The following is a 57,671-nucleotide window of genomic DNA, read 5'->3' as shown; positions in this document are numbered from 1 at the left end:
ACCTTGCCTTCGACCTTGACGATTTTCAACCCGTTGATTTTGTAGGCGCCACGCCACAGGGCCAGGTCCACGTCGGTAACCTGCCCGCGATAGTCGCCCATGTTGGCCAATCGCTCGTTCAGGTAGTCACGCACGATGTAGGGCAGGGCGATATGCACGGCAACCAGCAACATGAGGAGGCCGGCGAGGGTCAACAGGGGCCAACTGTATCGACGCTTCATGGCGGCAAATCTCTGGCGGTGTAAAGCGGTTGACTGCTATGGCAGCCGGACGTTCGACTGACTGGACGACCACGAGCAACAGGCATACCTTGGAGGGCTAATTCAACGCGGTATAAGGACCCAGCCATGAGCCGTATCTATGCTGACAACGCCCATTCCATCGGCAATACGCCGCTGGTGCAGATCAACCGTATCGCCCCGCGCGGTGTCACCATTCTGGCCAAGATCGAAGGGCGCAACCCTGGATATTCGGTCAAGTGCCGAATCGGCGCGAACATGATCTGGGATGCTGAAAGCAGCGGTAAACTCAAGCCCGGCATGACCATCATCGAACCGACCTCGGGCAATACCGGTATCGGCCTGGCATTCGTTGCCGCCGCCCGTGGTTATCGGTTGATGTTGACCATGCCTGCGTCCATGAGCATCGAACGACGCAAGGTGCTCAAGGCCCTTGGCGCCGAACTGGTGTTGACGGAGCCGGCCAAGGGCATGAAAGGCGCGATCGAGAAAGCTGCCGAAATCCTCGCCAGTGATCCGTCCACCTACTTCATGCCGGGGCAGTTCGAAAACCCGGCCAACCCGGCCATCCACGAAAAAACCACCGGCCCGGAAATCTGGAACGACACCGACGGTGCGGTCGACGTGCTGGTGGCGGGCGTCGGAACGGGTGGAACCATTACCGGGGTTTCGCGGTATATCAAGAATACCCAGGGCAAACCGATTCTCTCGGTGGCGGTGGAGCCAATGGTGTCCCCGGTGATCACCCAGGCGATCGCTGGGGAAGAGATCAAACCGAGCCCCCACAAGATCCAGGGCATCGGCGCTGGTTTTGTGCCCAAGAACCTGGACCTGTCGATGGTCGACCGAGTGGAATTGGTCAGCGACGACGAATCCAAGGCGATGGCCCTGCGCCTGATGCAAGAAGAAGGGATTTTGAGTGGCATCTCTTGCGGCGCCGCCATGGCGGTGGCTGTACGCCTGGCCGAAACCCCGGAAATGCAGGGCAAGACCATCGTGGTGATCCTGCCCGACTCTGGCGAACGCTACCTGTCGAGCATGCTGTTCAGTGACTTGTTTACCGAACAGGAAAATCAGCAATAAGATTTTATGGCTGTTTTGAAGCCGATCAGGGGGTTGATTCAGGTCAGCCCCCGTTCAGGAACCCTATGTTAAGAAGTGCTTTATTGCACAATCCTTAACACTGAATGTTGAGTAATACGGGTTTTTCCCGAGGCCGGTAGTGTTTATCATGGCCGACTGCCACGTCGGGTAAAAGGCGTTGTGCGGAGTTTCCTATTCTCAAGGAGTCGTAGATGAGCTTTTCCTTTGTCGCGAAGGCGTCGGTGTTGCTGCTGTTCCTCGGCAGCACGCTCTATGTGCATTTGCGTGGCAAGGCGCGTTTGCCGGTCCTGCGTCAGTTCGTCAATCACTCGGCCCTGTTCGCGCCCTATAACGCCTTGATGTACCTGTTCTCCGGTGTGCCGTCCAAGCCCTATCTGGACCGCAGCAAGTTCCCGGAGCTCGACGTGCTCAGGGACAACTGGGAAGTTATCCGCGACGAAGCCATGCACCTGTTCGACGAGGGCTACATTCGCGCCGCCGAAAAGAACAACGACGCCGGTTTCGGTTCGTTCTTCAAGAAGGGCTGGAAGCGTTTCTACCTCAAGTGGTACGACAAACCGCTGCCATCGGCTGAATTGCTCTGCCCGAAAACCGTCGAGCTGGTCAGCCGCATCCCCAATGTGAAAGGCGCGATGTTTGCGCTGTTGCCGGGCGGTAGCCACCTCAACCCGCACCGCGACCCGTTCGCCGGTTCCCTGCGTTATCACCTGGGGTTGTCGACGCCGAACTCCGATGATTGCCGCATCTTCGTCGACGGTCAGGTCTACGCCTGGCGTGATGGCGAAGACGTGATGTTCGATGAAACCTACGTGCACTGGGTCAAGAACGAAACCGAGCAAACCCGCGTCATCCTGTTCTGCGACATCGAACGCCCCTTGAGCAACCGCCTGATGACCCGCATCAACCGCTGGATCAGCGGCTGGCTGGGGCGTGCTACTGCGCCGCAGAACCTTGACGATGAGCGCGTTGGCGGGATCAACCAGGCTTATGCCTGGAGCAAGACTTTCAGCGACAAATTCAGCGGTATGGTCAAGCAGTGGAAGCGCCGCAACCCCAAGGCCTATCGCGTGCTGCGACCGGTGCTGGCGGTGGTGGTGTTGACGTTGTTGGGGTATTGGTTGTTCGGTTGAGGCCGACCATGGAATGAAAAAACCGCTCCTTGGGAGCGGTTTTTTTATGCGCGCTTGCTCATGAGCTCCGGGCCTTGTAAGTGATCCGACTTGCCTGCGAAGGCGTTTTATCGGGCAACCACCTCAACCGGCTTCACCACTGCCGGCTTCAACACCAGCCACAACGCCGCCGCAATCAACACTCCGCCATAGAGGTGCGCCATCGACAGCGGCTCATCCAGCAACAGCGCGCCCCACAACACCCCGAACGGTGGAATCATGAAGGTCACGGTCATCGACTTCACCGGGCCGATCGAGCTGAGCAAACGGAAGTAAACGATGTAGGCAAACGCGGTGCAGCCCAAGCCCAATCCCAGCAACGACAACCAGACACTCCAGCCGCCCCAGCTCGCCGGTGGCTGGCTGATCACGCTGTAGCCGAACAGCGGCAGCAAAAACAAGGTGGCGCCGAGCATGCTGCCCAGGGCCGACAGGCGACTGTCGAGGCCGCCGGCCTGGTCGAGCCAGCGGCGGGCGAGGAAGCCGGCAAAGCCATAACAGGTGGTAGCCATCAGGCACGCCAGTGCGCCCATCAGCAGTTGCATATCGAACGCCACCGGACCTGCACGGGTGAGGATGCCGACGCCAAACAGTCCGAGAAACACCCCGCAGACCTTCGCTCCGGTGAGTTTTTCACTGAAGAACAATCCGCCGATCAACACGCCCATCAAGGGCGTGGTGGCGTTGAAAATCGCCGAATAGCCGGCCGGCAGCACTTGCGCGGCCACGGAATAGAGCGTCGCCGGAACCCCGGAGTTGATCACTCCGAGCAGCATCACCGTCTTGAGTTTGCCTTTGAAATCCCAGCTGATACGCAGCAGCCCGACGATCACCAGCAGCCCGACAGCGGCAATCGATACACGGAAAAAGGCAGTGGGGATTGTGCCAATCACTGGGGCGATAATGCGCATGAACAGAAAGCTCGCCCCCCAAATGGCGGCAAGTGACAACAAACGCAGGATATCGACGGGGTTCACAGCACTTTCCTTCCTTGATTGGCGCGCAAGTGTCGCGCCAGTCGGGGTACAAGGCAATGGTTGCGTTGCGTCACACGGGGCCACTAAGCTCAAGCTCCAACGATAAGAACAGCCGCAGAGGTTTCACCATGCCGCAGCAATGGCCAGCCGCCGACATCGCCCGAATGATCCTCGATGGCTTTGACGATTACCGCGAGCATTTCCGTCAGATCACCGACGGTGCCCGAGGCCGCTTCGAGCAAGCCCAGTGGCAGGCGACACAAGTCGCGTCGGCGGCGCGGATCAACCTCTACGAAGAGAAAGTCGGCGAAACGGTTGGGCGCCTGCATCAGTCGTTCGCCGCCGATGTGCTGATGGACGTCAGCAGCTGGCCGTTGGTCAAAAGCGCCTATATCAGCCTGATCGACCTGCGCTTCGACGATGAACTGTCCGAGACCTGGTACAACTCGATTTTCTGTGGGTTGTTCAGCCACGACCTGATCAGCGACGGCTGCATGTTCATCCACACCACGCGGCCAAGCCTGCGCCGCGCCCGGGCGGCGCAAACCCGCACCTACAAGCCCCATGGCCAGTTGTCCGGCATGCTCGCGAGTATTTTTACCGACTATCGCTTCAGCGAGGACTACGCCGATTTGCCCGGCGACCTGCGCCGCCTCGAAGCGCAATTGCGCGAGAACCTGCCGGACTGGGTCTGCAAGGACCCGGAGCTGAGTGTCGAGCTGTTTTCCTCGGTGCTTTACCGCAACAAAGGTGCCTATCTGGTGGGGCGCATCTTCACCCAGGACGATCAATGGCCACTGGTGATTCCGCTGCTGCACCGCGAAGGGCGGGGCATCCAGATCGATGCACTGATCACCGACGAGGCGGAGGTGTCGATCATCTTCTCCTTCACCCGTTCGTACTTCATGGTCGATGTGCCGGTACCGGCGGAGTTCATCGGCTTTCTCAAACGCATCCTGCCAGGCAAACACATCGCCGAGCTGTACACCTCGATCGGCTTCTACAAGCATGGCAAGTCCGAGTTCTACCGGGCGCTGATCAATCACCTGGCCAACACCGACGACCAGTTCATCATGGCCCCCGGCGTGCGCGGGATGGTCATGAGCGTGTTTACGCTGCCGGGCTTCAACACCGTATTCAAAATCATCAAGGACCGCTTCTCGCCGTCGAAAAACGTCGACCGCGCCACGGTGATCGAAAAGTATCGCCTGGTAAAAAGCGTCGACCGGGTCGGGCGCATGGCCGACACCCAGGAGTTCGCCGACTTCCGTTTCCCCCTGAGCAAGTTTGAGCCGGCATGCCTGGAAGAACTGCTTGAAGTGGCGCCGTCCACGGTGTCGGTGGAAGGCGATACGGTGCTGATTCGTCACTGCTGGACCGAACGCCGGATGACGCCGTTGAACCTTTATCTGGAACACGCCAACGAAGCGCAGGTGCGCGAGGCGCTGGAAGATTATGGCCTGGCGATCAAGCAACTGGCGGCGGCGAACATTTTCCCCGGCGACATGCTGTTGAAAAACTTTGGCGTCACCCGTCATGGTCGCGTGGTGTTCTATGACTACGACGAAATTTGCTTCCTGACCGAAGCCAACTTCCGCCACATCCCGCAACCGCGCACGCCGGAAGACGAAATGGCCTCCGAACCGTGGTACTCGATCGGGCCACTGGACGTGTTCCCCGAGGAGTTTCCACCGTTTCTGTTTGCCGATTCCGGGCAGCGAAAGTTGTTCGATCAGTTGCACGGCGAGCTGTACAACGCCGATTACTGGAAGGGGCTGCAGGAAGCGATTCGGGCGGGGAAGGTGATTGATGTGTTTCCGTATCGGCGCAAGGGGCTGGATAACGAATAGCTCGTCTGAGCGAACACACTGTGGCGAGGGAGCTTGCTCCCGCTGGGTTGCGAAGCGACCCCAAAACCATTCATCGCGCAGATTCAGACAGCCGCGATGAAAGGTTTACAACTGCTTCGCAGCCGAACGGGAGCAAGCTCCCTCGCCACAAAAGCGCGTCACTCAGCAGCCCAAATCTGCGACAATCCGCCTCCTGCGCCACTAGACGACTTTTGCGTACCTGATGACTGACGAATCGCCTTCCATCGACAAACTGCTGAAAAACCTCGATCACGCCATGCTCGCCGACCGCCACCGGCTGCGGCGGCAGTTGCTTGAGCTGCGCAAGAAACCTGACGAGGCCAAGCTGGCCCAGTGGGTGACGCGCACACAGGCGTCCTGTGATCAGGTGTTGGCGCGGCGCGCCAGCCTGCCGGTGATTCGCTACGACGACAGCCTGCCGATCGCCGCCAAGCGCGACGAAATCAAAGCGGCGTTGCTCAAACATCAGGTGCTGATCATTGCCGGCGAAACCGGTTCGGGTAAAACCACCCAGTTGCCGAAGATCTGCCTGGAAATCGGCCGCGGCCAGCACGGCCTGATCGGCCACACCCAGCCGCGTCGAATCGCCGCCCGCAGCGTGGCGAGCCGGGTCGCTGAAGAGTTGGCGACACCGTTGGGTGCGCTGGTGGGCTATCAGGTGCGGTTCGAGGACCAGAGCGATGCCAACACCCTGATCAAACTGATGACCGACGGCATCCTGCTGGCGGAAACCCAGAACGACCGCTACCTCGAGCGCTACGACACGATCATCGTCGACGAAGCCCACGAACGCAGCCTGAACATCGACTTCCTGCTCGGTTACCTGAAAACCCTGCTGCCCCGTCGTCCAGACCTGAAAGTCATCATCACCTCGGCCACCATCGACCTGGAGCGCTTCTCCAAACACTTCGATGACGCGCCGATTGTCGAGGTCTCCGGTCGCACCTTCCCGGTGGAAACCTGGTATCGCCCGCTGACCCTGGAGCAGGACGAGGAGGGCAACCGTGTCGAGGATGACCTGACCGTGGATCAGGCGATCCTCGCCACCCTCGACGAAATCGCCGCGTTCGAACGCAGTGAGCGCAAGAGCCCCGGCGACGTGCTGGTGTTCCTGCCCGGCGAGCGCGAGATTCGCGACGCGGCGGACATGCTGCGCAAGGCACAGCTCAAGCACACCGAGATTCTGCCGTTGTACGCACGGCTGTCGCCGGCCGAGCAGCAGCGGATTTTCCAGTCGCATCCGGGGCGTCGAGTGGTTCTGGCGACCAACGTTGCGGAAACCTCTCTGACGGTGCCGGGCATTCGTTACGTGATCGACAGCGGCACCGCGCGCATCAGTCGTTACAGCTACCGCGCCAAGGTCCAGCGTTTGCCGATCGAAGCGATTTCCCAGGCCAGTGCCAACCAGCGTAAAGGTCGCTGCGGGCGGGTCGAGCCGGGTATTTGCGTGCGCTTGTACAGCGAAGAAGATTTCATCGGTCGGCCGGAATTCACCGACCCGGAAATCCTGCGGACCAACCTCGCGGCGGTGATTCTGCAGATGCTCCATCTGCGCCTCGGCGAGATCACTGATTTCCCGTTTATCGAACCGCCGGACGGCAAGGCCATCAGCGACGGTTTCAACCTGCTGCAAGAGCTCTCGGCGGTGGATCGCAACAGTCAGCTGACCCCGCTCGGCCGCCAACTGGCGCGGCTGCCGGTGGACCCGCGTATGGGCCGCATGCTACTGGAAGCGGCGAAACTGGGCAGCTTGCAGGAAGTGCTGATTGTCGCCAGCGCCATGTCGATCCAGGACCCGCGCGAGCGTCCGCCGGAGCGTCAGCAAGCCGCCGATCAGGCCCACGCCCAGTGGAAAGACGTGGACTCGGACTTCGCCGGGCTGGTCAATCTGTGGCGGGGTTTTGAAGAACAGCGCCAGGCACTGACGGCCAGTCCGCTGCGTAACTGGTGCCGCAAGAACTTCCTCAATTACCTGCGCCTGCGCGAGTGGCGCGATTCCCATCGCCAGTTGAGCCTGATCTGCCGCGACATGCAGCTGAGCCTCAACAAAGAGCCGGCGGATTACCCTAAGCTGCACAAAGCCGTGCTGTCGGGGTTGCTCAGCCAGATCGGCCAGAAAACCGAAGATGGCGATTACCTCGGTGCCCGTCAGCGACGCTTCTGGATTCACCCGTCGTCGGGCCTGGGCAAGAAACGCCCGCAATGGCTGATGACCGCCGAACTGGTGGAAACCACCAAGCTGTACGCGCGGATGGTCGCCAAGATCGACGCCGACTGGATCGAGCCGCTGGCCGGGCACCTGATCAAGAAAAACCACTTCGAACCTCATTGGGAGAAGAGGCGTGGGCAGGTCGTGGCCTTCGAGCAAATCACCCTGTTCGGGCTGATCGTAGTCGGACGCCGGCCGGTGCATTACGGGCCGGTCGACCCGGTGGTGTCCCGCGAATTGTTTATTCGCGAAGCCTTGGTGCGTGGCGAGATTCAATCCAAAGCCAAGTGCCTGACGGCCAACAAGCAACTGCTGGAACAGCTCGACGAACTGGAAGCCAAGGCGCGTCGCCGAGACATTCTGGCCGACGAAGAAACCCTGTTCGCCTTCTACGATGCGCGCTTGCCGGCGGAGATCCACCAGACCGCGACCTTCGACAGTTGGTACCGGATCAACAGCCAGAAAGACCCGCAGCTGCTGATCATGCGCGAAGAGGACGTGCTGGCCCGCGAAGCCAGTGAAGTCACCGCCGCGCATTACCCCGACACCCTGCACATCGGCGACCTGGAACTGGCGCTGAGTTATCACTTCGAGCCCAACCATCCGCGTGACGGCGTGACCTTGCGCGTGCCAGCACCGCTGTTGCCGATGCTGCCGCCGGAACGCCTGGAATGGCTAGTGCCAGGCGTGATCGAGGCCAAGTGCATTGCGCTGGTGCGCAACCTGCCCAAGGCCCTGCGCAAGAATTTCGTGCCGGTGCCGGATTTCGTCAAAGCCGCGATGCAGCGCATGACTTTCGGCGAGGGCTCATTGCCTCTGGCGCTGGGCCGCGAGTTATTGCGCATGACCGGCGCGAGGGTCAGCGATGAGGCCTGGGCCGAAGCGTCGCAGCAGGTCGAAAGCCATTTGCGGATGAACCTGGAAATCGTCGACGGCCAGGGCAAGTTCCTTGGCGAAGGGCGTGATTTGGCAGAGTTGACCGCACGCTTTGCCGAGGCCAGCCAGGCCGCCTTGGCCGTGCCGCAAACCGCGAAAAGCCAGCAACCGGTGGAGGCGAAAGTCTTTGCCGCCGTCGCCGAGAAAACCCAGCAGAAGATCGCCGGGCTGTCGATGACGGTGTATCCGGCGCTGGTGGAAGAGGCCGGGACGGTCAAGGAAGGACGTTTCTCGACCCCGGCCGAAGCCGAGTTCCAGCATCGCCGGGCCTTGCAGCGCTTGCTGATGCAACAACTGGCGGAGCCGGCGAAGTTCTTGCGCGGCAAGTTGCCGGGGCTGACCGAGTTGGGCCTGATGTACCGCGAGCTGGGGCGCATCGACAGCCTGGTGGAAGACATTCTGCTGGCCAGTCTGGACAGTTGCATCCTCGACGGCGAAGACCCGTTGCCACGCGATGGTGCCGCACTGGCGTCCCTGGCCGAACGTAAACGCGGTGCCTGGACCGAGCACGCCGAGCGTCTGGCCAGGCTGACCCTGGAGATTCTCAAGCACTGGCACGGCCTGCAAAAACGCTTCAAGGGCAAGATCGACCTGGCGCAAGCCGTGGCCTTGAACGACATCAAGCAGCAGCTCAGCCATCTGGTGTACCCGGGGTTCGTGCGGGAAACGCCGATGCCGTGGCTCAAGGAACTGCCGCGTTACCTGAAAGCAGTCGAGCAGCGTTTCGAGAAACTCGGTGCTCAGGTGCAGAAGGACCGGGTCTGGAGTGGAGAATTGTCTGGCCTCTGGACCCAATACCAGACCCGCGCCAACAAACACGCCCAGGAAGGCAAGCGCGATCCGCAGCTGGAGCTTTATCGCTGGTGGCTGGAGGAATACCGGGTTTCGCTGTTCGCACAGCAACTGGGAACCAAGGTGCCGATCTCCGATAAGCGCTTGAGCAAGCAATGGACACAAGTCGAGCCCTGAACCCTGTGGGAGCGGGTATGAGTTCGACTCAGCAAAAGGCGCCAAAAGCCAGCGTTTATGGCAAACTTCGCGCCTATAAACGCCGGCCCGCGGTTTTCAGCCTCCACGGGCCCAGGCGGATCGGAATAAAGCGATGCCAGGTTTGCGTCCGGAACCTGGAATAGACCCTTTGTGTGTTGGTACGTCGGTGCCAGCGCTTTCTGCCTGAACGGATTAGAGAAACGACCATGCATAACGTCGTCATCAGCGGCACCGGCTTGTACACCCCGGCCAACAGCATCTCCAACGAAGAGCTGGTGCAGTCTTTCAACGCTTACGTCGCGCAGTTCAACGCCGACAACGCCGAGGCCATTGAGCGCGGCGAAATCCAGGCATTGACCGAATCCAGCGCAGCGTTTATCGAAAAAGCCTCCGGCATCAAAAGCCGCTTTGTCATGGACAAAGAGGGTATCCTCGACCCGCAACGCATGACGCCACGCTTGCCCGAGCGCTCCAACGACGAGTGGTCGGTGCTGTGCCAGATGGCCATTGGCGCGGCCGAGCAAGCCTTGCAGCGTGCCGGCAAGACCGCCGCTGACATCGACGGTGTGATCGTCGCCTGCTCCAACCTGCAACGCGCCTACCCGGCCATCGCCATCGAAGTTCAGGAAGCGCTGGGTATCCAGGGTTTCGGTTACGACATGAACGTGGCGTGCTCCTCGGCTACCTTCGGTATCCAGGCCGCCGCCAACAGTGTGCAACTGGGCCAGGCCCGGGCGATCCTGATGGTTAACCCGGAAGTCTGCACCGGTCACCTGAATTTCCGTGACCGCGACAGCCACTTCATCTTCGGCGACGCCGCCACCGCGGTGATCATCGAGCGCGCCGATCTGGCGACCTCCAAGTACCAGTTCGAGGTGGTCAGCACCAAACTGCTGACCAAGTTCTCCAACAACATCCGCAACAACTTCGGCTTCCTCAACCGCGCCGCGGAAGAGGGCATCGGTGCCCCCGACAAGCTGTTCGTCCAGGAAGGCCGCAAGGTGTTCCGCGATGTCTGCCCGATGGTTGCCGAGCTGATCGCCACGCACCTGGAAGAAAACCAGCTCAACGTCAGTGACGTGAAGCGTTTCTGGCTGCACCAGGCCAACCTCAGCATGAACCACCTGATCGTCAAGAAGCTGCTGGGCCGTGAAGCCACTGAAGCAGAAGCCCCGGTGATTCTCGACACCTACGCCAACACCAGCTCCGCCGGTTCGGTGATTTCGTTCCACAAGAATCAGGACGATCTGGTCAGCGGTTCGCTGGCTGTGCTCAGTTCGTTCGGCGCCGGTTATTCGATTGGCAGCGTGATATTGCGCAAACGTTGATCGAAGGGGTTGTTGTTCTTTCCTCTGGCTTGTGATGACTTTTCCTACATTCGAAATAGTCGGAAGGCTGTAATTTTCGGAAATTCCAGCAGGACGATGCCTACAGGCGAAGTCCTGCTGTTTTCATTTTCGAGGTCAGAACAAGGGGGTTGTTAATGGCGGCTGACGACGCGCAACTGCTTGAGCGCTTGCTGGCAGGTGAACAAAAGGCTTTCAAAGAGTTGGTCAGCACTTATCAGAGCGCCATGCGTGCGGTGGCCTACGCTATTGTGGGCAACCGGCATGCCGACGAAATTGTTCAGGATGCCTGGCTATCGGTTGTGCGTAACCTGAGCGGATTCGAGGGACGTTCGAGCCTCAAGACCTGGCTGCTGACTATCACCGCCAACTCGGCCAAGAGCCGCTACAAGCAAAACCGCCGGGAAGTGTTGCTCGATGACCTGCCGTCGCCCCATGGCACGATCGATGATGATCGTTTTTCATCGAGCGATGGTCATTGGCTGGTGGCGCCGTTTGCCTGGCATCAGGACACGCCAGAGGCGCTGTTGACTGAAAACGAACTGCGCGAATGCCTGGAGCACACGCTGCTCAGCCTGTCGGAACTGCAAAGCAGTGTTTTACTGTTGCGCGAGCGACAGGGGCTGGAGTTGGAGGAGATCTGTAATCTTCTGGAAATCTCGCTCTCCAATGTTCGTGTGCTGCTGCATCGGGCACGGTTGAAGGTCTTTGCGACCGTAGAACATTTTGAGGAAACCGGCGAATGCTGACCTGTAAGGAACAAGTGGCGCGCTCCAGTGATTATCTCGATGGCCAGTTGAGTTTTCGCGAGCGTCTGATGATGCGGCATCACTTGATGTTTTGCCCCAATTGTCGGCGATTCATTCGGCAGATGCGGTTGATGCAGGCGACCTTGCGGGTGATGCCGCAGAAGCCGGTCGAGGATGTGGAGGCGCTGGCCGAGCGGCTGGCGGCGCAGCGGCGTAAAGATCGTTCCTGAAGGAAAGCACAGGCCGGCGCGGGTGAAACGAACGGATGATGGGGGTCGTTGCCCCGCGCCAGACTGTTGAACCTCTTCAAACGACACGACCGTATGTAAACCGCATCGTTTGAAGTGTGTGGCTTCGCAGCTTAGAACTTCGCTTCCGCGTCCAGTTGCAGCGTGTTGGTGTTGGCATCACGCTGGGTACGGCTGGAGAAGTCGGCTTTAGTCAGGAAGTAAGTGGCACCGAGGGCGAAGTTCTTGTCGATGTCGTAACCGACTTTGAACTTGTGACCGCGAGAACCGGTGGTGCCGTTGGCGAAGTCCGAGTCGGTGAAGGCGCCGACCACGGCGTTACGCTGCACGTCGCGGTAGTTGTAGTCGAGGTTGAAACCGAAGACTTTCGATTTGGCACCGACTAGCCAGGCAGTGTCCTGATCGGTCACGGCATCGTTGTTCTTCACGTATTGGCCGTAGAACGACAGCGGCATCGGCAGGCCGCCGATATCGATCTGGCTGAAGCCTTCGTACAGGCGGAACTCGTTGTTGGCCGAGTTGCCGTTGACGGCCAGGGCGCACGGTGTGGAGGTGCCGGTGCAACGGCTGTCTTCGTCGTTCTGGTAGGCATAGACGCTGCCGCCGACGGTCAGTTTCAGGTTGTCGGTGATGGCGAAACGGCTGCCCAACTGGCCGGCGGTCAGACGCAGGTCGTGACGAAATTGCACGCCTTCTCCGTCGACGTTGTCCTTGAGGTTGTAGTTGCCCAGGCTACCGAACAGTTCGGCACTGCTGCCCAGCGGGTATTTGTAGGTCACTGCCAGACCTTCCGGGTTGATATCACTGTCCCAGATCACATCACCCATGCTGACCCACGGTTGCAGCATCTTGCCGCCGATCACATGCAGGTTTTTGATGGCGTCCGGGTGGTAGTCGATGTAGCCCAGATCCAGCCAGATCTGCTTCTTGTCGAAGTAGTTGTCCATGTCCTGGTTGGTCGAGCGAGCATCGTCACCGCCGCCGGTGGCAATGCGGATGCCGGTGTCCACTTGCGGGTTGATTTCGCTGTAGGCACCCAGACGGGCGCGGATGCGTTGACGATCCTTGTCACGGCCACCGTTGTTGGGTTCGCCGTCGATCTTGACCGTTTCCTGGCGTACGCGAACGTCGCCCTTGAACTGGGTCTTGGCGGCCCAGGCCAGCTTCTGGTCGAAGGCGCTCAACTCGTTGGCTTTCTTCGCGGCGACCGCTATCTGTTCGTTGGTCTCTTGCTGCGCCTGCTGCGCGATTTGCTGAGCCTTCTGATCCTTGGCCAGTTCGGTTTGCAGTTCAACGTACTGCGCCTGGGAAATAGAACCGTTAGCCTTGAGCATGTCGAGCAGTTTGGCGTCGACTGCGGCACTGGCCGGAACACTCATGGCCAGCAGCAGGCCACCACACAAGGCCGCCGCAGTTTTCGTGGAAGCAAGACGCATAGCAATCTCCGAAGATGAGAGGGATGGCTGAACCATCCTGGACACAACCGACAGTTGAAGGTCGGAAAACAGTGGCCGGGTAGAACCCGACGCTCTAAAAACAGGCGCCAGTATCGCGATGGTTTATGACAGGTCAGTGGCGAAGTGATGGCAGGTCGATGACGATACAAACGTTTCCGAAATGCCCGATTCAGAGCCTTGTATCGGATTGACGCGTGTGGATCGCCCTGCGATCGGCGATACTCGCGGAGCTGTCACGCCAAGATGTGGAGAGGAAAATGCCGCTGCAACGTCTGCATACACTGTCGCAAATCGCAGCCCGTACCTGGGATGCCCTGGTGCCGGAGAATCAGCCGTTTCTGCGCCACGCGTTCCTCGGTTCACTGGAAGACAGCGGCAGCCTGGGCCCGCATTCCGGCTGGCAGCCCGAGCATCTGCTGCATGTCGAAGGCGAGCGCCTGATCGCCGCGCTGCCCAGTTACCGCAAATGGCACTCCTACGGCGAATACGTGTTCGACCATGCCTGGGCCGATGCCTGTGAGCGTGCGGGCATCGACTACTACCCCAAACTGTTGACGGCGGTGCCGTTCAGTCCGGTCAGCGGGCCGCGATTGCTGGCGGCGACGATCGAGGACGGTTTCGAACTCTTGCAGAGCCTGCCGGGTTATCTGGAGATAGAAAAACTTTCCAGTGCCCACATCAATTTCACCGATCCGTTCACCGACGCTGCATTGGCCGAACAGCCAGGCTGGTTGCAGCGCATTGGCTGTCAGTACCACTGGCAGAATCGTGATTACCGGGATTTTCAGGACTTCCTCGACGCCCTCAGTTCGCGTAAGCGCAAGCAAATGCGCAAGGAGCGTGAGCAGGTGGCAGGGCAGGGCATCGACTTCGAATGGCTGGAAGGCCGGCAGCTGACCCAGGCGCAGTGGGACTTTGTGTACGCCTGCTACGCCAATACCTACGCGGTGCGTCGGCAGACGCCTTACCTGACGCGGGAATTTTTCAGTCTGCTGGCCGAGCGCATGCCGGAGTCGATTCGCGTGGTGCTGGCCAAACAAGGTTCACGGCCGGTGGCCATGGCCTTCAGCCTGGTCGGCGGCGACAGCTTTTATGGCCGTTACTGGGGTTGCCTGGCGGAGTTCGATCGCCTGCACTTCGAGACCTGTTTCTATCAGGGTATGGATTACGCCATTGCCAACGGCTTTCAGCGTTTCGACGCCGGCGCTCAGGGCGAACACAAACTGATTCGCGGCTTTGAACCGGTGATCACCCATTCCTGGCATTACCTGCGCCATCCGGGCTTGAAGTCGGCGGTGAAAGACTTCCTCGAGCGCGAACGCGTCGGGGTGCTGGGGTATGCAGAAGAGGCGAAGACCGCCTTGCCTTATCGACAAGGCTGATCTTCGCCGTTGATTGCAGGCTCAGTCGCGCAGATTAACTGTCTTCTTTGCCCAGCCAGCGGTACATCACACCACCGATGACCGCCCCCAGAATCGGCGCCAGCCAGAATAGCCATAGCTGTTGAATCGCCCAGCCCCCGACAATAAGCGCCGGTCCGGTACTGCGGGCCGGGTTGACCGAGGTGTTGGTGACCGGAATCGAGATCAGATGGATCAGGGTCAGCGCCAGGCCGATGGCGATGGGCGCCAGCCCGGCCGGGGCGCGTTTATCGGTGGCGCCGAGAATGATCAGGATGAACATGGCGGTCATCACCAGTTCACTGACAAACCCCGCCGCCATCGAGTAGCCGCCTGGCGAGTGTTCGCCATAGCCATTGGACGCCAGGCCGCTGGCCAGTTCGAAGCCGGGTCTGCCACTGGCGATGAAGTACAGCAAGGCCGCTGCGATGATCCCGCCAATCACCTGGGCGATGATGTAGGCGGGCAGTTCTTTGGCAGGGAAGCGTCCGCCGACGACCAGTCCGACTGAAACCGCAGGGTTGAGATGACAACCCGAGATGTGGCCGATGGCGAAGGCCATCGTCAGTACCGTCAAACCGAATGCCAGGGACACCCCCAGTAAACCGATCCCCACGTTTGGAAACGCTGCCGCCAGGACCGCACTGCCGCACCCTCCCAATACCAGCCAGAACGTACCTACCAATTCTGTAGCCGAACGTTTGAACAAAGACATAGCGAGTTTCCCTATCGAGATAACACTGTCGTTGTGCATCCAGCAGATGGACTACGGAACCTCCAGTACCTTGGCTGAGTACAGCAGGATTTTTACGGAATTCCAGTGACCATAAAAAACCGCCAGAGCCCGTGGTTAGCGGGCTCTGGCGGTTTCTGGTGTTCTTCTGTGTGGCTGATGGCGCCAAGATCGCGGCTCAATCGATCCCGACAAACCCGCCGGTCTGGTGTTGCCATAACCGTGCATACAAACCGCCATGGGCCAGCAGTTCGGCGTGGCTGCCGGTTTCGGCGATCTTGCCGTTTTCCAGCACCACCAACCGGTCCATCCGGGCAATGGTCGAGAGACGGTGAGCGATGGCGATCACGGTTTTTCCCTGCATCAGGGTTTCGAGGCTTTCCTGGATTGCTGCTTCGACTTCCGAGTCCAGTGCCGAGGTCGCTTCGTCCATGATCAGGATCGGCGCGTCCTTGAGCAGCACCCGGGCGATGGCAATCCGCTGACGCTGGCCACCGGAGAGTTTCACCCCGCGCTCACCGACATGGGCATCGAAACCGGTGCGGCCTTCGGAGTCCGACAGCAGCGGGATGAACTCGTCGGCACGGGCCTTGCGCACCGCTTCCCAGAGTTCGGCGTCGGTGGCGTCGGGTTTGCCATACAGCAGATTGTCGCGGATCGAGCGGTGCAGCAGTGAGGTGTCCTGGGTGATCATGCCGATGCGTTCGCGCAGGCTTTCCTGCCCGACTTCGGCGATGTTCTGGCCGTCGATGAGGATCCGCCCGCCCTGCACGTCATACAGGCGCAGCAGCAGGTTGACCAACGTCGATTTGCCGGCGCCGGAGGGGCCGATCAGGCCGATTTTTTCGCCGGGCTTAATGGTCAGGTTGAGGCCGCCGATGATCCCGCTCTTCTTGCCGTAGTGGAAATCGACGTGTTCGAAACGCACCTCGCCACGGGCCACTGCCAAGGGTTTTGCCTGTTCGCGGTCGGTGACGCTGACCGGTTGGGCGATGGTCTGCAAACCGTCCTGGACCATGCCGATGTTTTCGAAAATGCCGTTGACCACCCACATGATCCAGCCGGACATGTTGACGATGCGGATCACCAGCCCGGTGGCCAAGGCAATCGCGCCCACGCTGATCAGTGACTGCGTCCACAGCCACAGGGCCAGCCCGGTGGTGCCGACGATCAAGAGGCCGTTCATGCTGGTGATGACCACGTCCATGCTGGTGACCACACGGCCGGCCAGTTGGGCTTTTTCGGTCTGTTCCGCAATGGCTTCGCGGGCGTACTGCTGTTCGAAGTTGGTGTGGGCGAACAGCTTGAGGGTAGTGATGTTGGTGTAGCCGTCGACGATCCGCCCCATGAGTTTGGAGCGCGCATCGGAGGACACCACCGAACGCTCTTTCACCCGCGGCACGAAGTAGTAGAGCGCGCCGATGTAGGCGGCGATCCAGATCAGCAGCGGGATCATCAGTCGCCAGTCGGCTTCGGCGAACAGCACCAGCGAGCTGATCGCATAGATCAGCACGTGCCACAGCGCATCCACCGCTTGCACGGCAGAGTCGCGCAGGGAGTTGCCGGTTTGCATGATGCGTTGGGCGATGCGCCCGGCGAAGTCGTTCTGGAAGAAATTCAGGCTCTGTTTGAGCACGTAACTGTGGTTCTGCCAGCGGATCAGGCTGGTCATGCCGGGACTCAAGGTCTGGTGCACCAGCATGTCATGCAGGGCGAGGAACAAGGGGCGCAGGATCAGCGCCACCGCCGCCATCCAGGCCAATTCCACGCCGTGGACCTTGAAGAAGTCGACGTTGGATGTGCTCTGGGTCAGGTCGATGATGCGACTCAGGTAGCTGAACAGCGCCACTTCGATCAGCGCGCCGAACAGGCCGACGACCAACAAAACGGCGAAGATTGGCCAGACCTGCTTGAGGTAGTAGGTATAGAAGGAGAGAACCCGACTCGGTGGAGCCGCCGTCGGGGCGTCGCGGAAAATGTCGATCAGTTTTTCGAAACGGCGATAAAGCATCGGTTCTCCGCCCGTGTACGGGCTCTCCTTTAAACGATATGAGCGGCGCCGGATATCGACCGGCCACCGCTCAAGACTGCCGGTGTACTCAGTCGATGCGCTTGGCCGACTTGATCAGCACCGGGTCGACAGGCACGTTCTGCATGCCTTGTTTGGTGGTGGTCTGAGAGTTGACGATGATGTCCACCACGTCCATGCCCTTGACCACTTTGGCGAAGACGGCGTAACCGGCGTCGCGACCCGGATCGAGGAAGGCGTTGTCGGCCACGTTGATGAAGAACTGGCTGGTGGCCGAATCCGGGTTTGAAGTACGCGCCATCGACAGCGTGCCACGCACGTTATGCAGGCCGTTGCTGGCTTCGTTTTTGATCGGTGCCTTGGTTTCCTTCTGTTGCATCTGTGCAGTGAAACCACCGCCCTGAGCCATGAAACCTGGAATCACACGGTGAAAAATCGTGTTGTTGTAGAAGCCACTGTCGACGTACTCAAGGAAGTTCTTGGTACTGATCGGCGCCTTGACCGGGTCCAGTTCGATTTCGATCTGGCCGTTGGTGGTCTCCAGCAGCACGTGGGGTGCCTTGGCCGGCGTAGCGGCCATCAGGTTGGCGGCAAACAGAACGGAGCCGGCGACGAGGGCGATTTTTTTCAGCATGGGTCAGTGATCCTGAGTGGTGGTGTCGACTGCGGTGAGAAACTCGAGCAGCGTTTGGTTGAAGCGTTCGGGTTGATCCAGCGGGGTGGCGTGGCGCGAATCGGCGATCACCACCAGCCGCGCATCGGGCAGCAGTTTTACATAGGTTTCTTTCAGCGCGACCGGGGTGTAGTCACGGTCGGCGCTGACGACGAGGGTTGGACAGGAAACCCTGGAAAGTCGTTCCTGAACCCCCCAGCCAACGATGGCATCGAAGCTGGCGAGATAAGCATGTTTGTCGTTTTTTGCCCAGCGCGCCGCTATTTTTTGTCGTAACGAAGCTTGTTCCGGCTTGGGAAACAGTTTGGCGCCCAGGGCCTTGCCGATGGTGCCCATGCTCAGCACGCGCATCAGGCTCCAGCGTTTGAACCACTGCCAATAATCGTTGCGGCTGCGCCGTTTGACCTCGGGCGCGCTGTTGACGATGCACAGGCTCTTGAGCAGTTGCGGCTGGTCCACCGCCAGTTGAAAAGCGATCATGCCACCCATCGAAAGCCCCACAAGATGTGCAGGGCCAAGGTTCAAGTGTTCGATCAGCGCGATCAGGTCGGCGCTGAACCCGGCGATGCTGTAGCGCTCGCGGGGTTTGTCGGAGCGCCCGTGGCCGCGCACATCCGGCACGATCACCCGATGGTGGGCGGCGAGCGCCGGGATCTGCATTTCCCAGTCCTGGGTGCTGGAGCCCAACCCGTGAACCAGCAGCAACGGAGTGCCGTGGCCATATTCCTCATAGTGCAGGTTGCAACCTTCATGTTCGAAATAGGCCATAGGTACACTCCGTGTCAGGCTTGTTCGGGCGCGGCGAAGGGCGCATCCAGCGGCGCGGTGTCAAAGGTGCGCAGCAGTTCGATGAGAATCTGCGTGGCCGGGCCCAAGGGTTTGTCCTTGTTCGAATACAGATAGAAACTCGGGTTGCGGCTTCCGCCCTGATCCAACGGTAGCACTTTGAGCGTGCCTTCTTTGAGTTCGCGCTCGATCATGTGCCGGGGTAGCCAGGCGAAGCCCAGACCGCTGCTGACGAAGGTCGCGGCAGTGGCCAGGCTGCCGACGGTCCAGCGCTGTTCGGCACCGAGCCAGCCGACATCTCGCGGTTGCTGACGGCCGGAGTCGCGGATCACCACTTGCATCTGGCTTTCCAGGTCCTGGAAGCTCAGCTCGCGATTCAGACGATGCAGGGCATGTTCGGGGTGGGCGACCGCGATGAATTCGACATCGCTCAGCTCCGCGCCCAGGTAGCCGGGAATACTGAAACTGGTAATGGCCAGATCGGCCACGCCTTCGAGCAATACTTCTTCCACCCCCGATAACACTTCTTCACGCAGCCGCACCCGGCAACCGCGACTTTGCGGCATGAACGCGGTCAAGGCGCGGACGAGGCGGGCGCTCGGGTACGCGGCGTCGACCACCAGCCGTACTTCCGCTTCCCAGCCTTGTTCCATGTGGTGGGCCAGGTCTTCAAGTTGGCTGGCCTGTTTCACCAGTTGCCGGGAGCGGCGCAGCAGCACGCCGCCGGCCTCGGTGAGCACCGCTTTGCGGCCATCGATGCGCAACAGCGGTACGCCGAGTTGGTCCTGCATGCGCGCTACGGTGTAGCTGACCGACGATTGCGAACGGTGCAGCACTTCGGCGGCCTGGGCGAAACCGCCGTGATCGACCACGGCCTGCAACGTTCGCCATTGATCAAGGGTCACGCGGGGCGCTTTCATGTTGAGCTCCTCTTGTCCTAAGCTGGCAGCTCTTATTGGAGACTGCCGAATGAAAAAAATCTGTTGTGTGATGGCGGGGTGTGCGGTGTTGGCGATGTTGCCTCTGACTGCGTTTGCCTATCCGATCGATGTCAATAAACAGCTCAACGGTTTGAAGGTCGACTACAACGCCTATGACACGGACGCCGACATCGGCTCCATTCAGGTCAACAACTACGGCGACACCGACGTCACTTGCAAAGTGGTTTTCAATAACGGTCCGGAAGCGCCACGCACCCGCAAGATCGACGTACCCGCCGGCAAACACAAAAACGCCACGGCCAAGTTCACCCGCACCATCATCAAGCTGCGTATCGACCTGACTTGCACCCCGAAATGACCTCAAGCGGAGCATGTCGGCTGGGCATGCTTCGCTTATAAACGAATTTATCGATGCTTTATAGCAGTTATTTGCGCTTTTTCATCGATATGACTCTGTTTAACCTTCACTCCATCGACCTACAGCATTCTCAGATGGAGGCTACATCCCATGTCCCGCGTTCTGATCATCGAAAGCAGCGCCCGTCAGCAAGACTCGGTTTCCCGCCAGCTGACCCAGACCTTCATCAGCCAATGGAAAGCCGCACACCCGGCCGACCAGATCACCGTCCGTGACCTGGCCGTCAACCCGGTGCCGCACCTGGACATCAACCTGCTGGGCGGCTGGATGAAACCTGTCGATCAACGCAACGAGATCGAACAGGCCTCGCTGGAACGCTCCAACCAATTGACCGACGAACTGCTGGCCGCCGACGTGCTGGTGATGGCGGCGCCCATGTACAACTTCGCGATTCCGAGCACCCTGAAAGCCTGGCTCGACCACGTGCTGCGTGCCGGCGTGACTTTCAAATACACCGAGACCGGTCCGCAAGGTTTGCTCAGCGGCAAGCGCGCCTACGTGCTGACCGCTCGCGGCGGGATCTACGCCGGCAGCACCGCGGATCATCAGGAACCTTACCTGCGTCAGGTCATGGGCTTCATCGGCATCCACGACGTCACGTTCATTCACGCCGAAGGCATGAACCTGGGCGGCGACTTCCAGGAGAAAGGCTTGAACCAGGCCAACGCCAAACTGGCCCAGGTCGCCTGAGTCGTTAATCGCCAGATAATCGCTGGATGGTCTAGTGACCTGGCGCGACCCTTCAAGCCTGCACGCGCATCGAACCTCCCTTTGCACTTATTGCTCCTGAGTGCTCTAGCCCGATTGAACGCTTTAGCGAGATCGGGCTTTTTTTTGCCTGGGATTTAGTGGGCGCTGATGATTCTGTGGGACCGGGCTTGTTGTTGGCTGAGCGTTCGCGATAACGGGCAAAAACCGCTATCGTCGCCGCCATTCAAAACGAGGCGAGCATGGGCTATCTACTTTTTGTCACGCTGATCCAGGCGTTTTCCTTCAGTTTGATCGGCGAATACCTGGCCGGTCATGTCGACAGCTACTTCGCGGTGCTGGTGCGAGTGCTGCTGGCGGGGCTGGTGTTCATTCCGCTGACACGCTGGCGTCAGGTCGAGCCGGCATTCATGCGCGGGATGTTGCTGATCGGCGCGCTGCAGTTCGGTGTGACCTATGTCTGTTTGTATTTGAGCTTCCGCGTGCTGACGGTGCCGGAGGTGTTGCTGTTCACCATCCTCACGCCGCTGCACGTGACCCTGATCGAAGACGCGCTGAACCGGCGCTTCAATCCGTGGGCCTTGATCGCGGCATTGGTGGCCGTGGCGGGTGCGGCAGTGATTCGCTACGACCGGATCAATCCGGACTTCTTCATGGGCTTTTTGTTGCTGCAACTGGCCAACTTCACCTATGCCGCCGGGCAGGTGCTCTATAAACATCTGGTGGCCCGCCATCCGAGCGATCTGCCGCATTACCGGCGATTCGGCTACTTCTATCTGGGCGCATTGGCGGTGGCGTTGCCGGCATTTCTGCTGTTCGGCAAACAGAACTTCCTGCCCGAAGCGCCGCTGCAATGGGGCGTGCTGCTGTTCCTCGGACTGGTCTCGACCGCGCTGGGCTTGTACTGGTGGAACAAGGGCGCGTGCCTGGTGAATGGCGGGACGCTGGCGGTGATGAATAATCTGCATGTGCCGGTGGGGTTGCTGATCAATTTGCTGATCTGGAATCAGCATGAAGAGTTGGGGCGGTTGTTGTTGGGTGGATCGGTCATTCTGGCGGCGGTGTGGATCAGCCGGTTGGGTGTACGCCAACCCGTCATTGCACACTAAACCGGGTTAATTCGGCGCCAACTGCGCCACCATAAACTCAATAAACGCCCGGGTCTTTTGTGGTACGCGACGCGAGGAAGGGTAAACCGCGTTGATGGTAATCGCTGGTGCCTGCCACTCGCACAGCACCGGCACCAGGCGGCCTGCCGCCAACGCGCCTTCCACAATGAAATCAGGCAACAGGGCGATGCCCATCCCGGCTTCGGCGGCCTGAGCGAGCAAGTCGCCGTTGTTGGCGTGCAACGGGCCGGAAACGTTGACCCGTTGCGTCTCCTTGCCATTGCACAACTGCAGGCTCACGCCGCTTTGCAGATACCCGTAATTCAGGCATTGATGCGCGCGCAAGTCTTGCGGGGTCCGCGGTATGCCTGCACGCGCCAGATAGGCGGGGGAGGCCACCATGATCCGCGGTGCCGGTGCCAGTTGCCGGGCGATCATGGTCGAGTCTGGCATGCTGGCGATGCGAATCGTCACATCGAAGCCGCCACGCACTGGATCGACCTGTTGATCGCTGAGCACCAGTTGAAGCTCGATGTTCGGATGCTGCTCATGGAACAGCGGAATCAACCGTCCAAGGCGATGCAGGCCGAACGACATCGGCGCATTCACCCGCAACACCCCACGTAGCTCGCCGATGCCGTCTCGAGCGCGCTGCTCGGCCTCGTCCAGCGCGGACAACACCTCCCGCGCCGCCTCGAAATACTCGGCGCCAGCCTCGGTCAAGTGCAGGCTGCGCGTGGTGCGCTGCAGCAATTGCACGCCGATTGCTTCCTCCAACGCCTGAATCTGTTTACTCACCTTTGATCGCGGCACGTCCATCGCGCGAGCGGCAGCTGCGAAGCCGTTCTCGCCAACCGTCACGACAAAGGCGCGCATGCATTCGATCCGATCCACGATTGTCCCTTTTTTAGAATCAATTATTCTCGATTTTAGGGAATTGTCCCTTTTTTATCTAGCCCGTAAAGTTACTTCCAAGCCAGCAAGCAAACAGCTTGAGGCAAGTGACTCACCCAATATTCATTAAACAAATCGACATCAAAAGGAACGCGCCATGTCTAACCGTGAATTGCTCAACCCAACCAACTCCGCCCTGATCCTGATCGACCACCAGCCGCAAATGGCGTTCGGCGTGCAGTCGATCGACCGTCAGACCCTGAAGAACAACACCGTGGGTCTGGCGAAGGCCGCGAAGATTTTCAACGTGCCGACGATCTACACCTCAGTTGAAACCGAAAGCTTCAGCGGCTTCATCTGGCCGGAGTTGCTGGCTGTTCACCCAGAGCAGAAGCCGATCGAGCGCACCTCGATGAACTCCTGGGAAGACAAGGCGCTGGTTGACGCGGTGAAAGCCACCGGCCGCAAGAAGCTGATCATTGCCGCGCTCTGGACTGAAGTCTGCCTGACCTTCCCGGCGCTGGAAGCCCTGGCTGAAGGCTACGAGGTGTACATCGTGACCGACGCGTCTGGCGGCACCACCAAAGAAGCTCACGACATGTCGGTGCAGCGGATGATTCAGGCAGGCGCGGTGCCGGTCACCTGGCAACAAGTGCTGCTGGAATACCAGCGTGACTGGGCACACAAAGACACTTACGAGGCGGTGATGGAACTGGTGCTGGAGCACAGCGGCGCGTATGGCATGGGCGTGGATTACGCCTACACCATGGTGCACAAGGCGCCGCAGCGTCAGGTCAAATAACACCGTTACCCTTGTAGGCGCATGGCTTGCCCGCGAAGGCGGAGTATCAGTCGATAACTATGTTGACTGACACTCCGCCTTCGCGGGCAAGTCGGATCGCCGCACCGCTCGCTCCTATAGGGGCGGTGTTTACATGATGTGTTTTTCCGGCTCCGGAATGTGGCTCGCGCCTAACATGGCCGGAAGCAATCCGGCCCTTAAATCCCCGCCACTCGGCTGCTGATAAAGACTCAATCCGAACTCCGGCAGTACCGCCAGCAGATAATCGAAAATATCCCCCTGAATCCGCTCGTAATCCGCCCACGCCGTGGTGCGGGTGAAACAATAGATTTCCAGCGGAATCCCCTGCGCCGTCGTCTGCATCTGCCGCACCATGCCGGTCATGTTCTGCTGAACCTCCGGGTGACTTTTCAGATACGCCAGCGCATAGGCGCGGAAGGTGCCGATGTTGGTCATCCGCCGACGGTTGGCCGCCATCGCCGCGACGTTGCCCTGGGCTTCGTTCCAGGCCTTGAGCTCGGCTGTCTTGCGGCTCATGTAGTCGGTCAGCAAATGCACCTGGGACAGTTTCTGCTCTTCATCATCGCGAATGAACCGCACGCCGCTGGCGTCGATGAACAGGCTGCGCTTGATCCGCCGTCCTCCGGACTGCTGCATGCCGCGCCAGTTCTTGAACGACTCGGACATCAGGCGCCAGGTCGGGATCGACACAATTGTCTTGTCGAAGTACTGTACCTTGACCGTGTGCAAAGTGATGTCCACCACGTCACCGTCGGCACCGACTTGCGGCATCTCGATCCAGTCGCCGACCCGCAGCATGTCGTTGCTGGTCAGTTGCACGCTGGCGACGAATGACAACAGGGTGTCCTTGTAGACCAACAGAATCACCGCCGACATGGCGCCCAGACCCGACAGCAGCAACAGTGGCGAACGGTCGATCAACGTGGCGACGATGATGATCGCGCCAAACACGAACAACACCATTTTCGCCAGTTGCACATAGCCTTTGATCGAGCGGGTGCGGGCGTGTTCGGTGCGGGCATAGATGTCCAGCAGGGCATTGAGCAACGCGCTGATGGACAGCACCAGGAACAGGATGGTGAACGCCAGCGCCACGTTGCCGAGGAAGTTCATGCTGGTCTTGCCCAACTCCGGCACCAGGTGCAGGCCGAACTGGATGACCAGCGATGGCGTCATTTGCGCCAGGCGATGAAACACTTTGTTGTGGCGAAAATCGTTGACCCAGTGCAACGCCGGCTGGCGGCCGAGCATTTTGGTCGCATGAAGAATCAGGTAACGCGCCACTCGTCCGAGCACCAGCGCCACCACCAGCAGCAACATCAGCGCGAGTGTGGAATGCAGGAGCGGGTGCTGATCAAGGGCACCCCAGAGGTCTTGGGCGTTGAGCCAGAGCTGTTTGATATCCATGGTTGAAAACGCTTCTTCTGTAGGGCACGACGGGGCGATTAGAGCATTTAAGAGGTTGCGGATGACGTTTTGAGACAAATCAGGCAACAAAAAAGCCACTGTTTGCAGCCGTTTGTATAAAGAAACTCGGCCTTAGCGCTCGAAACCGTTACCCTATGCAGCTGTTTTTTTGTATTTCTTCGAGGTAGCACCCGTGTTTTCCCAATTCGCCCTGCACGAACGTCTGCTCAAAGCCGTGGCCGAGCTTAAATTTGTCGAGCCAACGCCTGTGCAAGCAGCGGCTATTCCGCTGGCGCTCCAAGGGCGTGACCTGCGGGTGACAGCGCAAACCGGCAGCGGCAAAACCGCCGCCTTCGTTTTGCCGATCCTCAACCGCTTGATCGGCCCGGCCAAAGTCCGCGTCAGCATCAAGACCCTGATCCTGCTGCCGACCCGCGAGCTGGCCCAGCAAACCATCAAGGAAGTCGAGCGCTTCGCGCAGTTCACTTTCATCAAGTCCGGCCTGATCACCGGCGGTGAAGACTTCAAGGTCCAGGCCGCCATGCTGCGCAAGGTGCCGGACATCCTGATCGGTACACCAGGCCGGATGATCGAGCAACTGAACGCCGGCAACCTCGACCTCAAGGAAGTCGAAGTGCTGGTGCTCGACGAAGCCGACCGCATGCTCGACATGGGTTTTGCCGAAGATGTGCAGCGTCTGGTGGATGAGTGCACCAACCGCCAGCAGACCATGCTGTTCTCCGCCACCACCGGCGGTTCGGGCCTGCGCGAGATGATCGCCAAGGTCCTGAACAACCCTGAGCACTTGCAGCTCAACGCGGTCAGCCAGCTGAACGACACCACGCGTCAGCAAATCATTACCGCTGACCACAACCAGCACAAAGAACAGATCGTGAACTGGCTGCTGGCCAACGAGACCTATCAGAAGGCCATCGTGTTCACCAACACCCGGGCCATGGCCGACCGTATCTACGGCCGCCTGGTGGCACAGGAATACAAAGCGTTCGTCCTGCACGGCGAGAAAGACCAGAAAGACCGCAAACTGGCCATCGACCGCCTGAAGCAGGGCGGGGTGAAAATCCTCGTCGCCACCGACGTCGCCGCCCGCGGTCTGGACGTGGAAGGCCTGGACTTGGTGATCAACTTCGACATGCCGCGCAGCGGCGACGAATACGTTCACCGCATCGGTCGCACCGGCCGCGCCGGCAACGATGGCCTGGCCATCTCGCTGATCTGCCACGGCGACTGGAACCTGATGTCGAGCATCGAGCGCTACCTCAAGCAGAGCTTCGAGCGCCGCACCATCAAGGAAGTCAAAGGCACCTACGGCGGACCGAAAAAGGTCAAGGCCTCGGGCAAAGCCGTTGGCGTGAAGAAGAAAAAGGTCGACGCCAAGGGCGACAAGAAGAAAACCGGCGCCAAGGCTCCGACCAAGCGCAAGATCGCCAACCGCCCGAAGACCGACGCCCTGTCGCTGGTCAGCAAGGACGGCATGGCGCCATTGAAACGCCGTAAGCCGGAAGCGCCGGCGGCTGAATAAAGCGTCGTAGCGATCCAATAAAAACCCGGACAGTGTCCGGGTTTTTTTACGTCAAAAGATCTTGCCATCTAACCCCCGGCTTTGTTCTTCGCCGATTCCAACTCCTTCAAACGCTGATCGATCACCTGGCACTTGTCCGGCAAATCCTTGCAAAACAGAACTCAACCTGTCGCTGGGCGTCAGCCTGACCTCCGAACAAGTCGCGGCCCTGACCCACGACATTGTCTGGATGGAGAATGCCGAGGTAAATGGCGAGCAAGTACTGGTGCCGGTGCTGTACCTGGCCAACGCCAACAATCGCCTGGCCGCCAACGGCGCCTTGGTCCAGGGCAGCGACGTGACCCTGATCGCCGGCAAAGACCTGAACAACGTCGGCACCTTGCGCGCCTCCAACAACCTGTCGGCCACCGCCACCAACGACCTGGTCAACAGCGGCCAACAGCGCCACGCTTAAACGCTTCCCGCAGCTGGAAGTGCAGGCGGATGTCGATCAGCCATTCCAGGTGTCGGGTTATTCGAATGGCGCGGGTGTTGGGAGTATCTATAGCTGCGGCCCGATCAAAACCACTTTCACACCAGAAAGAAGCAAGGTCTATTTGGTGGAGTTCCAGTTTGTTGGTAGCCGCTGTGAACAGCATGTCTACGATATAACTCAGCCTCAGGAACGCATTCCTGTGACGAGCGTGCCTTCTGCGTAAAGGACGCTCAGTTATTTGTAATCACTAGGCAAATCGGGCGACCCATATATCTATCCATGGGTGGAATCTCTGTCATAGATAGGGACTCTTTGTGGTTGGGTTGCCAAACCCGGTCGCCTTTTGGGCTACCGGGCTGACTATAGTCTTCATCCTTCAAGCATTCCCCCCATGGCAGCAACTAGCTGACACCTTGTCTTCATACCGATCGTGATGCCTCACCCAATCCATGATCTCCTCTTCATTACGCCCCTTAGGCGTTAGGTCGAGGTAGTTGTAGGCACCGACCAGCAGATCCAGGCCTCTCGCATACGTTGAATAGGTGTGAAAAATCTCCCCCGCTTCGTTGCGATAAAACACGCTAAGCCCTGGAAGTTCTTCCTCAACGCCGTCAGTTTTTTCGTAGTTGTAAGTCGCTTTCCCGGCGGTGACGTCTTCGGCCCGGGCGCAGACACCGAAGTCGTAGTTGAAGTCGCAGCCTTCAGATGAGACCCAATCGAATTTCCAGCCCATGCGCTGTTTGAACGGTTGGAATTCGGCGAACGGTGCGTGGGAAACCGCGACCACGGCGACGTCGTGGTGGGCCAGGTGTTGGTTGGCGCCGTCGATGTGGTCGGAGAGGAACGAGCAGCCTGGGCAGCCTTCGTCCCAGCCAGCGGCGAACATGAAGTGGTAGACGATCAACTGGCTGCGGCCGCCGAACAGGTCGGTCAGGCTCAGTTCGCCGTTGGTGCCCTGAAAGCGGTAGGGTTTGTCGATTTTTACCCAGGGCAGGGCGCGGCGTTCGGCGCTGAGTTTGTCTCGTTCTTTGGTGAAGGCTTTTTCGTGGGCCAAGTGTTGTTTGCGGGCCGCGACCCATTCTTCCCGGGACACGACCGGATGATTCTGTATGTTCATGCTGATTTCTCCTGCTTGCTGTGGCGAAAGTCGATCCGCGCAGAGGGGTAAACCGTCTTACACAGCCTAGTCGTTTGGCCTGCGCTCAAATCGACAGGCCGCCGGTCGGTTGGGGGAAAGAACTCGGCTGAACGGCTGCACTCCCTGTCGGTCACAACCTATGAAGGCCATTTCACTCGTGGGCACTGGAGGTTGATCAGGATGACGACTTATAACTGGGATTTGATCGAGCATTTACTGCACGAAGTGCAGAACAGTGCTGGCCGCAGTTTCACTCCACGGCCTTATGCCGAGCAGTATGCGGCGGCGAAAGCCTCCGCGGGCGAGCCGTTCGAGAATCTGGATCGCCTGAAAACGATGGCCGGTGAGTACGAAAAAATACTGCTGTTGCGGGGGTATATCGAGCCTCGGCCGGAGGATCAGGGTGGCAATGGCGAGAATTACATATTGACACCCCGGGGCTCGAGTTTGTTGAGCCTGATCGACAGCAGCATCCCGGGAAATGAGCATCCGCGCCAGGTGCTGGATGAGCAGGAAGATGCGCTGGATGAATTGACGTTTGATGAAGTGGCGTCGAAGGCTCAGATTGCGTGAAGCTTGCAGCTTTAGAACCTATCCTCGTTGCGCCGCTTTCAGGCATTTCAAATCAGTGAAGTCCTTGCGCATGTCTTCAATCTTATGCAGCAACCGTTGACGCTGAAACGGCGTGCTCTCGGCCATCAAGTCCACCAGCAATGCCCGAGCCTGGGCTTCGGTGTTGGCATAGGCCACACGGTAAGCGGGGGTCCATAAACTCTCGCGATCGACCAGAAGTGTCTCGATTTGCTGTGGGAATTGCGGACTCTGACGTTGCGCGACCGCCGCGCTGAATTGCTGTTGCCAATGGACGCGGTTGGCAATCCATTCTTTGTTCTGATCCCCCAGGGCGCTCGACCAAGCCATCACCCGTTGCTGTTGGGTTGGGCTGAGTGGTCCGAGCCAGGCATTCAGGCGTTTTTCCATGCGCTTGCTTCGCTCTTTGATCTGTTGCTCGAGAGGTGGCTTCAGATATTCCTCCTGGCGTTTGCGCAGGTCCTTGGCGAAAGCGTCGTTCATTTCCGCGACTTGCTTGTCATCCAGCCCTTGCAGCAGTTCGATGGCCGATGGGGTGATTTCCCGGGCGGTTTCGGCGATGGCTTGTTTGGCTTCCTGGGTACGGGCTTGCAGCTCGGCGTCGGTGATCTGGTTGGTCTCGATCATGGTCTGTAACCGATTCAGCCAGTCGAGGTAGCCGGGTAGTTGCGTGGTGCAGTGCCAGCGCAGGTGTTCCTTGAGCCGCTCGTTCAACCAGTCTTTTTGCTGGCGGTTCATGTCCAGGTAGTCGCTGAGCGTCCAGGGAATGATCACGTCGAGGTTGCGGTAAGCCAGGCCCACGCGGGTGCAGGCGGCGATGGTGAGGCTGAGCGTGAGGATGACGGTGATCTGTTTCAACCAATGCGACATGGCAAGCCCTTGCGAAGACCTGGTTTTTTATTGGGTTCTTTTATGTGAACGCAGGACGAGCCTGGCAGTTCAGCCGATTAATAGAAGGCGCGTACAGCCTTGAGAGTGACCAGGCCGTCGCATTCGCTATTGTGGCCGGAATAGGCGGAGCAATCGCTGCCGCTCAGGCTTGAGTCACTGTAGATCAAGTCCAAGTCGATACCCATGAACGGCCGGGACAATTTCACCGACCAGTCGGTAAAACTGCCTACATATCCACCGTCAACGGATACCGGCGTATTGAGCTGGTGAGTGGTGTATTTCAGGCTGACCCCGATGCCGAACGGCTGATTGCCACTGAGGTCGGCGAACAGGGTGCTGTTCTGTTTGTCCGGGTCGTTGCTGAAGGCAGCGCCGAAACGGCTATCCAGTAGGGTCAGGCCGCCGAAAAGCTCCTGGCTGTCGAGGGTATCCGCTTTGGGGTAACTGTAACGAATCATGCCCACTTCGTAGCCGAGGGAGTGATCGAAGGGCTGTTTAAAGCCCATGTAGGAGTCGACTTCAAGGTTGCTCGAAGGACTAAGCCCCATGCTGGGGGACCATTGGCCCACGTAGAAGCCGCTGTCGTGGCTCAGGTCGAGGCCACCGTGGAACGAGCCGGTCGTCGAGGGTTTGACCAGCCCTTGGGCCATGCTGCGGCTGGGGGTGGTGGCGAGTTTGAGATCGAAATCGCCCAATTCGCGCTGGAAGACTTGCGCATGGGCGACGGAACACCACAACAGGCTGGCGAGCAGGAGAAAAGGGGGCTTGAGCATGCGTCACTCCATGAGCTGCGAGGAGCAGGTGGTGAAAACCTGCTGAAACGCTTGATCCAGACACGTGCAAGCATACCGGCGAATGTTCGGCATCGAGGGCCGTTCGTCGATTGTTGAAATATTGATTTGTTTTATGGGGTGTTGCTGGAGGGTTCCAGTCCAAGCGCTTCGAAGCTCAAAGCGCTTAGGGACCAGTTAAAGCGGGGGAATTACTTTTTGCCCAGCGTGATCTGCTTGGACGGGCCGAACGTCTGGCCGCTGACGCCTTTGGCAATTTGCTGGATCTCGCCACCGGACTTGAGGAACGCAGCGATCTGATTGTTGATCGATTCGCTGGTTTCAACGGCTGGAGCTGGCTTTGCTTTGCTGTTGGATGCTTTTACACGCATGGCGGCCATTAACCTGTAGAAATTAACTTGGCCAGGCATCGTACAGGAAATACTTGACAATTGCTTGGTAAATATCCTCCCGAAATACACACGGCAGGTGCGCGAATAATCGCAAGTTATTATTTGGAATAGTCCCCTAAGCTGCTGTTTTAACTAAAAACCTCAGTGGGGAAATAGTGCTTTTCGGATGGGCTGGCCACCGTCCAGACCACCCGAACGGCCTGACGAGCGGCCAAACACGCCCGCCAAACCCAGGGAAATTAGGGCCTTGCGTGGATTTTCTCGCGCCACCGGGCCGGCCCGCCGAACGCCGCCCGCAAAACCGGGTAGAATGCCGCCCACGCAATGAGGGTATTGGACATGGCTTTAGTCGGGCGTTACAACAGTTTGCAAGTGGTTAAACACACTAACTTCGGTTTATATCTGGACGGTGGCGCGGACGGCGAAATCCTTCTGCCTAATCGTTATATTCCCAAAGATATTCCCAGCGAAGATGAAGATTGGCTCAACGTTTTTATTTATCTGGATAGCGATGACAAACTTATCGCCACCACCGAAAAGCCGAAAGTTCAGGTCGGTGAATTCGCCAGTTTGAAAGTCGTTGAAGTCAACAGCATCGGCGTGTTCCTGGATTGGGGGTTGCCGAAGGATCTGCTGCTGCCGTATTCCGAAGAAAAGCGCCAGATGACTGCCGGCGAGTATGTCGTGGTGCACGTCTACCTCGACAAACACACCCGGCGCATCACCGCGACGGCACGTCTGGACCGTTATCTGGACAAGACCCCGGCCAACTACACCCCGGGCCAGGAAGTTGATTTGCTGGTAGCCGAAGCGACCGATATGGGCTTCAAGGCAATCATCAACAACAAGCACTGGGGCTTGATCCACAAGAACGAAATCTTCAAGTTCATGCGCGCCGGTAAAGAAGAGAAGGGCTTTATCAAAGAAGTCCGTGCCGACGGCAAGATCAGCTTGAGCCTGCAGCCGGTGGGCGAAGCCGCTGCCACCAGTCTGAACTCGAAGATTCTCGCCAAGTTGCGCGACAACAACGGCACCCTGCCAGTCAGCGACAAGAGCGACCCGACACTGATCAGCAGTATGTTCGGCGTCAGCAAGGGCAACTTCAAAAAGGCCATCGGTGCGTTGTACAAGAACGGCCAGATCGTCATTCACGCTGATCGTATCGAACTCAGCTGACCTGCACCGGCCCCGGTAGGCGCTACCGCAGGTTGTGATCAAAAAAGGATCCAGCCTACGGTAGCCTTCTGCGTAGCAGTCACCCATCTCTTTGTATACATAACGCCCTGCACCGTTTGCAGGCGCGGACGCCCTGTTCATGGGCATTATCACCCCCTCTACGACTTGAAGGCTGTGCTCTGAACAGGGTTGGAAGCCAGATTTGTCACACCTTTAGATCGTATGGCACGCATTCTGCGTAGCAACTCGTATACAAACCATGCCGGCTCCCGTACGCAGTGTGCTCGCCACACCCATCCCGGGGGCCGCGCCTGTACTTTCGAGGAGCCCCGCGATGACCGAACAATTGCCCAATGGCTACAGCCCGCGCCTGTATAACCAGGACCTGGGGCCACTGCCGCAGACATGGAATTGGTACAACATCTTTGCCTTCTGGATGAGCGACGTGCACAGCGTCGGCGGCTATGTGTTCGCCGCCAGCTTGTTTGCGCTTGGGCTGGCCAGTTGGCAGGTGTTGATTGCCTTGCTCGGCGGGATTTGCATCGTGCAGTTGATCGCCAACCTGGTGGCCAGGCCGAGTCAGCAAGCCGCGGTGCCTTACCCGGTGATCTGCCGACTGGCGTTCGGGGTGTTCGGGGCGAATATTCCTGCGGTCATTCGCGGCCTGATTGCGGTGGCCTGGTACGGGATTCAGACGTACCTGGCGTCCAGTGCACTCATCATCGTCGTGCTGCGGTTTTTTCCTGCGATGGCGGCCTACGCCGAACCGCACTTTGCCGGTTTGTCCTACCTCGGCTGGTTCGGTTTCCTCAGCCTGTGGTTCGTCCAGGCGCTGGTGTTCTGGACCGGCATGGAGTCGATCCGCCGCTTCATCGACTGGGCCGGCCCCGTGGTGTACGGCGTGATGTTCCTGCTCGCCGGCTGGATCGTTTGGCAGGCCGGCTGGAGCAATATCAGCTTCACCCTGGCGGAGAAATCCCTGTCTGGCTGGGAAGCCTTCGGCCAGGTGATCGTGGCAACGGCATTGGTGGTGTCGTACTTTTCCGGTCCGACCCTGAACTTCGGTGATTTCAGTCGCTACTGCCGCAGCATGAATGACGTGCGTCGCGGCAATTTCTGGGGGCTGCCGGTAAACTTTCTGGCGTTCTCGCTGGTGACCGTGGTGATCGTTTCCGGCACCTTGCCGGTGTTCGGTGAAATGCTTCACGACCCGATCGCCACCGTGGCGCGCATCGACAACAGCGTGGCGGTGCTGCTCGGCGCCTTTGCCTTCGTCACCGCGACCATCGGCATCAACATCGTCGCCAACTTCGTGTCCCCGGCATTCGACTTCGCCAACGTCGCCCCAAGCAAAATCAGTTGGCGTGCGGGTGGCATGATCGCCGCCATGGCGTCGATCTTCATCACCCCGTGGAACCTATTCAACAACCCCGAAGTGATTCACTACACCCTCGACGTGCTGGCGGCGTTCATCGGCCCGCTGTTCGGGATTCTGCTGGTGGATTACTACCTGATCAAAAAGCAGCAGATCGACGTCGATGCGCTGTTCAATGACGGCCCGAGCGGGCGTTATTACTACAGCGGCGGGATCAACTGGACGGCGGTCAAGGCGTTGATTCCTGCCACCCTGATGGGCGTTGCGATCACTTTCATCCCGGTGTTGCAGCCGATGGCCAACTTCGCCTGGTTCACCGGCTGCTTCCTCGGCGGCGTCCTGTACTTCGCTCTAGCCAGGCGCGAGCAGGCACAGCAATCGGCGGCGCTGGTCATCGCTGGATGACGTACGTGGCGATTTAAAGGTCTTTTGCAGACACCTTTTTCTGTCCATCTGGTTAATAATCGACAGCATAATTTTTCGCCCCGGCACCCTCTGTTCAGCAGGAAGGCCGGGGCTTTGCTTTTACTGTCGAGTCACTGCCATGGATTGTGTTGTCGAGGTGTTCCGGTGAGCGCCACCCGGCGTAGCGCCGATGGGTTTGCCCTGCAAGTGATGGTCGGGCTGTGCCTGATCTGGGGTGTGCAACAGGTGATGATCAAATGGGCGGCGCCCGACATCGCGCCGGTCATGCAGGCGGCGGGGCGGTCGGGTATTTCCGCGTTGCTTGTAGGATTATTGATCTGCTGGAAGGGCGGTTGGGATCAGGTCGGGACTACCTGGCGCGGCGGCTTGCTGGCCGGCGCGTTGTTTGGCCTGGAGTTCTTCTTCATTGCCGAAGGTCTGCAACTGACCACGGCGGCGCATATGTCGGTATTTCTCTACACCGCGCCGATCTTTACCGCGTTGGGCGTGCATTGGTTGCTGCCGAGTGAGCGTTTAAGACCGGTGCAGTGGCTGGGGATTTTTCTGGCGTTCATTGGCATTGCCATTGCGTTTGCCGGTGGTGTGTCCTGGGACAATCTTGACCACCGCATGTTGATGGGCGATGCCCTGGGTGTGCTGGCCGGCGCGTCGTGGGGCGCGACCACTGTAGTGGTGCGCGCCTCGCGTCTGTCGGAAGCGCCGGTGACCCTGACGCTGTTTTATCAACTGATCGTCGGCTTCGTCGGCCTGCTGCTGATCGCGATCCTCAGTGGTCAGGTCACCCATGTCAGCCTGACCACGGTGGCGGTGGCCAGCGTGCTGTTTCAGGGATTGGTGGTGTCGTTCTTCAGCTACCTGACGTGGTTCTGGCTACTGCGCCGTTACCTGGCGGCGAACCTCGCGGTGTTTTCGTTCATGACGCCGTTGTTCGGCGTCACGTTCGGCGTGGTGCTGCTGGGTGAAGAGCTGAGCCTGAACTTTGTGATCGGCGCGGTACTGGTTTTGCTCGGGATCACTTTTGTGAGCGCAGAGCAGTGGGTGCGCCGTCGTTTGCGCAAAGCACTTGGGCAACCCTGATCGGGCGCAGCAACAAGCCTGCGGCAATGATAAAACCGCCGCCGGCGATCACCAGCGCGGGTTGCAAGCCACCGCTGAAATGGCTGCTCAACGCGGCTAGCAACGGCCCGCTGAGCTGACCCACGGCGAAGCACGCGGTCAGCAGCCCGGCATTGCGCTGGGTGGCGTGGGGCGCCAGTTCCCGGGAGCGCTGCATCACCAGTTGCATGCAGGCCAGAAACGGCCCGCCACACAGGATCACCCCCAGCGCCAGGCCGGCACCGCTGCCCAACAGGCAAGCAAACACCCCGGCGGCCTGTAGCCATAGCGTCGCCATCAGCCAATGACGAGTTGCGTTCGGGTTGTGCCGACGCAGGCTCACCAACACGACCCCGGTCGCCGCCGCCAGACCAAAGCACGGCCAGAACAGATCGGCTTGCCATTGCCCATGGAACTGCGCGCTGGCCATTTGTGAGAGGAAAGTGGCCGGGATGATGTAGCCCAGACCGTACAACCCATAGATTACCGGTAAGCGTCCGACGCCTTGGGCAGCCGACTTGGTGGCAAGCGGTATCACCGTTGAAGTGGCGGCCGGCTGCGGCAGGAACGGCAGAATCGCCAGCAGCGTCACCAGGCCGACAGCGGCATACACCAGCCACAAGGTTGCGGACGTCTGCCCCAGCAGGTTCGAGCCCAAGGCCAACAACCCTGTCAGAAAAATCCCCAGACCCGGTCCGGCAAACACCAAGGCGCCGAGTCGCGGACGACCGGCCGCCGCTGCCAGCGGTTGGCTCAACGCGGTAATCATCACCAGCACCCAGGCACTGGCCACGCCCGTGCCGAAACGCAGCGCCAGATGCGCCCAGAACCCGTTGGCCCAGAACGAGGCCAGGGTCAGCAATACACACAACCACAAACCGCCGAGCAGGCGCCTGCGAACCTGATCGGGGCGACGGGCGAACATCGCATCCACCGCGCCGGCGAAGTAACCAAGGTAGTTGGCGGCAGCAATCAGACCAGCGGCAGTCAGGTCGATCTGACCTTCGCTGAGCAAGTGCGGCAGTTGTGGGGTGAGGGCGAAACGCCCGATGCCCATGGCCATCATCAGGGCGACAAAGCTGGCGGTTAAGCGAATCAGCGGGGACATGGTCTGAGTTCCGTTTCGAGGATCAATGACCGTCAGGCTAGGACTGATTGACTTTCTTTAAAAATGAATAATAGTGAGAAACTTGTTCTTATTTGGAGAATGGCGTGGAATTCAGCCAATTGCGGATCTTCCAGGCAGTGGCGGAGGAGGGTTCCATCACCCGAGCCGCCGAACGCCTGCATCGCGTGCCCTCCAACCTGTCGACCCGGCTTAAACAGCTCGAAGAGCAACTCGGTGTCGAACTGTTCGTACGCGAGCGTCAGCGTTTGCAGTTATCACCTGCGGGAAAAGTCCTGCTGGACTACACCACCAAGCTGTTCGCCTTGCATGACGAAGCTCACGCGGCGGTGCAGGGCGGGCAACCGGCCGGGGATTTCGTACTGGGCACCATGTACAGCACCGCCGCAATTCACTTGCCAGAGCTGTTGGCGCGTTATCACCGCCGCTACCCGGCGGTGAACCTGCAAGTGCAGTCGGGGCCCAGCGGTGAATTGCTCGAAGGGCTGCTCACCGGGCGCCTCGATGCGGCGCTGGTGGACGGCCCGCTGGAACTGGCCGGGCTCGACGGCGTGCCGTTGTGCGACGAACGGCTGGTGTTGATCAGCGAGGCCGATCATCCGCCGGTGCGCAGTGCGCTGGATGTCGAAGGGCGTTCGGTGTTCACGTTTCGCCAGGGCTGCTCCTACCGGATGCGCCTGGAAGCCTGGTTTGCCCATGACCATGCGGCCATGGGCCGACCCATGGAGATCGAGTCTTATCCGGGAATGCTGGCCTGCGTGATTGCCGGCTCTGGCGTGGCGCTGATGTCGGAGTCGATGCTCGCCAGTCTGCCGGGGCGTGAAAGCGTGGCGGTGCACCTGTTGGCCGAGCCGTTTGCCAGCGCGACCACTTGGCTGATGTGGCGCAAAGGCATGGTCGGGGCCAACCTGAATGCATGGATCGAGCAGCAGCAGGCGGTGTATCCGTCGACCATGGTCCAGGCCCAGTCAATTTCTTGAACTAACGTCCAAGGATTTGGATCAATTCAGTAACAGATCATTGCGATCTTGAGCGAGCATTGCGTAGGACTTCGGACTATTATCAGTGCGAAGGGGCTACAGAACTTCGGCCGCTCGGCACGACCCTGAAGGGGGGCATCATGAAAGAGAAAATCCAAAACTGGCTGCATGACCTGGGTGTCGCACTCGGTTTGATTGAACCGCCTCTGCAACCGGTGCCAATTCGCACTGATGACGAACAACGTCGCCGCCAGCAGCGCCGTCGGTAAGTCTGGCAAATCACCTGTGGCGAGGGAGCTTGCTCCCGCTGGGGCGCGCAGCGGCCCCATTCATCGCCACTCAGGTGGGTCAGCTTGAGCGCGAGTGCAGCTTGCGATTGCTGCGCAATCGAGCGGGAGCAAGCTCCCTCGCCACAGAGGTTCGTTCGGCCCATCGGATGTATTTAGCAATCCGTTTCAATACCGCCCAATCTCAATCAAAAACCGGGTCAAGTCATTCGCCGTCCTGGCAGTCTTGAGCATCCGGTCTTCTTCGGCGGTAAACGCCGTCAACCCCAACTGATCCTCCAGGCGGAAGATCAGCTCTTCAATATCCTCTTTGTCCAAGCCCAACTGCATCAGGTTGGTGTTGTCGTCGAAGTCATCCTGGTTTTCCAGCAGGCGGCGGATGCGACGATGCACGGCGGCACGAACGGCGGCTCTTGTCATGAGGTCCTTCTTCGAGAACGTTATGAGGTCCCTGACGCTGAGTACAGCAGGCTTCAGGCGTGTCGGCGCTGCCACTCGTCAATCATCGAGCGCAGATACTCTCCGGAAGGCTACCGAAATGCGTTCGATCTTGAACCACTGATCGCGGCTGACGATCTTCATGGGCAAATTCCTTCAGGCGAAAAAAAACGGGTGTGGCAACCGACGCCACACCCGCCGAAGAAAGCATCAGGTCGTTATAGAAGTCTTAGGCAGCGCTCGCCACTACGGCCGGGCGACGGGACAGAAGGCTGACCACCACGAAACTCACCAGGCCCACGCCGAGGCTGTAGTAGATCGGAGTATTGGCGTCCATACCGTCCTTGATCATGAACAGCAGCGCAGTGGCAAAGCCCAGGCCCATGCTGGCGATGGCGCCGGCGGTGTTTGCGCGTTTCCAGAAGATCGCGCCGATCAGCGGGATCAGCATGCCGCCCACCAACAGGTTGTAAGCCAGGGTCAGCGCGCTGATCACGTCATGTACGACCAGAGCGATGCCGAGTACGACGATGCCGGTCAACAGGGTGAACAGGCGGTTCATGCCCAGGCTCGACTGTTTGCCTCCACGCAGTTTCGGCAGCAGGTCTTCGGTCAGTGTGGTGGCAGCGGCGAGCAGGCCGGCGCTGGCGGTGGACATCATGGCCGCCAGGGCCGCGGCGATCACCAGACCACGGATACCGTCCGGCAGGGACAGTTTGACGATGGCGGCGAAAGCGTTGTTGACGTTGTCCAGGTCCGGGATCAGCACGTGAGCGGCCATGCCGATCAGGGCGCAGGCCAGGCCGTAAAGGATGCAGTAGAAGCCTGCGAAGGTACCGGCGACCTGAGCCACTTTGGCGCTCTTGACGGTGAACACACGCTGCCAGATGTCTTGGCCGATCAGGATCCCGAAGAAGTAGATCATGAAGTAGGTGATGATGGTGTCCCAGCCAATCGTGGTGAAGCTGAAGGCAGTGGCCGGCAGTTTCAACACCAATTCATCCCAGCCGCCAACGCGGTACAGGCAGATCGGCAACAGGATGAACATCAGGCCCACGGTCTTGATCACGAACTGGACGATGTCGGTCAAGGTCAGGGACCACATGCCGCCGATGGCCGAGTAGATCACCACCACGCCACCGCCGAGCAATACCGAGACCCAGAACGGCAGGCCGAACAGCACTTGCAGCACGGTGCCGATTGCCAGGATCGAAACTACGCCGATCATCAGCGCATACGCCAGCATGATCACCGCGCTCGCGGAGCGGGCCATCGGGTTGTAGCGTTTTTCCAGCACTTGGGTAACGGTGTAGATTTTCAGTTTCAGCAGCGGTTTGGCGAGGAACAGGTTCAGCGCCACGATCCCGCAGCCGAGTGCCGCGCACAGCCAGAAACCGGAGATGCCATGGACGTAGCCCAGGCGCACGGTGCCGACGGTGGACGCGCCGCCCAGAACGGTGGCGGCCATGGTGCCCATGTACATGCTCGGGCCGAGGTTGCGACCGGCGACCAAAAAGTCTTCGTTGGTCTTGGCCTTGCGCATGCCGTAATAGCCGAGCATCAGCATCGCGGCGGCGTAGATGAGTACGACGAATAAATCCAAAGCCATGATGGCGTGTCTCCGATTGTCTTTTTTATGGTGAGGCTGAATAGCAATATGGCCATGAGACCGCTTTTTGTGGCGAGGGAGCTTGCTCCCGCTGGGCTGCGAAGCATCCCCAAATCCTGCAACCAGGTTTCTTCTGGAGAACGCCATTAACCTGTTTTGCGACTGCTGCGCAGTCGAGCGGGAGCAAGCTCCCTCGCCACGGAAGTTCTGTTGACCACCGTGTTGAATCAGGCGGCTTGTCGCATCGCCGGTTTACCGAGCGAATCCGTGCCCTTGCTGCGTGCATCGTTGGGGCCGAACACCGCAGGCGATTCCGGAAACAGGCTCAGCAGCGTCAGGTACACCAGCGAGGCCAGGCCGAGGGTTACCGGCAGGCTGATGTCGATCCCGCCGGCCAGATCTCCGAGCGGCCCGACAAACTGCCCCGGCAGGTTCACGAAGCACAAACCGACCGCGGCACTCGGGATCCAGGCGCCCAGACCACGCCAGTTCCAGCCGTGGGTGAACCAGTAGCGGCCACCTTTTTCGCCACGGGTGAACACTTGCAGGTCATCCGGGCAGTAAAAGCCGCGACGCACCAGCAGGCCGATGATCATGATCACCATCCATGGGGTGGTGCAGGTGATGATCAGCACGGCGAAGGTCGACACGCTCTGCACCAGGTTCGCTGCAAAGCGCCCGATGAAGATGAAGGCAATCGACATCACGCCGATCAGCAGCGTCGCTTTAACCCGCGACAGGACCCGTGGAAACACACTGGACATGTCCAGCCCGGTGCCATACAGCGACGTGGTGCCGGTGGACATGCCGCCAATCACCGCAATCAGGCACACCGGCAGGAAGAACCAGCTCGGTGACACCGCCAGCAGGCCGCCGACGTAGTTGTTGGCCGCGATGTAGTCCGGTGCCTTGATCGCCACGATGGTGGCGGTGGCCAGGCCGAACAGGAACGGGATGAAGGTCGCGATCTGCGAGATCACCACGGCAGCCATGATCCGGCGCTTGGAGGTGTCACGCGGGATGTAGCGCGACCAGTCGCCGAGGAACGCCCCGAAGGAAATCGGGTTACTCATCGCCACCAGCGCAGCGCCGATGAAAGCCGCCCAGAAACCCGGTTGACCGAGGCTGACGCTGCCGGCGTAGTTCACATCGAAAGGACCGGCGAAGGCGAAGACGCCCAGCAGAAACAGCAGGCTGGCGCTCCACACGGCGATCTTGTTGACCCACAGCAGGAAGCGGAAGCCGTAGATGCACACTGTCAGCACCAGGATCGCGAACAGACCGTAGGCCAGGCCCAGGGTCAGGTCGGTTTCCGGCAGGCCGATCAGGCGTTTCGCACCACCGATCAACGCATCACCCGAACTCCATACCGAGAGCGAGAAGAAGGCGATAGCGGTCAACAGCGACAGGAACGAACCGACGATCCGCCCGTGCACGCCGAAGTGCGCACCGGACGACACGGCGTTGTTGGTGCCATTGAGTGGACCGAACAGGCCCATCGGCGCGAGGATCAGCGAGCCCAGCAACACGCCCAGCACAATCGCCCAGACGCCCGCCTGAAAAGACAGGCCGAACAGTACCGGGAAACTGCCGAGCACGGCGGTGGCGAAGGTGTTGGAACCGCCGAAGATCATCCGGAACAAGTCCGTCGGGCCTGCGGTGCGTTCGTTGTCCGGGATCTGCTCGACCCCGTAGGTTTCAATTTGCGTAAGGCTTTGGTCTTTGTTGTTGTTATTCATGATCTGCTCCGATCATAAAGGCGCGCTCATCGTGCGTGAGCGTCACCTGTTTGGCTAAGGGGGTGGCAGCCCTTCCGGCATTGCGGACAAATGTTCATGGCAGGCCAGCCAAAGGCCTTGTTGTTCTTGGCCAGACGCCTGTTTCTTGAAAACAATCGTCTCGCGTTCCTGGCTGAAGTGTTGCTCCCCTTGCATGCGCAGCTCGGTGGCCACGTCATGGATGAAAATCGCCACGTCACCCTGCAGGCTGACGAAGGCGTTGCTCGAGGTGCACGACAGCACCTCGAAGCCGTCCTCGGCACGCCAGCTGTCCCACAACGCCTGGTAGGCATCGCGCGACAGCAGGGGCTGCTCGAGGGTGTAGAACACGAAGCTGGCGTCGATGCTGAATGCGCCGAAGTAGGCTTCGCGATCGTTTCGGGCAAAGGCCGACACCAGTTCGGCGGCGGCATTGAGTACCTGATCACGTTCGTTCATGACCGATCCTCAGCGATGGACCACGCCTGGCAGTACGCAGAGCATTTCGTACAAAAGGTTGGCGCCCAGCAGCGAGGTGTTGCCGGTGGTGTCGTACGCTGGCGAGACTTCTACCAAATCGCAGCCAACCAGGTCGAGGCCTTGGCAACCGCGCACGATTTCAATCGCCTGAATGGTCGTCAGACCGCCGATTTCCGGGGTGCCGGTGCCAGGTGCCCAGGCCGGATCGATGCCGTCGATATCGAAACTCAGGTACACCGGACCGTCGCCGACTTTCGCGCGAACTTCGGCCATCAGCGGCGCCAGGGATTTGTGCCAGCATTCTTCAGCCTGAACCACACGGAAGCCTTGATTGCGGCTCCAGTTGAAGTCATCAGCGGTGTAGCCCTGAGCCCGCAGGCCAATTTGCACTACGCGGTCGCAATCCAGAAGACCTTCTTCTACCGCGCGACGGAAGGTGGTGCCGTGGGCGATTTTCTCGCCGAACATGTGATCGTTCACATCCGCGTGAGCGTCGATGTGCACCAGGCCGACCTTGCCGTGCTTTTTATGGATGGCACGCAGGATCGGCAGGGTGATGGTGTGGTCGCCGCCCAGCGTCAGGGGGATCACATCGTGTTCGAGGATATTGTCGTAGGCCTCTTCGATGATCCGCACGGCGTCCAGCAGGTTGAAGGTGTTGATCGCCACGTCACCGATATCGGCAACCGACAGCGAGTCGAACGGCGCAGCGCCGGTGGCCATGTTGTACGGACGGATCATCACCGATTCAGCGCGGATTTCACGCGGCCCGAAGCGGGTGCCGGGGCGCAGGGATGTGCCGATGTCCAGCGGGATGCCGATAAAGGCAGCGTCTAGGCCGGCAGCGGATGGCAAGTGGGGGAGTCGCAGCATGGTGGCGATGCCGCCGAAGCGCGGCATTTCATTGCCGCCCAGTGGTTGGTGAAGAATCTTGTCCACGGGTAAGGCCTCATCGTCGTTGTTTTATTTATGCAGGTAAGCCGCTCGGGGAGAGACGGGCACCGCTGTGGGCCGATTCTGCGAAATGCAGTGGCCGGGAAGAATCGCTACGGGCAAATACTTAGTTCAGATTTTTCTAAACTAATGGCGGGCGGGAAGATAGACTCCCCACCATGCACCGAACCCTTGTGGCGAGGGAGCTTGCTCCCGCTGGGCTGCGAAGCGGCCCCAAAACCATTAAGCCCGGTTGCATCGGGCAGACCGCATGAGTCGGGTTTACGACTGCTTCGCAGCCGAGCGGGAGCAAGCTCCCTCGCCACAAAAGCAACATGCACTACCTTGCAATGGAGCCCCCCCCATGGCCAACGCTTTACCCGACCTGAAACTATTGCGCATCTTCGTCAGCGTGGTCCGCCATCAGGGGTTCGCCAACGCCCAGCACGAGCTCAATCTCTCGACGTCGGCCATCAGCACCTATATGAGCCAGCTCGAAGCGGCCCTCGGCCTGGTGCTGTGCCATCGTGGTCGCGGCGGTTTCAGCCTGACCAGCAAGGGCGAGCTGTTCCATCAGGAAACCCTGCGTCTGTTGGCCGAACTCGAAGGTTTCGAACAATACGCCGCCGCCCTCAAAGGCGAATTGCGCGGCACGTTGAACCTGGGGGTGATCGATTCCACCGTCAGCGACAAGGCCTTGCCATTCGCCGAAGCCATCGGCGCCTACAGCCAGGAACACCCGGCGGTGCACTTGCATCTCTCGGTCATGAGCCCATACGAACTGCAACTCGGCGTGCAGGACAACCGCCTCGACCTGGCCATCGGTGCCTTTTCCACGCGCATGAGCGGTCTGGTCTACATGCCGCTCTACCGCGAGCAACACTGGCTGTATTGCAGCAGCCGTCATCCGCTGTTCAACGAGCGGCGCATCCCCGAACAGGTCATCACCCAGCAACGCATGGTCGGTCGCGGCTATTGGAGCCAGGCCGAACTGGCGCGTCATGGTTTCAAGCACAGCGCGGCGACCGTGGAAAGTATGGAGGCCCAATTGATTCTGGTGCTGTCCGGCGCCTACATCGGTTACCTGCCGGAGCACTACGCCCAGGCCTGGGCCGACAAGGGGGATTTGCGCGTGCTGCTGCCGGCGACGTTCGGTTATCAGGCGCCATTCTCGATGATCGTGCGCCGTGGCCGTAGCCGCGAGCCGCTGATCCAGACCTTCCGTGATTTGCTCAAAGCACAGCTCAATCAGGCTTAAGAAAATGTCCAGAATCCAGTGCCCGCGCTGCCTGCGTCCGCAAACCCATTGTCTGTGCCCACTGATCCCAAGCCTGGATAGCCGCACGCGGGTGTTGCTGTTGCAGCATCCGAGTGAAGTGAACCATGCATTGAATACCGCACGATTGGCTGCGTTGGGACTCAAGAATGCCGAGTTGATCGTGGGCGAGGTGTTCGAGGATTTGCCGGCGTTGTTGAATCAACCGGGCTATCAGGCGCGGCTGTTGTTTCCCGGTGAAGATGCGCAGCCGATGCAGGCGTACACCGCGAGTGATAAGCCGCTGCTGCTGGTGGTTCCGGACGGTACCTGGCGCAAGGCGCGCAAGATGCTGCACCTCAATCCATTGCTGGCGGCGTTGCCGAGAGTGACATTGGCCGAGGGCGGGGTGTCCCGTTATCGCTTGCGCAAGGCACCTGGGCCTGGGGCGTTGTCGACGGTGGAGGCGATTGTGCAGGCGTTGCAGACCCTCGAAGCACCGAGCAGTTTCGAGCCGTTATTAAAGCCGTTCGAGGCGCTGATCGAGGGGCAGATCGCGGCGATGGGGGAGGAGACCTATCAGAAGAATCACGGCCGGTGATGACTTGTGGCGAGGGAGCTTGCTCCCGCTGGGCTGCGCAGCAGCCCCAAAACCATTCAGCCTGTGTGTCAGGGAAATCATGCTGACAGGTTTTGGGAGCGCTTCGCACTCCAGCGGGAGCAAGCTCCCTCGCCACAGGGACAGCGTGAGACTTAGCGTTCGCGCATCGCCTCGGTCCGTGCCTTCAACACCGGTTTAAGCAGGTAATCCAGCACGCTTTTCTCCCCAGTAATAATGTCCACCGTCGCCACCATCCCCGGAATGATCAGTAGCGGTTTCACGTCCCCGCCCAGGTGATTCTTGTCGGTCCTGACCTGAATCAGATAGAAACTGTTGCCCTTGTCATCGGTAATGGTGTCCGCCCCGATCAACTCAAGCCTGGCACTCAACCCCCCATAAATCGTGTAGTCATAAGCGCTGAACTTGACCATGGCTTTCTGGCCCGGGTGCAGGAACGCCACGTCTTGAGGGCGGACCTTGGCTTCGATCAGCAGGTTGTCCTCCACGGGCACGATTTCCACCATGTCGCTGCCCGGCTGGACCACGCCGCCGATGGTATTAACCTTCAGCACTTTGATGATGCCGTGAACCGGCGACACCACGGTGGTGCGCGTTACCCGGTCGTCGATGGCAATGCTCGTGGCGGTGATTTTCGACAGGTCGGTGCGTTTTTCATTCAGCTCTTTCGCCGCGTCCGAGCGGAAGGATTGTTCGGACTCGTCGATCTTGCTTTTGATCTCATTGATCGCCGATTCCGCCCGGGGAATCGCCAGGGTCGTGGCGTTCAACGAGCCGCGGATTTCCACCGCGCTGCGTTTGAGCCGCAGGATTTCCACCGGCGACACCGCCCCGGTGCCCACCAGCGGCGCCGACATGTTCATCTCTTGTTGCAGCAGCGCCAGACTGGAACTGAACTGCCCCTGTTTGGAACGGAACTCCGCCAGCTCCTGGGTTTTTTGCCGAAGTTGTTCAGTCAGCGTGCGTTGTTCGCTGGCCAGTCGGCGCTGGCGTTGTTCATACAGCGAGCGTTCGTCCTCGGCCACTTGCGGCGCCTTGGCGATCACTTCCTGCGACAGTGTGAATGGCCGGCCTTCCGCTTCGGCGGACAATCGTTCGACCTGCGCGATCAAGGCATAGCGGTCCGCTTCGCTTTCACCCTTGTTCGACAGGAATCGCGTGTCATCCAGGCGCAGCAAGGTGTCGCCCTTGTTCACCATTTGCCCTTCGCGCACGAAAATCTCGGTGACGATGCCGCCTTCCAGGTTCTGGATCACCTGTATCTTGCTCGACGGAATCGCCTTGCCTTCGCCCATGGTGACTTCCTGCAACACGGCGAATTTGGCCCAGACCAGCGCGCTGATCAGCAGCGCCGCCGCCAGCCACACGGTGATCCGCGACCAGCGCGGTGAATCCTGCAACGAGGCGCCGGCGGTTTCCGGCATGAACTCGCTCTCGGCACTTTTGCTGAAACTGCCGAAGTAGCTTCGGGCCGCTGAATCCGGTGTTTGAGCAGACATGGGACGATACCCGTCAGTTAAGAGAAGTAATGCCGAACAAAAAACTGTGGCGAGGGAGCTTGCTCCCGTTCGGCGGCGAAGCCGTCGCAAAAGTCCAGCTGACACAACGAGGTGAATGGGGCTGCTGCGCAACCCAGCGGGAGCAAGCTCCCTCGCCACAGGTATGTATTGGCATCGAGTGGGCGCTCCTAAACCGTCGCAGAGCCGACACGGCCCTTGCGCAATGCATCGATCACCGCTTCTTTCGGGCCGTCGGCGACGATCCGCCCGTTGTCCAGCACCACCAGCCGATCCACCAGGCTGAGCATCGAACTGCGGTGGGTGACCAACAGCACTGTTTTGCCCTGGACCCAGTCGTGGAGTTTCTGCCGCAGAAGGTCTTCGCTGCTGTTGTCCATGGCGCTGGTCGGTTCGTCGAGCAGCATGATTGGCGGATCGAGCAACAAGGCTCGCGCCAGCAACACCGCTTGCCGTTGCCCGCCCGACAGCAGTTGACCACGCTCGCCCACCGGCCGATCAAACCCTTGTGGATGCTGACGCGCCAGTTCAGTCACGCCGGTCAGCTCAGCGACTTCAAGCATCCGGGCATCGCTGACATAACGGGCGCCGAGGGTCAGGTTGTCGCGCAGGCTGCCGGCCAACAAGGGCAGGTCGTGGGCGACGTAGCCGATCTGTTGACGCAGGTCGGCGACGTCCAGTTGCCGCAGGTCCAGGCCATCGAGCAGCAACTGGCCTTCTTCCGGCGCGTAGAAACCCATCACCAGCCGCGCCAAGGTGCTTTTGCCCGAGCCGCTACGGCCGATGATGCCGATCCGCTCGCCCGGTTTCATGCTGAAGCTGACGTTGGCCAGGGCCGGCGCGTTCTGGCCGTTGTAGTGGAACGTTACGCCGCAGACGTCCAGGGCGCCTTGCAGTTGCGTGCGCTCCAGTGGCCGCTGCCTGGCGTCGCGCTCTTGCGGCAACGACATCAGCGAATCGGTGCTTTTCATGGTCAGTTGCGCTTGCTGGTAACGGGTAATCAACCCGGCGATCTGCCCCAGCGGCGCGAGCACGCGGCTGCCGAGCATATAGCTTGCCACCAGCGCACCGACGCTGAGGTTGCCGGCGATGATGCTATAGACCCCGGCGACGATGGTCGCCATGCCGGAAAACTGCTGAATGAACAGCGTGCCGTTGGTGGCCAGCGCGGAGAGGTTGCGCGCATGGCTGTCGAGGCGGGTGAGGGCGCCGTGGGTGCTTTCCCATTTGTGCTGGCGCTCGCTTTCAGCGCTGCAGGCCTTGAGGGTTTCCAGGCCGCCGAGGGTTTCGATCAGCAGGGCCTGGCGTTCGGCACCGAGGCTCAGACTCTTCTGCACGGTGTCGCGCAGGCGCGCCTGAATCACCATGGCGAAGAGAATCGTGATGGGGAAGGCCAGCAGCGGAATCACCACCAGCCAGCCGCCGAGCAGGCCGATCACCACCAGCATCAGCACGGCGAAGGGCATGTCGATCAGGCTGGTCAGCGTGACGGCGGTGAGAAACTCCCGCAGGCCCTGGAAGTCATGAATGCTCTGGGCGAAACCACCGATGGTTGCGGGTCGCGCTTTCATCGCCATGCCGGTGATGCGTTCGAACAGGGTCGCTGAAAGAATCACGTCGGTTTTCTTCCCGGCAGTGTCCAGCAAGTGTGCACGAACCACCCGCAGCACCAGTTCGAAACCGGTGCCGATCAGCAAGCCGATCGACAACACCCACAAGGTTGAAGTGGCCTGGTTCGGCACCACCCGGTCGTAGGTCTGCATTACGAACAGCGGCACCATCAGGCCCAGCAGGTTGATCAGGAAACTTGCCAGAATCGCATCGCTGTACAGCCATTTCGACAGCTTCAGCGTGTCGCGAAACCACGCCTCGACCCGCGGCACCAGCGGCGCGCGCAAGTCTTCGAGTTCATGCCGTGGCCGGGCGAACAAGGCCTGGCCGCTGTAGTTGGCGGCCAGCTCGTCCGTACTGACCCACTGTTCTCCGCCGTCGGCTTCGCTGGGCAGAATCAGCGCCTGACCATTGTCGCCCCAACGGCGCAAGACCGCGCAGCGGCCATGGTTGAGGATCAGCATCACCGGCAGGTTGAGCGCGGAAATATCCGCCAGTTCACGGCGCAGCACCCGCGCCTGCAAACTGGCCCGGGCCGCTGCGCGGGGCAGCAGGTCCAGGCTCAAGCGTTGGTGTGCCATTGGCAGCCCGGCACTCAGGCTGGCACGACTGACCGTCGCGCCGTGGAGTTTGCAGAGAATCAACAGGCCGTCCAGAAGCGGATCATCGAAACTAAGACGCGGATCGACACCCGTGTTGCCGGTTTCCATGCTGGTCACATTGATCGCTCCTACACGGCGTTACTTCATTTGAGTTCAGGCAAGCGCGCTTCGTTTTTCACTTCGGTGGCGGCGATCGCATCGGCGGGCAGCACCACCCGTTGCTTGCTCAACAACTGGCCCATGTTCGCCAGCACGCGGTACATCGAGAACTCCTCGGTGTAGCGCACTTCGGTGTAGCGGCGGTTGGCGTTGTAGAGCTCGTTTTCACTGTCGAGCAAGTCGAGCAGAGTCCGTTGGCCGAGACCGAACTGATCCTGATACGCCGCCCGTACTCGGGTGGTGGTTTCGGCGTATTCACGGGCGGTCGGGGTTTGTTTCTTGGCGTTTTGCATGGCGTTCCAGGCCAGGTGGATGTTCTCGTTGAGCTGGCGCAATGCGTTGTTGCGGATGTCCATCGCCTGGTTGATCTGATGCGCATCGGAGGCCAACCGGGCCTTGTCGCTGCCGCCACGGAACAGGTTGTAGTTCATCACCACGCCCACTCGCCATTCGTTGTCGTGGCCTTGATCGCCCTGCACATTGTTATTGGCGCCCACCGCTGCTTCGGCGTCGAAGCGTGGGTAGAACGGCGACTTGGCGACTTCGTACTGGCTCTCGGCCGATTGCACATCAGCCTGGGCGGATTTCAGGTACGGGTTGTTTTCCACCATGCTCTGCTGGGCTTCGGGCAGGGTGGCGGGCAGTTCGCCGCGGGTCGACGGCGGCGCTTCGAGTTCATCGGGCATGCGCCCCACGACGCTGTAAAAATTCGCTTCGGCATCGGCCAGATCGACTTCGGCGGTGTCGAGGTTGTTTTGCGCCAGTGCCCGGCGAGCGGTGGACTGGTCGGCGTCGGCGTTGCTGCCGATCCCACGCTGGGTACGCAGGCCGATCTGATCGTTGACCCGCATGTGCGCTTGTAGATTGTTCTTGGCCAGGGTCACCAGTTCGCGGCGCTTGAGCACTTCGAGGTACACCTCGATGGTGCGCAGGGCCAGGTCCTGGGCGGTGCCTTGAGCGTAATAGGCCCGCGAGTTGGACACGCCTTTGGTGCGCGCGACCTCGTTGGCGGTGTTGAAACCATCAAACAGCATTTGCCGCAGGCGCAGTTCCGACTGGGTGTAGGTGAGGATTTCGGTGTTGTGATTGCCTCGCGACCGGGTGGTGGTGTTATCGCTGTAGCCGCGACCATAGGCGGCGTTCAAATCCACCGATGGATAAAAGCCCCCTTTAGCGACTTTAATCTGCTCGTCGGCCGAGAGCCGGGCATCGACCCGAGACGCCAGTTCCGGGTGGGTCGCAATGGTGCTCTGGATCGCCTCGGTCAATGACATCGCCTGAGCCTGAGAAGCGCAGGCCATGGCCAGCAGAATCGCACTGCAAAGGGGGGTTAAAACGCGCATGGGTGCATCTCCCTGATTCCTGATGGTGCTTAGCGGTCGCCATTTTTTTGACGATATTTTTAGATGAAACCGTTTCATGCCTGTAACAACAGAGCTAAGAACATCCTGAAGCGTAGCTAAGAAAAATTTTTCATAAGGGCTATGCCAAAAAAAACTTATGCGGCCTGAAAAATCCAGCACATTGTTCAATGCGAAAGCCTTTGTTTTATTGGCTTTCTGGAACATCAACAGGGTTTTGGAAAGTTCCATTCACTTTTCGACACAGGGCGAAGAAGTGCTGGAGGGGAGGAGAGCGAGACGGTTTAGAGGCGACATTTTTTTGTCACTCGAGTGATTCAGAACCGTTACGCATGCGTTTGCAGGCCGGTCGTTTTGGAAGTGGGTCCCGATGCCATTGATTGCAGAGGGTTTTATCCCGATCCCAAGACACCCCCCTCGCGAGCGACACGCCTGGCGAGAGTGTCGGGAGGCAGCGGTTTACTTCAGGTAAACGCTTTCCGGCACGCGGGTCTCGGGCAACCTGCTTGAACCATGAGCACGTTTCTTCGCGCAAACAGGATGCCGACAGCAGTTGGCAGCGGAGGAATGCACATGGCAACGCTCATCGGTATCGTCAGTAAGGTCATCGGTCAGGTGTATGCAGTGGCGGGTGATGGCACTCGACGGGCACTGATCGAGGGCGATCGGCTGTTTGCCGGCGAGCAGCTGGTCACCGGGGCTGAAGGGGCGGTGGCGGTGCATATGCAAAATGGCCAGGAGCTGACGCTGGGGCGTGACAGCAGCCTGCAAATGAATGCCCAGTTACTGGCGCACCAGGTGCCGCATGTGGAGACCACTGATGCGGTAACGCCGAGCCAGGCGCAACTGACCGATGTCGAGCAACTGCAAAAAGCCATTGCCGCCGGTGCCGACCCGACCCAGACCGCTGAGGCCACCGCCGCCGGACCGGGCGCAACGGGCGCGCCCGGTGGTGCGCTGGGTGGTGGCCACAGTTTTGTGCTGTTGGAGGAAGTGGGCGGGCGGGTCGATCCCACGATTGGTTTCCCCACCGCCGGCTTCAACGGTATTCCCGAATTCCCCCTGGAACGCCGGGACGCTGCGCCGGACAACGGCGATAAAGGCATCGTTACGCCGTTTGCCGCGAACGTGCCGAATCACCCGGTCATCCTCACCGGCCTGTCGGTGGCGGGCGGTGAACTGACCCTCAATGAAGCCAACCTGGCGGACGGGTCGGCCAGCAACCCGGGGGCACTGACCCAGCACAGTACGTTCACAGTGTCTGCGCCCGACGGGCTGAGCAGCCTGAGCATCGGCGGGATCAGCGTGATCAGTGGCGGGGTGCCCATCGGTTTTCCGCAGTCGATCACCACTCAACTGGGCAACACCCTGACGATCACCGGCTACAACCCGGCCACCGGCGTGGTCAGTTACAGCTACACCCTGGTCGGCAACGAAACCCATTCCGCCGGTGACGGCACCAACAATCTCAGTGAACAATTCACTGTGGTTGCGAACGACAGCAACGGCGATACCGCCACCGGTTCGCTGGACGTCAATATCACCGACGATGTGCCCAAGGCCATCGACGACAGCAACGCCCATACCGCGTCGGAAACCCTGCTGACCCTGACCGGCAGCGTGCTGCCCAACGACGTCCAGGGCGCCGACCGCATTGCCACCGGCCCCGACAGCGGGCCGATCATCGGCGGTACTTTCACCGGGACGTTCGGTACCCTGGTGTTGAACGCCAACGGCACGTACACCTACACCCTGAACACCAGCGACGCCGATTTCAAAGCCCTGCACGGCGGTGGCAACGGCACCGAAAATTTCGTCTACACCCTTACCGATTCCGATGGCGATACCAGCACCGCGACGCTGGTGCTGAACATCCATAACAACGACGACCTGGTGACGCTCAATGGCCTGAATGCCGAAGGTGGCGAGCTGACCGTCAACGAGAAAAACCTCAGCGACGGCAGCAACCCTGATGCATCGGCGCTGACCCAGAGCGGCACATTCACCATTACTGCGCTGGACGGTGTGCAAACCCTGACGGTGGGCGGCATCGTGGTGGTTTCCGGTGACCTGATCACAGGCTTCCCGCATGCCATCGTCACGCCACTCGGCAACACGCTGACCATCACCGGTTACGACAATGCGACCGGCGTGGTCAGCTACAGCTACACCCTCGTCGACAACGAAATGCATCCGAATGCCAACGGCGCCAACAGTCTCTCCGAGCAGTTTGCGGTCACCGTGGTGGACGACAACGGCACCACCGCGACTGGCAGTCTTGATGTGAACATCGTCGATGACCTGCCTCATGCCATGGACGACAGCAACGCCAATACGGCATCGGAAACCCTGCTGACCCTGACCGGCAGCGTGCTGCCCAATGACGTCCAGGGCGCCGACCGCATTGCCACCGGCCCCGACAACGGGCCGATCATCGGCGGCACCTTCACCGGGACGTTCGGCACCTTGGTACTCAATGCCAACGGCACCTACACCTACACCCTGAACACCAACGATGCCGATTTCAAAGCCTTGCACGGCGGTGGCAACGGCACCGAAAATTTCGTCTACACCCTTACCGATTCCGATGGCGATACCAGCACCGCGACGCTGGTGCTGAACATCCATAACAACGACGACCTGGTGACGCTCGATGGCCTGAACGTCAACGGCGGCGAACTGACCGTCTACGAAAAAAACCTCAGCGACGGCAGCAGCCCTGATGCATCGGCGCTGACCCAGAGCGGCACCTTCACCGTCACCGCGCTCGACGGTTTGCAAACCCTGACGGTGGGCGGCATCGCGGTGGTCACCGGTGGCGTGGCCGCAGGCGTCCCGCAGTCGATCGTCACTCCGCTTGGCAGCACGCTGACCGTCACCGGTTACGACAGTGCGACTGGCGTGGTCAGCTACAGCTATACCCTGGTGGATAACGAAACCCACCCGAACGCCAACGGCACCAACAGCATCACCGAGAACCTCAACGTCGTCGCCACTGACGTCGACGGCAGCACGGCGTTGGGCCAGATCAACGTCAACATCGTCGATGACTTGCCCACCGCCAACCCTGATCACGCCTCAGTGGCCGAAGGCGCGACGGTCTCGGGCAACGTGCTGGGCAACGACATCGGCGGCGCCGACGGACCGGCCCTCGGCGGCGCGGTGGTCGGCGTGCGCGCCGGCAGCGACACCTCGACTTCAGCCATCGGTGGCTTGAACAGTCAAATCAACGGCACCTATGGCTACCTGACCCTGGATGCCAACGGCGATGCGGTCTATCACAGCAATCCAAATGCCGTGAACGGCCCTGGCGCGACCGATGTGTTCACTTACACCGTGCGCGATGCCGACGGTGATGAAAGCACCACCACCATTACCATTGACGTGGCCAACTGCACCCTCGTGGCTGCCACCGACACCGATGTGACGGTTAATGAAAAAGCGCTGGACCTGACCAAGGACGGGCAGGACCTGGCGGCGGGCACGGTCGTCGGCAGCGAGCCTGGCAACACCGGCGAAACCGCCTCGGGCACGCTGGTGGGTTCAGTCACCGGCACCAGCGACACCATTACGTACAGCCTGGTCGGCAGCGCCAACGGAACCTACGGGCAAATCCTGCTCAACCCGGACGGCAGCTACACCTACACCCTGACCTCGCCCCCCACGACCACCCCTCACGCCAACGACGGTGCGAACACCCTGAGCGAAAGCTTCACCTATCAGGCCACCGATTCTCTGGGCAACAGCGTCACCGGCACCATCGTGATCAACATCGTCGATGACGTGCCAACCGCTCGTGCCGATGTCGTCTCAGTGGCGGAAGGCGGCACGGTCAGCGGCAATGTGTTGGGCAATGATGTGCTCGGTGCTGACGGCCCGGCCTTGGGTGGCGCGGTGGTTGGCGTGCGCGCCGGCGGCGATACCTCGACTTCGGCTATCGGTGGTTTGAATACGCACATCAACGGCACCTACGGCTATCTCACTCTGGATGCCAACGGCAACGCCGTGTACCACAGCAATCCGAACTCGGTCGGTGAACCGGGCGCCACGGACGTGTTCACCTACACCGTGCGCGATGGCGACGGCGATGAAAGCACCACGACCATCACCATCGACATCTCCAACTGTTCCCTCGTGGTGGCCCCCGATAACGACGTGACCGTTTACGAAAAGGCGTTGGATCTGACCAAGGACGGCCAGGACCTGGCGGCGGGCACTGTCATCGGCAGCGAGCCTGACAACACCGGTGAAACTGCCTCGGGCACGTTGGTCGGTTCAATCACGGGCGGCACTGGTGCAATCACTTACGCTCTGGTCGGCAGCGCCACCGGCACCTATGGGCAAATCCTGCTCAACCCGGACGGTTCCTACACTTACACCCTGATTTCTGCGCCCACGACCACGCCGCACGCCAACGACGGACCGAACACCCTGAGCGAGAGCTTCACCTACCAGGCCACCGACTCTGTGGGCAACAGCGTCACCAGTACCATCGTGATCAACATCGTCGATGACGTGCCGTCGGCCCATTGCGATTCGGTTTCGGTGGTGGAGGGCGGCACGGTCAGCGGCAATGTGCTGGACAACGATGTGCTCGGCGCTGATGGCCCGGCCTTGGGTGGGGCAGTGGTCGGCGTGCGCGCCGGCAGCGACACCTCGACCTCGGCCATCGGTGGCTTGAACACGCAAATCAACGGCGCTTACGGCTACCTGATCCTGGATGCCAGTGGCAATGCGGTGTACCACAGCAACCCGAATTCGGTCGGCGAAGCCGGCGCCACCGACACCTTCACCTACACCGTGCGCGATGCCGACGGCGATGAAAGCACTGCCACGATCACTGTTGACGTCTCCAACAACTGCCTCGTAGCCGCCACCGATACCGATGTGACCGTCTACGAAAAAGCGTTGGATCTGACCAAGGACGGCCAGGACCTGGCGGCGGGCAGCGTCACCGGCAGCGAGCCTGGCAACACCGGTGAAACCGGCTCAGGTACGTTGGCAGGCTCGGTCTCTGGCGCCACGGGTGCGATCACCTACACCCTGGTCGGCAGCGCCACCGGCACCTACGGGCAGATCCTGCTCAATCCCGACGGTTCCTACACGTACACCTTGACCTCGGCGCCGAAAACTTCGCCCAACGCCAACGACGGCGCGAACACCCTGAGCGAGAGCTTCACCTACAAAGCCACCGATGCGCTGGGCAACAGCACCACCGGCACCCTTGTGGTCAGCATCGTCGATGACGTGCCTCACGCCGTCGCCTCGGACCGTTCGGTGCCGGCCGTGCAGATCGACTCCAACCTGATGCTGGTGATCGATGTATCCGGGAGCATGGACGACCCCTCCGGCGTATCGGGCCTGTCGCGGCTGGACCTGGCCAAGCAGGCGATCAGCGCGCTGCTCGACAAGTACGACAATCTGGGTGACGTGAAGGTACAGATCGTCACCTTCAGCAGCAGCGCCACCGACCAGACGTCGATCTGGGTCGATGTGGCGACGGCCAAGTCGATCATCGCTACGCTGACGGCAGGTGGCGGCACCAACTACGACGCGGCCGTGGCAACCATGGAAACCGCATTCGACACCTCGGGCAAACTCATCGGGGCGCAGAACGTCGGCTACTTCTTCTCCGATGGCAAACCCAACGAAGGCGACATCGGCACTGCGGACGAGATCGCGCTCAAAGCCTTCCTCGACGCCAATGGCATCAAGAACTACGCCATCGGCCTGGGCAGCGGCGTCAATAACGCCAGCCTCGATCCGGTGGCCTATGACGGCAGCACGCACACCGACACCAACGCTGTGGTGGTGACCGACCTCAACCAACTCAACTCGGTACTTTCGGGCACCGTGCAAGGTGCGCCGGTCACCGGTTCGTTGCTGGGCGAGGGCGGTACATTTGGCGCCGATGGCGGTTTCATCAAAACCCTCACGGTCGACGGCACCACCTATACCTACGACCCGAAAGCCAACAGCAATCAGGGTTCGCTGAACTTCAGCGGCGGCGCCAACCACGGCACCTTCAACACCGTCGACAACACCCTGAGCATCGCCACCAACAACAGCGGCACGCTGCTGGTGAACCTCGACACCGGCGAGTACACCTACACCTCGCAGAAAACCACGGCCGTGCAGATCACCGAAAACATCGGCTTCACCGCCAGCGACAACGACGGCGACCTCACCAGTTCGACCCTGACAGTCAACGTGATTCCGAATTCGCCACCGGTGGCAGTCGATGATCACATCATCACCAACGTGCTGTCGGGCAGTATCGTGGTGCCGGGCGAGCTGCTATTGGCCAACGACACCGACCCCAACGGTGATGCGCTCACGGCATCGCCGACTACCTTCAACACGGGTTGGACGGCCAAGGGAGCGGACTTTACCGGCACCAACTCGAGCTTCAGTTTCACCGGCAATAACGTCCAGGCCGTGACCATCGCCCGCAGTGCATTCGTCGCCAACGCTGCCGCCATGACCGCCATGCTGGTGGTCAGCGGGGCCTTGGGGGCGGTCAGCACCAACAATACCAACGATGAGGACCGCATCACCGTCAACCTCAAACAGGGCGAGACCCTCAACCTGGACCACAACCTGGCGGCCGGCCACATCACCATGGAGTACTCGGTCAATGGCGGCGCTTACATGGCTCTCGCCGATGGCCAGACCATCACCGCCACGGCGGACGGCACGTACCAGATCCACATCACCAACATTGACGACGGGGGACCTGGCAACAGCGGGAAGGGGGCGGAAAACTATCAACTGACCATGACCGTCAACTACGCCGGAGCCCAGGACTCCACGCCAGACTTCCACGGCACCTACACCGCGAGCGACAACCACGGCGGCAGCGACAGCGCGGCAGTCGACATCACCTATCAGGCCGGCCATACACTGACCGGCACCTCGGGCGATGACGTGTTGATCGCGGGCACCGGCAACAACATTATCAATGCGGGTGACGGCAACGATGTGCTCACCGCAGGCTCAGGCAATAACGAGATGCATGGCGGCGCCGGCAACGATCTGCTGTTCAGCGGGCCGGGCAACGATTGGCTCGACGGCGGCACCGGCAACGACACCGCGAGCTACGCCCATGCCACCGCTGGCGTGACTGTCGACCTCAGCCTGCTCACTGCGCAAAACACCGTTGGCGCAGGCACCGACACCCTGACCGGCATCGAAAACCTCACGGGCTCGAACTTCAACGACAGCCTCACGGGCGACAACAACGGCAACATCATCAACGGCGGTCTGGGTAACGATGTGCTCAACGGCGGGGGCGGCGACGACTTCCTGATCGGTGGCCTGGGCGACAACACCCTCACCGGCGGCAGCGGCGCCGACACCTTCCAGTGGCTTAAAGGCAACAGCGGCCACGACGTCATCACCGACTTCACCCCGGGCACCGACAAACTCGACCTGTCGCAACTGCTGCAAGGCGAGAACGGCACTGCGGCATCGCTGGATGACTACCTGCACTTCAAAGTCACCGGCAGCGGCGCGACCCTGGTCACCAGCATCGACATCAGCGCCATGGCCGGTGCCACGCCGAGCCAGACCATCGACCTGGCCGGTGTGAACCTGGCCAGCCACTACGGCGTCACCCCCGGAGCGAATGGTGTGATTGCCGGCGGGGCGGACACTGCGACCATCATCAACGGCATGCTCAATGACCATTCGTTGAAGGTAGATACGGTGTGATCTGAAACGACAAAACCCGCTATCCCGGTGAAAGGGGATGGCGGGTTTTTTGTTGGTTGAGGATTTATCTACCGGCCCTGTGCCCGGATACACCTCATGTGGCGAGGGGGCTTGCCCC

Annotated in this window: 45 protein-coding genes and 2 pseudogenes (1 of these 47 running past the window's edge); 24 read left to right on the top strand and 23 right to left on the bottom strand. The window is 60.1% G+C overall.

From position 1 onward, the window contains the following. A protein-coding gene (locus tag AC1DIS_RS06085) for a DUF748 domain-containing protein (RefSeq protein ID WP_111454871.1) crosses the window boundary here: on the bottom strand, positions 1-221 show its 5' portion. 856 nt of this gene lie to the left of the window's left edge; the window shows 221 of its 1,077 coding nt (coding positions 1-221); the start codon lies at positions 219-221; its stop codon lies beyond the left edge, outside the window. Positions 222-347: 126 nt separating this feature from the next. Here AC1DIS_RS06085 and cysK point away from each other — a divergent pair, with 126 nt between their 5' ends. Together cysK and AC1DIS_RS06075 are read left to right on the top strand one after the other, a co-directional pair. Next, complete coding sequence (gene cysK, locus AC1DIS_RS06080) at positions 348-1,322, top strand: cysteine synthase A (protein ID WP_018926743.1); 975 nt, start codon at positions 348-350, stop codon at positions 1,320-1,322. A gap of 212 nt (positions 1,323-1,534) precedes the next feature. Next, a complete protein-coding gene (locus AC1DIS_RS06075; RefSeq protein ID WP_018926742.1) occupies positions 1,535-2,473 on the top strand; it encodes an aspartyl/asparaginyl beta-hydroxylase domain-containing protein in 939 nt (312 codons plus the stop codon). Positions 2,474-2,580: 107 nt separating this feature from the next. On the opposite strand, the gene AC1DIS_RS06070 is transcribed toward AC1DIS_RS06075, so the two are convergent. Next, positions 2,581-3,489 (bottom strand): DMT family transporter, encoded by a 909-nt coding sequence (locus AC1DIS_RS06070; protein WP_018926741.1) that lies wholly within the window; start codon positions 3,487-3,489, stop codon positions 2,581-2,583. A gap of 128 nt (positions 3,490-3,617) precedes the next feature. Between AC1DIS_RS06070 and aceK the strand changes: the two genes are divergently transcribed. From aceK to AC1DIS_RS06045, 5 genes are all read left to right on the top strand, one after another. After that, positions 3,618-5,339, top strand: a complete 1,722-nt coding sequence (gene aceK / locus AC1DIS_RS06065; protein WP_086944851.1) for a bifunctional isocitrate dehydrogenase kinase/phosphatase — start codon at positions 3,618-3,620, stop codon at positions 5,337-5,339. Positions 5,340-5,562: 223 nt separating this feature from the next. Beyond that, positions 5,563-9,474 carry an ATP-dependent RNA helicase HrpA gene (gene hrpA / locus AC1DIS_RS06060; RefSeq protein WP_018926739.1) on the top strand — a complete coding sequence of 1,304 codons (3,912 nt, stop codon included), beginning with the start codon at positions 5,563-5,565 and terminating at the stop codon, positions 9,472-9,474. Between the two features lie 227 nt (positions 9,475-9,701). Continuing rightward, positions 9,702-10,823: a beta-ketoacyl-ACP synthase III gene (locus AC1DIS_RS06055; RefSeq protein ID WP_477743400.1), complete on the top strand. Its 1,122-nt coding sequence runs from the start codon at positions 9,702-9,704 to the stop codon at positions 10,821-10,823. Positions 10,824-10,978: 155 nt separating this feature from the next. Then, on the top strand, positions 10,979-11,590 hold the full coding sequence (locus AC1DIS_RS06050; RefSeq protein WP_018926737.1) for an RNA polymerase sigma factor: 612 nt from the start codon (positions 10,979-10,981) through the stop codon (positions 11,588-11,590). Further along, positions 11,584-11,820 carry an anti-sigma factor family protein gene (locus tag AC1DIS_RS06045; RefSeq protein ID WP_007934080.1) on the top strand — a complete coding sequence of 79 codons (237 nt, stop codon included), beginning with the start codon at positions 11,584-11,586 and terminating at the stop codon, positions 11,818-11,820. Before AC1DIS_RS06050 ends, AC1DIS_RS06045 begins: the two co-directional genes overlap by 7 nt. Positions 11,821-11,951: 131 nt before the next feature. Here the strand turns inward: AC1DIS_RS06045 and AC1DIS_RS06040 are convergent, their stop codons facing one another. Next, positions 11,952-13,274, bottom strand: a complete 1,323-nt coding sequence (locus AC1DIS_RS06040; protein ID WP_477743401.1) for a putative porin — start codon at positions 13,272-13,274, stop codon at positions 11,952-11,954. Between the two features lie 278 nt (positions 13,275-13,552). Here AC1DIS_RS06040 and AC1DIS_RS06035 point away from each other — a divergent pair, with 278 nt between their 5' ends. Beyond that, the gene (locus tag AC1DIS_RS06035) at positions 13,553-14,677 is read left to right on the top strand and encodes a GNAT family N-acetyltransferase (RefSeq protein ID WP_018926735.1); all 1,125 of its coding nucleotides are present in this window, start codon (positions 13,553-13,555) and stop codon (positions 14,675-14,677) included. Between the two features lie 34 nt (positions 14,678-14,711). Here the strand turns inward: AC1DIS_RS06035 and aqpZ are convergent, their stop codons facing one another. The 5 genes from aqpZ to AC1DIS_RS06010 form a co-directional block, all read right to left on the bottom strand. Beyond that, positions 14,712-15,410 (bottom strand): aquaporin Z, encoded by a 699-nt coding sequence (aqpZ, locus tag AC1DIS_RS06030; protein WP_064619652.1) that lies wholly within the window; start codon positions 15,408-15,410, stop codon positions 14,712-14,714. A gap of 196 nt (positions 15,411-15,606) precedes the next feature. Then, entirely contained in the window at positions 15,607-17,439 is a 1,833-nt protein-coding gene (locus AC1DIS_RS06025; RefSeq protein WP_018926733.1) for an ABC transporter ATP-binding protein, read from the bottom strand. Between the two features lie 88 nt (positions 17,440-17,527). Then, positions 17,528-18,091: a peptidylprolyl isomerase A gene (locus tag AC1DIS_RS06020; RefSeq protein ID WP_007934039.1), complete on the bottom strand. Its 564-nt coding sequence runs from the start codon at positions 18,089-18,091 to the stop codon at positions 17,528-17,530. A 3-nt stretch (positions 18,092-18,094) separates the two neighbouring features. After that, positions 18,095-18,898 carry an alpha/beta fold hydrolase gene (locus tag AC1DIS_RS06015; protein WP_064619649.1) on the bottom strand — a complete coding sequence of 268 codons (804 nt, stop codon included), beginning with the start codon at positions 18,896-18,898 and terminating at the stop codon, positions 18,095-18,097. 14 nt (positions 18,899-18,912) lie between these two features. Next, on the bottom strand, positions 18,913-19,836 hold the full coding sequence (locus AC1DIS_RS06010) for a PA3225 family LysR-type transcriptional regulator (protein ID WP_018926731.1): 924 nt from the start codon (positions 19,834-19,836) through the stop codon (positions 18,913-18,915). A gap of 49 nt (positions 19,837-19,885) precedes the next feature. Here AC1DIS_RS06010 and AC1DIS_RS06005 point away from each other — a divergent pair, with 49 nt between their 5' ends. From AC1DIS_RS06005 to AC1DIS_RS05995, 3 genes are all read left to right on the top strand, one after another. After that, the gene (locus AC1DIS_RS06005; protein WP_007934049.1) at positions 19,886-20,215 is read left to right on the top strand and encodes a hypothetical protein; all 330 of its coding nucleotides are present in this window, start codon (positions 19,886-19,888) and stop codon (positions 20,213-20,215) included. A gap of 150 nt (positions 20,216-20,365) precedes the next feature. Beyond that, the gene (locus tag AC1DIS_RS06000) at positions 20,366-20,965 is read left to right on the top strand and encodes an FMN-dependent NADH-azoreductase (RefSeq protein WP_018926730.1); all 600 of its coding nucleotides are present in this window, start codon (positions 20,366-20,368) and stop codon (positions 20,963-20,965) included. 260 nt (positions 20,966-21,225) lie between these two features. Beyond that, positions 21,226-22,092: a carboxylate/amino acid/amine transporter gene (locus tag AC1DIS_RS05995; protein WP_007934051.1), complete on the top strand. Its 867-nt coding sequence runs from the start codon at positions 21,226-21,228 to the stop codon at positions 22,090-22,092. A gap of 6 nt (positions 22,093-22,098) precedes the next feature. Here AC1DIS_RS05995 and AC1DIS_RS05990 read toward each other — a convergent pair whose 3' ends face one another. Continuing rightward, positions 22,099-22,986: a LysR family transcriptional regulator gene (locus AC1DIS_RS05990; protein WP_026286472.1), complete on the bottom strand. Its 888-nt coding sequence runs from the start codon at positions 22,984-22,986 to the stop codon at positions 22,099-22,101. A 157-nt stretch (positions 22,987-23,143) separates the two neighbouring features. Here AC1DIS_RS05990 and AC1DIS_RS05985 point away from each other — a divergent pair, with 157 nt between their 5' ends. Then, on the top strand, positions 23,144-23,788 hold the full coding sequence (locus AC1DIS_RS05985) for a hydrolase (protein ID WP_007934054.1): 645 nt from the start codon (positions 23,144-23,146) through the stop codon (positions 23,786-23,788). Positions 23,789-23,917: 129 nt separating this feature from the next. Here the strand turns inward: AC1DIS_RS05985 and AC1DIS_RS05980 are convergent, their stop codons facing one another. Further along, on the bottom strand, positions 23,918-25,216 hold the full coding sequence (locus AC1DIS_RS05980; protein WP_477748760.1) for a mechanosensitive ion channel family protein: 1,299 nt from the start codon (positions 25,214-25,216) through the stop codon (positions 23,918-23,920). Between the two features lie 193 nt (positions 25,217-25,409). On the opposite strand from AC1DIS_RS05980, the gene AC1DIS_RS05975 reads away from it, so the two are divergent. The 3 genes and pseudogenes from AC1DIS_RS05975 to AC1DIS_RS05965 form a co-directional block, all read left to right on the top strand. Next, entirely contained in the window at positions 25,410-26,756 is a 1,347-nt protein-coding gene (locus tag AC1DIS_RS05975; RefSeq protein ID WP_007934066.1) for a DEAD/DEAH box helicase, read from the top strand. A 151-nt stretch (positions 26,757-26,907) separates the two neighbouring features. After that, positions 26,908-27,192 (top strand): annotated as a pseudogene (locus AC1DIS_RS05970) (hypothetical protein); the annotation flags it as partial. Continuing rightward, positions 27,188-27,454, top strand: a pseudogene (locus tag AC1DIS_RS05965) (hypothetical protein); the annotation flags it as partial. The pseudogenes AC1DIS_RS05970 and AC1DIS_RS05965, both read left to right, overlap by 5 nt. A 153-nt stretch (positions 27,455-27,607) precedes the next feature. Here AC1DIS_RS05965 and AC1DIS_RS05960 read toward each other — a convergent pair. Next, on the bottom strand, positions 27,608-28,348 hold the full coding sequence (locus tag AC1DIS_RS05960; RefSeq protein ID WP_477743402.1) for a DUF899 domain-containing protein: 741 nt from the start codon (positions 28,346-28,348) through the stop codon (positions 27,608-27,610). A 201-nt stretch (positions 28,349-28,549) separates the two neighbouring features. Here AC1DIS_RS05960 and AC1DIS_RS05955 point away from each other — a divergent pair, with 201 nt between their 5' ends. After that, the gene (locus AC1DIS_RS05955; RefSeq protein WP_018929896.1) at positions 28,550-28,942 is read left to right on the top strand and encodes a hypothetical protein; all 393 of its coding nucleotides are present in this window, start codon (positions 28,550-28,552) and stop codon (positions 28,940-28,942) included. A gap of 18 nt (positions 28,943-28,960) precedes the next feature. Here AC1DIS_RS05955 and AC1DIS_RS05950 read toward each other — a convergent pair whose 3' ends face one another. The 3 genes from AC1DIS_RS05950 to AC1DIS_RS05940 all read right to left on the bottom strand — a co-directional run bounded on the left by AC1DIS_RS05950 (position 28,961) and on the right by AC1DIS_RS05940 (position 31,022). Then, positions 28,961-29,830, bottom strand: coding sequence for a DUF6279 family lipoprotein (locus tag AC1DIS_RS05950; RefSeq protein ID WP_064619623.1), 870 nt, complete (start codon positions 29,828-29,830; stop codon positions 28,961-28,963). Between the two features lie 77 nt (positions 29,831-29,907). Continuing rightward, a complete protein-coding gene (locus tag AC1DIS_RS05945; protein WP_477743403.1) occupies positions 29,908-30,624 on the bottom strand; it encodes a TorF family putative porin in 717 nt (238 codons plus the stop codon). 209 nt (positions 30,625-30,833) lie between these two features. Further along, the gene (locus tag AC1DIS_RS05940) at positions 30,834-31,022 is read right to left on the bottom strand and encodes a hypothetical protein (protein ID WP_017337097.1); all 189 of its coding nucleotides are present in this window, start codon (positions 31,020-31,022) and stop codon (positions 30,834-30,836) included. Between the two features lie 351 nt (positions 31,023-31,373). Here AC1DIS_RS05940 and AC1DIS_RS05935 point away from each other — a divergent pair, with 351 nt between their 5' ends. From AC1DIS_RS05935 to AC1DIS_RS05925, 3 genes are all read left to right on the top strand, one after another. After that, complete coding sequence (locus AC1DIS_RS05935) at positions 31,374-32,210, top strand: CvfB family protein (protein WP_007942143.1); 837 nt, start codon at positions 31,374-31,376, stop codon at positions 32,208-32,210. A 334-nt stretch (positions 32,211-32,544) separates the two neighbouring features. After that, the gene (locus tag AC1DIS_RS05930; RefSeq protein ID WP_305411560.1) at positions 32,545-33,990 is read left to right on the top strand and encodes an NCS1 family nucleobase:cation symporter-1; all 1,446 of its coding nucleotides are present in this window, start codon (positions 32,545-32,547) and stop codon (positions 33,988-33,990) included. 165 nt (positions 33,991-34,155) lie between these two features. Further along, positions 34,156-35,088 (top strand): DMT family transporter, encoded by a 933-nt coding sequence (locus tag AC1DIS_RS05925; protein ID WP_028939950.1) that lies wholly within the window; start codon positions 34,156-34,158, stop codon positions 35,086-35,088. Here the strand turns inward: AC1DIS_RS05925 and AC1DIS_RS05920 are convergent. Continuing rightward, the gene (locus tag AC1DIS_RS05920) at positions 35,024-36,214 is read right to left on the bottom strand and encodes an MFS transporter (RefSeq protein ID WP_477743404.1); all 1,191 of its coding nucleotides are present in this window, start codon (positions 36,212-36,214) and stop codon (positions 35,024-35,026) included. The genes AC1DIS_RS05925 and AC1DIS_RS05920 overlap by 65 nt on opposite strands. Before the next feature lie 104 nt (positions 36,215-36,318). On the opposite strand from AC1DIS_RS05920, the gene ptrR reads away from it, so the two are divergent. After that, on the top strand, positions 36,319-37,212 hold the full coding sequence (gene ptrR, locus AC1DIS_RS05915; RefSeq protein ID WP_477743405.1) for a putrescine utilization regulator PtrR: 894 nt from the start codon (positions 36,319-36,321) through the stop codon (positions 37,210-37,212). Positions 37,213-37,352: 140 nt separating this feature from the next. Next, positions 37,353-37,481: a PA1414 family protein gene (locus AC1DIS_RS05910; RefSeq protein ID WP_007914492.1), complete on the top strand. Its 129-nt coding sequence runs from the start codon at positions 37,353-37,355 to the stop codon at positions 37,479-37,481. 186 nt (positions 37,482-37,667) lie between these two features. Here the strand turns inward: AC1DIS_RS05910 and AC1DIS_RS05905 are convergent, their stop codons facing one another. The 5 genes from AC1DIS_RS05905 to speB form a co-directional block, all read right to left on the bottom strand. Continuing rightward, the gene (locus tag AC1DIS_RS05905; protein WP_026286702.1) at positions 37,668-37,919 is read right to left on the bottom strand and encodes an acyl carrier protein; all 252 of its coding nucleotides are present in this window, start codon (positions 37,917-37,919) and stop codon (positions 37,668-37,670) included. A 247-nt stretch (positions 37,920-38,166) separates the two neighbouring features. Beyond that, entirely contained in the window at positions 38,167-39,546 is a 1,380-nt protein-coding gene (locus tag AC1DIS_RS05900) for a sodium:solute symporter family protein (RefSeq protein ID WP_018929904.1), read from the bottom strand. A 227-nt stretch (positions 39,547-39,773) separates the two neighbouring features. Beyond that, positions 39,774-41,285 (bottom strand): purine-cytosine permease family protein, encoded by a 1,512-nt coding sequence (locus AC1DIS_RS05895; RefSeq protein ID WP_477743406.1) that lies wholly within the window; start codon positions 41,283-41,285, stop codon positions 39,774-39,776. 54 nt (positions 41,286-41,339) lie between these two features. Next, on the bottom strand, positions 41,340-41,762 hold the full coding sequence (locus tag AC1DIS_RS05890; RefSeq protein WP_018929906.1) for a YybH family protein: 423 nt from the start codon (positions 41,760-41,762) through the stop codon (positions 41,340-41,342). A gap of 9 nt (positions 41,763-41,771) precedes the next feature. Further along, positions 41,772-42,722, bottom strand: coding sequence for an agmatinase (gene speB / locus AC1DIS_RS05885; RefSeq protein ID WP_019648049.1), 951 nt, complete (start codon positions 42,720-42,722; stop codon positions 41,772-41,774). 358 nt (positions 42,723-43,080) lie between these two features. On the opposite strand from speB, the gene AC1DIS_RS05880 reads away from it, so the two are divergent. Together AC1DIS_RS05880 and AC1DIS_RS05875 are read left to right on the top strand one after the other, a co-directional pair. Beyond that, a complete protein-coding gene (locus tag AC1DIS_RS05880; protein ID WP_007938472.1) occupies positions 43,081-43,974 on the top strand; it encodes a LysR family transcriptional regulator in 894 nt (297 codons plus the stop codon). A gap of 4 nt (positions 43,975-43,978) precedes the next feature. Next, a complete protein-coding gene (locus AC1DIS_RS05875) occupies positions 43,979-44,572 on the top strand; it encodes a tRNA-uridine aminocarboxypropyltransferase (protein WP_064619603.1) in 594 nt (197 codons plus the stop codon). A gap of 152 nt (positions 44,573-44,724) precedes the next feature. Here AC1DIS_RS05875 and AC1DIS_RS05870 read toward each other — a convergent pair whose 3' ends face one another. The 3 genes from AC1DIS_RS05870 to AC1DIS_RS05860 all read right to left on the bottom strand — a co-directional run bounded on the left by AC1DIS_RS05870 (position 44,725) and on the right by AC1DIS_RS05860 (position 49,822). Beyond that, positions 44,725-46,089, bottom strand: coding sequence for an HlyD family type I secretion periplasmic adaptor subunit (locus tag AC1DIS_RS05870; protein ID WP_477743407.1), 1,365 nt, complete (start codon positions 46,087-46,089; stop codon positions 44,725-44,727). A gap of 188 nt (positions 46,090-46,277) precedes the next feature. Beyond that, on the bottom strand, positions 46,278-48,437 hold the full coding sequence (locus tag AC1DIS_RS05865; protein WP_477743408.1) for a type I secretion system permease/ATPase: 2,160 nt from the start codon (positions 48,435-48,437) through the stop codon (positions 46,278-46,280). Positions 48,438-48,463: 26 nt separating this feature from the next. Further along, complete coding sequence (locus AC1DIS_RS05860; protein WP_019648053.1) at positions 48,464-49,822, bottom strand: TolC family outer membrane protein; 1,359 nt, start codon at positions 49,820-49,822, stop codon at positions 48,464-48,466. 591 nt (positions 49,823-50,413) lie between these two features. Between AC1DIS_RS05860 and AC1DIS_RS05855 the strand changes: the two genes are divergently transcribed. Further along, positions 50,414-57,553 carry a retention module-containing protein gene (locus AC1DIS_RS05855; protein ID WP_477743409.1) on the top strand — a complete coding sequence of 2,380 codons (7,140 nt, stop codon included), beginning with the start codon at positions 50,414-50,416 and terminating at the stop codon, positions 57,551-57,553. Positions 57,554-57,671 lie beyond the last annotated feature (118 nt).

This window comes from Pseudomonas sp. 05N433, from assembly GCF_056396925.1.
The sequence above is the reverse complement of the archived record's forward strand: the minus strand, read 5'-3'. Positions and strand labels throughout refer to the sequence as shown.

Excerpts from the sequence above, each read along its gene's own strand:
- AC1DIS_RS05940 (WP_017337097.1), bottom strand. The coding sequence starts at position 31,022 with ATGGCCGCCATGCGTGTAAAAGCATCCAACAGCAAAGCAAAGCCAGCT.
- AC1DIS_RS05860 (WP_019648053.1), bottom strand. The coding sequence starts at position 49,822 with ATGCGCGTTTTAACCCCCCTTTGCAGTGCGATTCTGCTGGCCATGGCC.
- AC1DIS_RS06045 (WP_007934080.1), top strand. The coding sequence starts at position 11,584 with ATGCTGACCTGTAAGGAACAAGTGGCGCGCTCCAGTGATTATCTCGAT.
- cysK (WP_018926743.1), top strand. The coding sequence starts at position 348 with ATGAGCCGTATCTATGCTGACAACGCCCATTCCATCGGCAATACGCCG.
- AC1DIS_RS05945 (WP_477743403.1), bottom strand. The coding sequence starts at position 30,624 with ATGCTCAAGCCCCCTTTTCTCCTGCTCGCCAGCCTGTTGTGGTGTTCC.
- AC1DIS_RS05995 (WP_007934051.1), top strand. The coding sequence starts at position 21,226 with ATGGGCTATCTACTTTTTGTCACGCTGATCCAGGCGTTTTCCTTCAGT.
- AC1DIS_RS06035 (WP_018926735.1), top strand. The coding sequence starts at position 13,553 with ATGCCGCTGCAACGTCTGCATACACTGTCGCAAATCGCAGCCCGTACC.
- AC1DIS_RS05875 (WP_064619603.1), top strand. The coding sequence starts at position 43,979 with ATGTCCAGAATCCAGTGCCCGCGCTGCCTGCGTCCGCAAACCCATTGT.
- AC1DIS_RS05900 (WP_018929904.1), bottom strand. The coding sequence starts at position 39,546 with ATGGCTTTGGATTTATTCGTCGTACTCATCTACGCCGCCGCGATGCTG.
- AC1DIS_RS05890 (WP_018929906.1), bottom strand. The coding sequence starts at position 41,762 with ATGAACGAACGTGATCAGGTACTCAATGCCGCCGCCGAACTGGTGTCG.
- AC1DIS_RS06050 (WP_018926737.1), top strand. The coding sequence starts at position 10,979 with ATGGCGGCTGACGACGCGCAACTGCTTGAGCGCTTGCTGGCAGGTGAA.
- AC1DIS_RS05870 (WP_477743407.1), bottom strand. The coding sequence starts at position 46,089 with ATGTCTGCTCAAACACCGGATTCAGCGGCCCGAAGCTACTTCGGCAGT.
- AC1DIS_RS06055 (WP_477743400.1), top strand. The coding sequence starts at position 9,702 with ATGCATAACGTCGTCATCAGCGGCACCGGCTTGTACACCCCGGCCAAC.
- AC1DIS_RS06040 (WP_477743401.1), bottom strand. The coding sequence starts at position 13,274 with ATGCGTCTTGCTTCCACGAAAACTGCGGCGGCCTTGTGTGGTGGCCTG.
- AC1DIS_RS05985 (WP_007934054.1), top strand. The coding sequence starts at position 23,144 with ATGTCTAACCGTGAATTGCTCAACCCAACCAACTCCGCCCTGATCCTG.
- AC1DIS_RS05960 (WP_477743402.1), bottom strand. The coding sequence starts at position 28,348 with ATGAACATACAGAATCATCCGGTCGTGTCCCGGGAAGAATGGGTCGCG.
- AC1DIS_RS06020 (WP_007934039.1), bottom strand. The coding sequence starts at position 18,091 with ATGCTGAAAAAAATCGCCCTCGTCGCCGGCTCCGTTCTGTTTGCCGCC.
- AC1DIS_RS05930 (WP_305411560.1), top strand. The coding sequence starts at position 32,545 with ATGACCGAACAATTGCCCAATGGCTACAGCCCGCGCCTGTATAACCAG.
- AC1DIS_RS06015 (WP_064619649.1), bottom strand. The coding sequence starts at position 18,898 with ATGGCCTATTTCGAACATGAAGGTTGCAACCTGCACTATGAGGAATAT.
- AC1DIS_RS05980 (WP_477748760.1), bottom strand. The coding sequence starts at position 25,216 with ATGGATATCAAACAGCTCTGGCTCAACGCCCAAGACCTCTGGGGTGCC.
- AC1DIS_RS05920 (WP_477743404.1), bottom strand. The coding sequence starts at position 36,214 with ATGTCCCCGCTGATTCGCTTAACCGCCAGCTTTGTCGCCCTGATGATG.
- aqpZ (WP_064619652.1), bottom strand. The coding sequence starts at position 15,410 with ATGTCTTTGTTCAAACGTTCGGCTACAGAATTGGTAGGTACGTTCTGG.
- AC1DIS_RS05950 (WP_064619623.1), bottom strand. The coding sequence starts at position 29,830 with ATGTCGCATTGGTTGAAACAGATCACCGTCATCCTCACGCTCAGCCTC.
- AC1DIS_RS06005 (WP_007934049.1), top strand. The coding sequence starts at position 19,886 with ATGAAAAAAATCTGTTGTGTGATGGCGGGGTGTGCGGTGTTGGCGATG.
- AC1DIS_RS05910 (WP_007914492.1), top strand. The coding sequence starts at position 37,353 with ATGAAAGAGAAAATCCAAAACTGGCTGCATGACCTGGGTGTCGCACTC.
- AC1DIS_RS05905 (WP_026286702.1), bottom strand. The coding sequence starts at position 37,919 with ATGACAAGAGCCGCCGTTCGTGCCGCCGTGCATCGTCGCATCCGCCGC.
- AC1DIS_RS06000 (WP_018926730.1), top strand. The coding sequence starts at position 20,366 with ATGTCCCGCGTTCTGATCATCGAAAGCAGCGCCCGTCAGCAAGACTCG.
- AC1DIS_RS05935 (WP_007942143.1), top strand. The coding sequence starts at position 31,374 with ATGGCTTTAGTCGGGCGTTACAACAGTTTGCAAGTGGTTAAACACACT.
- AC1DIS_RS05880 (WP_007938472.1), top strand. The coding sequence starts at position 43,081 with ATGGCCAACGCTTTACCCGACCTGAAACTATTGCGCATCTTCGTCAGC.
- AC1DIS_RS06075 (WP_018926742.1), top strand. The coding sequence starts at position 1,535 with ATGAGCTTTTCCTTTGTCGCGAAGGCGTCGGTGTTGCTGCTGTTCCTC.
- aceK (WP_086944851.1), top strand. The coding sequence starts at position 3,618 with ATGCCGCAGCAATGGCCAGCCGCCGACATCGCCCGAATGATCCTCGAT.
- hrpA (WP_018926739.1), top strand. The coding sequence starts at position 5,563 with ATGACTGACGAATCGCCTTCCATCGACAAACTGCTGAAAAACCTCGAT.
- AC1DIS_RS06025 (WP_018926733.1), bottom strand. The coding sequence starts at position 17,439 with ATGCTTTATCGCCGTTTCGAAAAACTGATCGACATTTTCCGCGACGCC.
- AC1DIS_RS05855 (WP_477743409.1), top strand. The coding sequence starts at position 50,414 with ATGGCAACGCTCATCGGTATCGTCAGTAAGGTCATCGGTCAGGTGTAT.
- AC1DIS_RS06010 (WP_018926731.1), bottom strand. The coding sequence starts at position 19,836 with ATGAAAGCGCCCCGCGTGACCCTTGATCAATGGCGAACGTTGCAGGCC.
- AC1DIS_RS05895 (WP_477743406.1), bottom strand. The coding sequence starts at position 41,285 with ATGAATAACAACAACAAAGACCAAAGCCTTACGCAAATTGAAACCTAC.
- AC1DIS_RS05955 (WP_018929896.1), top strand. The coding sequence starts at position 28,550 with ATGACGACTTATAACTGGGATTTGATCGAGCATTTACTGCACGAAGTG.